Raw genomic sequence first — 57671 nt, 5'->3', positions numbered from 1 at the left:
TAAGCTTCATTACAGAAGTCACATACAACCTCAGTTTCCTCTTCTGTATCCTTGAGAGCTGCCAGTTCATCTTTTCCAAGACTAATAAGAGTACGCTCAACCCGATCACGCGAGCACGTGCATTTAAAATGAATATCCATCTCTTCAAGAATATTCACATCAGGTACGATCCAACGAAGCATTTCATCCAGCTCCATGCCTTGATCCAGCAGTGCAGTTACTGGAGGCATCTGTCCTACCGCACGTTCGATAACATCAATCTCATCATCGCTTAGTCCAGGCAATAGCTGAATAATAAACCCGCCTGCCACAATAACTGATGAATCAGTATCTACCAGCACACCTAGTCCTACTGCGGAAGGTGTCTGCTCAGAAACCGCAAAATAGTACGTAAAGTCTTCTCCCAGCTCACCAGAAATAATTGGAGAACTTCCGCGGTAAGGCTCTTTGAGACCCAAATCTTTAATAACGTGAATGAAGCCTGTCGTACCCACAGCGCCAGCTACGTCGAGTTTTCCAAGACTATTGCTAGGCAATTGAACATGTGGATTTTTTACGTAGCCGCGAACTTCACCCTTGGCATTAGCGTCAGCAATGATCTGCCCAACTGGACCGTCACCTTGAACCTGAATCGTCAGCTTCTCTTCGCCCTTCAGCATCGCACCCATCATAGCAGCGGCAGTTGTTGTGCGCCCAAGCGCAGCCGTTGTTGTTGGATACGTATCATGCCGGCGACGAAGCTCCTCTACAAGTGCTGTAGTACGCACGGCAAATGCACGAACTTTACCGTCCATTGCCGTACCACGAATCAAAATGTCTTTTCCCTTATTGTTAACCATATCGGTGATCGCCTCCTTAATTGTTATGCATTTCCTGCGCAATTATTGATTACGCTCATAGATGATTCGAAGGCCTTCCAGTGTGAGCCAAGGATTTACTTCCTGAATGGAATCTGACTCGCTTGCAATCAATTCTGCAAGACCGCCAGTAGCAATTACCTTAGGCTCCGCGTTCATCTCGTTCCTAATACGGCCCACAATTCCATCCACCTGACCTGCATATCCAAAAATAATTCCCGCCTGCATGGCATGCACCGTATTTCGGCCGATGACTTTCTTCGGCTTCTCCAGCTCAATACGAGGCAGCTTAGAAGCACGTTGATACAGAGCTTCCGTAGAAATACCTATGCCTGGAACAATCGCTCCTCCTAGATAATTTCCCTGTGCATCGACGCAATCAAATGTTGTCGCTGTTCCGAAATCAACAACTACAAGTGGACCGCCATACTGCTCAATGGCAGCGACCGCATTTACAATCCGGTCTGCCCCAACCTCACGCGGATTTTCGTACCGCAAATTCAATCCGGTCTTAATACCAGGGCCCACGATCAGCGGCTTCCGTTTTAAATATTTCTCACATAGCTCCTCCAGTACGTGCATTAATGGAGGAACGACTGAAGAAATGATAACTCCTTCAATATCGTGCACTTCAATTTTAGACATTTGAAACAGATTGTGTATCAACACTCCATATTCATCTACTGTAGCTTGCCGGTTGGTGCCTATTCTGAAATGATGAAGCAGCTCGCGATTTCTGTAGATACCAAGTACGATATTAGAGTTGCCGACATCTACCACAAGAAACATGGCACTTACCCCACTTTCTTCTCATTGAGGTCCAGACTGATATCCAGGCTCTCAAAGGAATACGTCAAACGCCCTACCGAGATAACATCCACTCCACTCTCGGCAATACTGCGTATTGTTTGTAATGAAACATTCCCTGAAGCTTCTACAATAACATGCGGAGCCTTCTCTTTAATATGGCTTACTGCTTGCTTCATCAGTCCAGGTTCCATATTATCGAGCATAATGATATCAGCCCCAGCCGTCAAAGCTTCATCAACTTGCATCAAGTTCTCAGTCTCCACTTCAATTTTCATCGTATGTGGAATGTTGGCCCGTGCACGGCTTACTGCTTCAGCAATACTGCCCGAGCCTTTAATATGATTATCCTTAATCATCACTGCATCATACAGTCCGAATCGATGGTTGCTTCCACCACCGACACGAACAGCGTACTTTTCGAGCATACGATGACCAGGTGTCGTTTTACGTGTATCCACCAGACGAACCGGAAGTCCGTTTAGCACATCAATAAAAGTACGTGTTTTCGTAGCAATACCAGACATACGCTGAAGCAAATTCAAGGCAAGTCGCTCTCCTGTAAGAACGCTGTGGGTGCTTCCTTCCACTACGGCGAGTACAGCTCCCTTGGCAACAGAATCGCCATCTTTTACAAGTGGAGTAAAGGTCAAGGTACGGTCTACCACCTCGAACACCAGCTGAGCTATTTCAATACCGGCCACAATCCCCGCTTCTTTAGCATGAATGATCCCCTTGGACTCATGACCCTGTGGAACAGTCACCGCAGACGTAATATCACCTGCACCGATATCCTCTTCCAGCCAACGGGTGATCGATTCTACCAAACCAGCATTATATCCATTAAACATCATCACTGACTTCCTCCAACATTCCTTTTTCACGGTGAAGTAAAATATGTCTGCGCCACCGTTCGTCATTCCGCTCAGGGAAATCCTCACGGTAATGCCCTCCGCGACTCTCCTCACGAACAAGAGCCGATTCAGTCAATAGCAAGGAACAAGTGAGCATATTTGCGAATTCCAGCTGCTCTCTAGTATGAAGGGCCGCCCCGAAAATAGGCAACTGCCGCTGAAGTTCCTCCAATCCTTTCAGCAAACCCTCTCTCGTACGGCGGAGACCCACTTGCCGAACCATAACCTTTTGCAATTTCAGCCTGCGCTCAACGATAGGCTGCATGACAGCATCATTGCGATTATCTTGACAAGCTATGTTCATTCCCGTCTTTTGCAGAGGCTCTAGCTGCTGGACTCGTTTAATAATGCGTCGTCCAAATACGATAGCTTCCGACAAAGAGTTGCTCGCCAGACGATTGGCTCCATGTACTCCGGTAGAGGACACCTCTCCGCAAGCGAACAGACGCCCCACACTAGTCTCACCGTAGTGTCCCGTCTGTACACCTCCCATCATATAATGCGCAGCCGGAGCAACAGGAATCCAGTCTGTTGTCATATCAAGACCAAATCCAATGCAAGTCTCATAGATGGTCGGGAACCGATGCTTAATCGTCTCCGGTGTCTCATGCGTAATATCAAGATAGACAATAGTAGACTTCGTAGCTTCCATTTCACTGACAATAGCCCGGGCCACAATGTCCCGCGGCGCCAATTCGAGCAGCTCATGGTATTTCTCCATAAAGCGCTCACCTTTGATATTGCGCAGAATTGCTCCTTCACCACGTACAGCTTCTGAAATCAGAAAACGTGGCGCTCCCGGATAACACAAGGACGTAGGATGGAATTGAATGAATTCCAAGTCACGGATCAACGCGCCAGCACGATATGCCATAGCGACTCCATCGCCAGTAGCCACTTCAGGATTGGTCGTATAACGATATAGCTGACCAGCCCCTCCAGAACAAAGAATCGTTGCATTCCCTCGAAGAAATACACGCTGGCCATCAGGACGCATCACAAGAGCTCCCAAGCATTCATTATCCTCTGTAATTAAATCTATGACAAAATGATCATGCCAAATATCAATGTTAGGATGACCCCCTACTTGCTCCGACAATGCACGGACAATTTCAAAGCCTGTTGCATCTCCATTTGCATGTAGAATACGACGATGGCTATGAGCTCCTTCTTTCGTTAACGCTAGTTCCCCGTTCTCTATGTCAAAAGCAGTTCCGAGTGTTATCAGTTCCTTAACACCTCTTGGTCCTTCATTGACGAGAATATCTACCGATTCCGAGGAACATAGACCTGCTCCTGCTAGGAGCGTGTCCTGACGGTGATATTCCGGGGAATCTTCATCAGAAATAACTGCAGCAATACCACCTTGAGCATATCTCGTATTGCTCTCCATCAGTGATTTCTTCGTAATCATAGTAACCCTTTGCTGTTCACTCGCTTTAATGGCAGTAAATAATCCAGCGATGCCCGAACCGATAACAATGACATCTGTATCTATTACGGGCAGTTCACTTAAATCAAAATCAACCAAATATTGTGGAATCACTATATTCACCTGTCTTGAACAGAGAGTAGCGCATGCTACTTAACCTGTAACATGCGCTCTAGGGATGCTCTGGCCTTGTCAGCTACAGCAGGAGGTACATAAATCTGCGGCTGCATCGTTTCCAGACATTTAACCAATTTCTTTAGGTTATTTACTTTCATATTAGGACACACTAGGAACTTAGTTGCAAAATGGAACGTTTTGTCCGGGCTGTCTTTTCTAAGCTGATAACCGGTACCATCTTCAGTTCCGACGATAAATTCTTTAGCTGAAGAGTTCTTGCAGTATTCCAGAATCGCAGTAGTACTACCTACAAAATCGCCCATGGCGACGACCTCCGGACGACATTCAGGATGCACAACAAACTCGGCTCCCGGATGACTTGCCTTCATCTCTACAACGTCCTTAACCGTAAGCATATCATGGGTATTACAGTAGCCCTCCCAAATAATCAGCTTCTTATCTGTATGCTGCTGGACATAGTGACCGAGATTTTTATCGGGTACCCATATAATCTCATCGGCATCTACCGAATTAATAACTTTGACAGCATTGGAGGAAGTACAGCAAATGTCTGTCTCCGCTTTAATATCAGCTGAAGAGTTGATATAAGTTACGACCTTGGCATTAGGATGCTGCGCCTTTAATTTGCGAAGTCCATCCACGTTAACCATATCCGCCATCGGGCAGCCTGCACGTTCGTCTGGAATAAGGACTGTTTTGTTTGGGGCCAGTATTTTAGCGCTTTCCCCCATAAAATGCACCCCGCAAAATACGATGGTCTCCGCATCGGTAGAAGCCGCCTTTTGGGCAAGCAAAAATGAGTCGCCCCGAAAGTCTGCAACCTCCTGAATTTCATCACGCTGATAATAGTGCGCTAAAATAATCGCATTCCGTTCTTTTTTGAGCTGGAACAGTTTTTCCTTGAGCTCCCGGTTCATTTCTGCCTTCCGCTCCAGTGCCTGAGCCTCCACCTTACTTCCTCCCCTTATGCGAATTCGGTTCATCGCCGAATCTTATCTCTCTATCCGCATTGTTATAGTTAATTTCATATGCCTTAAATAAGCATGAAATATCGACAACGTATCAAATTTCACACGGTGTTTAACAATTAATTTACACAAGGTACGTTGTACTGTCAATCAACCAAAGAACGATTTGCATGAAAAAAATCCGGGGGACAGGATTTGTCTCCCGGATTCTTCATTCGGATTCTTCATTTAACGCTAGTCAGTAATTATACAGTAGGTGTACTCCCACCGTTTCCTTTATCATCCTTATCGTCTTGATCCGATGTATCCGGAGCATCCTTGACAGTACCCGGAGGCGTATCAACCACAGGATCACTAGTAATATCATTATTCGATCCATTAGGGGTATCGTTCGGAATATCTCCAGGCGGTACAGTTGACGCCGGATCTTCACTTTTACCCTGGATGCGGACTTTAACATCACCAATGTTATCAACGATAGGTGCGCCGGAACCCTCTTCATTGCTACCGCTGTTATCCAAATTGGAGTCAGGCAGCTTCCCGGTCTCGATCAATGACTTGATCCCCTCAAGCTCCAAGGTTTCCACCTCAAGCAAAGTTTCTGCAATAAGACGAACCTTGTCAGCATGCTCAATCAAGAGGTTCTTACTACGTTCATACGATTCAGTAATGAAACGTTGCATTTCCTGATCGATTTCGTAAGCAATTTTATCACTATAGTTCTGCTCGTGTCCGATATCGCGGCCTAGGAATACTTGACCTTGCGATGTGCCAAATTGCATTGGGCCGAGCTTCTCACTCATACCATACTCAACGATCATGCTGCGCACGATGCTGGTAGCTTGCTGGAAGTCGCTATAAGCACCCGTACCGATTTCACCAATAAAGATCTCTTCTGACGCACGACCACCGAGGAGACCTGTAACCTTGTCGAGAAGCTCTTGCTTCGTCACAAGCATACGATCTTCTTTAGGCATCATAATAACGTAGCCCCCAGCGCGACCGCGCGGGATAATCGTTACTTTATGCACCATATCGGCATTCTCCAAGAAATAACCAACGATGGTATGACCAGCTTCGTGGAAGGCAACAATGCGTTTCTCACGGTCACTGATCACGCGGCTGCGTTTCTCAGTACCAACGATCACACGATCAATCGCTTCATCTACTTCACGCATAGAGATATCTTTACGATTACGGCGCGCGGCTAGAAGTGCTGCCTCATTCAACAGGTTCTCAAGATCCGCACCGGAAAATCCGGTAGTACGTTTCGCAATAATATCAAGACGAACGTCTTTAGTAAGCGGTTTGTTACGAGCATGTACTTTAAGTACCGCTTCGCGTCCTCTCACATCCGGACGATCTACCGTAATTTGACGGTCAAAACGTCCTGGACGCAGCAACGCCGGGTCAAGAATATCTGCACGGTTTGTAGCTGCTACGATAATAATACCTTCGTTACCGCTAAAACCATCCATTTCTACGAGCAATTGGTTGAGCGTTTGCTCACGTTCGTCATGGCCACCGCCAAGTCCGGCGCCACGCTGACGACCTACAGCATCAATCTCATCGATAAAGATGATACATGGTGCATTTTTCTTCGCATTTTCGAACAAATCCCGTACACGGGAAGCACCGACACCGACAAACATTTCTACGAAGTCGGAACCGGAAATACTGAAGAACGGAACGCCTGCTTCCCCGGCTACCGCACGAGCAAGCAATGTTTTACCAGTCCCCGGAGGACCTACCAAAAGTACGCCTTTCGGGATTCGCGCACCCACAGCGGCGAATTTGCGAGGATCTTTCAGGAACTCAACAACTTCGACAAGCTCTTGCTTCTCTTCATCGGCCCCTGCGACATCTTCAAATGTAACCTTCTTCTTCTCTTCATTGTAGAGACGGGCTTTACTCTTGCCGAAGTTCATTACCTTGCCGCCGCCGCCCTGCGCCTGATTAAACAGGAAGAAGAAGAGAATGAACATAATAGCTAGTGGAACAATCGAAGTCAGGAAAGTAAGCCAGATACTCTCGCCCTGCATCTTTTTCCAAGTCAGATCAAAGTCGTTCTTCTCGCTGAAATCCACGATTTCTCTGAGTACGTTTTGATCGTATGGAATATAGGTTGAGAAGTTCTTCGTTTTGCTCTCGCCGACAGTTTCCTTATACTTACCGGTTACCAGATAAGCATAACCGTCAAATTTACCGGTCAATTCCTCGACGTTGTTACTCTTTAATTGCTGACGCAATTCATCGTACCTAGGGGTGACGGTTGCCTCATTTCCGCCGTTGAGGAATTGGACGATGCCCACCACGACTAAGAAAAGTATCAAATAAAAACCAGAATTCCGGATGAACCGATTCATCCCCTACCTCCTCTCAAAAACCTTAAGTTATTTTACCATAGCCGCTCTCGTCTTTCAAAAAACAGGCCCGGGTTGTCTTTAACCTTATACTGTCACACCATTAAGTGGTGTATATTTCAGGCTTCAGCACCCCAATGTAAGGGAGGTTGCGATATTTCTCTGCGTAATCGAGACCATAGCCGACAACAAAAGCATCCGGCAAAACAAACCCGGACAAATCAGCCTGCAAGTCCACTGTTCTGCGTGCCGGTTTATCAAATAAAGTAACAATTTTTACGGAGTTCACTTTACGTCGTTCTAGTACATCGACTAAATAACTGAGCGTAAGTCCGCTGTCGATAATATCCTCCACGATCAGAACATCTCGTCCCTCTACGGAAGAATCCAAGTCCTTAATAATTTTAACCTCTCCCGATGAACGGGTAGAAGCGCCATAACTCGATACTGCCATAAAATCCAATTCGATCGGCACTGTAATTTCCTTCACCAGATCGGACATAAAAATGAAGGCACCTTTAAGAATACAAATAACCAATGGATTGCGACCTTCATATTCCTTACTGAGCTGTTGTCCAAGCTCTTCAACTTTCTGCTGTATTTGTTCCCGTGTTATTAGAACTTCCTGGATGTCGTTTTGCAAAATACGTAAACCTCCTACGTTATACTATGAATGTCTTCACTTTGTTACAACAAAGCGATTCATTCTCTGCCCTTTTGTAGAGCCATTACCACAACGGAAGATGTATGCGGGCTCACTGTAGCAATCGCAGATCGACGAACACCCGGGATCCACAATATTTGTCCGTTGGCGTCCGTCACTATAGGAATTTCTGAGCGCATCGAAGGCGGTATTTTCTCATCGATGAAAATATCCTTTACTTTTTTGCTCCCATTTAGTCCCATAACCTTCATGATATCTCCTGGAAGTCGTGAACGCACAGTAAGCGGATAATGTAGACCATCCGTATCGAACACTGCTTCATCGTTCCCCCGACCTTCCGATTTCAAAAGACCCGGGTCAGCTTCTTCCCGGGTAAACCTTAGGGTTCGTCCCGTGTCCTTAATGAACACCTCCGCAGGAAAATGTTCCACAACATATGTATAATGAGGAATCTGACTTTCCGCTAGAGCAAACCGGATCGTATCATATTCGCGTAAACAACGTAGTCCGCCGCCAAGATCAATGCTCCATGTCGTAGGAGAGTTCTGAATTGCACCCTTACGAATCGCTTCAATCTTAACGAAATCGCCTTCATCCGTGCTTAAAGGCAGATAATTTAATATTAGTTTAATCATCCTCCGTTGTAAAGCGGCATGTAAATTGATGAAAGAGTTGATTCGAAAGGCCTCTAAGCCGTCCTGTTTAAATACCAGCTTGGCATAGGCAGCCTCGGCTTCCCGCTGTATGTAATCATCTTCTACCCCAATCACTTCAGCAAGTCTATTCAAGGAATCCGTCAGCTGTTCATTATATTGCCCCAAAAAGGGCAGGACATCCAGACGCACTGCATTTCGAGCATACTTTGGAAGTAAATTTGAACTATCTATTACATAAGGAATACCCAAAGTATCACAGGCTAGAATCAGCTCATCCTTGTATATACGCAGCAATGGTCTTATTAGTTCCACCTTTTTATCTCTTCTCTTCACTCTCATACCTGCAAGACCCGACGGGCCACTCCCACGCAAAATTCTCATCATGACGGTCTCAGCCTGATCGTTAGCGTGGTGTGCCAGCGCTATTGAGGCCGCTGAATAACGGGTTGCCACATCATGTAAAAACTCATATCGTTTATCTCTCGCTGCAAGCTGCAGTCCTTTCCCTGAATCCTTCATATATGAAGGAATGTCGAAAAAGCCGAGCTCAAACGGAATACCAAGCTTTCCTGCAAGATTCCGTACAAACTCCGCTTCCTCGTCCGACTGCTCTCCACGTAAACCATGATTAACGTGAGCACAAACCAGCCTCAGCCCAAGTTCCTTATCCTTGGAGATTTCATTCAGGATATGGAGCAGTGCAACTGAGTCCGGTCCACCCGAGACAGCGACCACTATGCAATCCCCTGGGGACCAAAGGTGATACTCGCTGTCCATAAGGCGTGCTTCTTCAACCAGACGGTACATTCTACGCTCCATCATGTCCCTCTCCCCTTTCATCTAGTCTATTTATTGGGCATCTCGGATCAGAACCGCAGCGTTAAATAAAGTGCACAAGCCAGCAACGTAATGGATAAAGCAAAAGCACCCAGCATCCATCTAGGCGTTGAAGTCTGGGGCCTGCCTCTCTTCGTGAATCCTTTGACGAGTTCCTTCCATAAATCGCAAGCTTCTGCAGAATCACGAAATTTCCCTTCGATTGCTTTCTCAAGCCATTTCCGATAGGGCCCAAGAACAGGCTCATTCTGCACAATATGAATTAAATCATTTTTGCTCCTCATCTGGGGCAATGAGGTTGCTGCCTTCTTGAGAGGCTCCTCCGCAAGCATATGAATACACACTACAGCGAAGGAAAACAAATCATAAGCAGGATCAGCCGTACGGCTTCCCGCTGACCAATATCCCCGGTCATACCATTCCGTGAACTGCTTCACACTTCGGCCAATAGCACTAACTCCGCCATAATCAATCAGCTCTACTTCACCATAAGGAGATATGAGGACATTATTAGGCTTCAAATCTCCGAATACCCATCCCGATTCATGAAGTCTTCTCAACTGCTGCAAAATATAGAGACCTGCTACATTAAGCCATCTATCTCCTCTATTTGATAGAAAAGTACGAAGCGGCTCACCCTTCACGTACCGCATGACGTAGAAAGGAATCTCACTACCCAGATGAGAATAGTCATCTACCTCAACCAGATAAGATGGGCCCTGTCTTTCATTGGCTTTACGATGTTTGCGCCTCTGATTTTGCAACGCCTTCAGCACATTGACCTCTGACTGTAAGTCAATCGTGTCGAAGCCCATCTTGAGCGCGTAAAGCTCACCGTTCTCCGCCCGTTTCACAAGATATACGATTCCGTTCGCTCCCTGACCGAGTAAACGCTGAATTACATAACGTCCACCCCTCCAGCGTCCGGTTATTAGAGTGCCTTGCGGCAAGACCATATTAGACGACTTAGACGACGTAGTCACCGAGCATCCCTTCTCCCTGGCCTGATTCGACCGGCCAGTTCTCGTTACTTTGTCCCTTCAGTGTACCATACCTAAAGAATTCAATCACCTTCAAGATCGCTGGACCCGTTGGTGTCGCCCCCCTCATCGAAAGATGCTGAAAAATGGAGCGAACAGATTCCAAATTTGTCGTCCAGTCCAAATCTAGCACAGCATCCTCCCCGCCATGCTTGCCTGGAAAATGAAATACCGCAAGGCTGCTTCGTCCGTTTCTCGCCCCAAGACTTAACATCATATCACGGATCGCATTCTCCACTGCTGGCAGCTTAGGCTTCATACTTGCACTTGCATCAATGAGCAACGCTACCTCCAGCGGACTATTCTCGCTCAGCTCATCAATCACCTCAACAACCTGAGAACGTTTCTCCGGTGGCAAATCCTCCATCTCTGACCCGCCCAATATCTGTCTTAGCTCCTTATTCACCGCATGTTGAATGGTCTGTACTACTGTTTTCCGGGTCATCATTTGCATTGTCTGCGCTAACTTCTCCGTTCCTGAAAGACGACTCATACCACCGCCGGCTTTTGCAATCTCGGAAATTTCAGCACTACCCAACTCACCAATAGTTCCATAATCCACAATACCGACCACATTGACCGTGATTCCTTCCTGTCTTGCCAGAGCCGCAGCCAAAACCGGGCTTTCTCCCACATTGGAGCATCCATCCGTAATCAGCATAATTTGCTTCATCAAATATCCCGCCCTCTCTTCGTTCTAATCTCTCGTTTCTAGTATTTCCACCAAATTAAGAGTTCAAACTAGGAGAACGACGAAAATCACTGCATATGACAAAGGGCCGAGCCAACGTATCTATCATTGACTCGACCTCTTCGAATAAATATCTAGAAAATTGATCGTCAGTACTATAGCTTCGGAAAATATCCAATCGATACAGCGTAATCTAGCATTCGCGCAAAAAATTGTGCATTCGGAACATGACAGTAGACGCCCGTACCTGCCAAAAATTGCGTTGCACGTGGACAAGCGAATCGGTAAGCTGAATTTTTAGCCCCGTCACCTTCCAATTGTGCCATAGCAAGCTCCATTCCTGTACGATCCTTCGGCTGACTGCTGTCGAGCACCCATGCTTCATATTCGGACAATTCCAGCAGCTCGATTTTGTACCCATAATCCTGCAGCATCTGTACCATGTCCTCATACAGTATTTGCGTCGGGTTGCATATATGAAAAACTGTACCTGCCGATTCATCCTGAAGAGCCAGATTAACAACAGACTTTCCGGCATAGTCAATTGGAGTAAAATCAACGTACCAGCTTACTTTTGGAGCCTTTCCAAGAAGCATCATCGCTTTCAACATTCTATAAAAAGCATTGTTATCAATGTTTTTCTGGAATGAGCCTGTCTTAGAATGACATGACAAATTACCGATACGATAGACAGTAGCACGTACGCCCTCATCTTCGCAGGTTTTGACTACCAGCTTCTCAGCATCCAGCTTGCTGTTAGTATACACGTTGTCCGTACAAATACTATCTCCATAGCCCGAGCCTATGAAATGATCCCATTTCCCCCCGAAAGCCAAATCTTCAGGGATACCTAAAGTAGATATATAATGAAAGCGGACATTTTTGCCACGGGCCAGCGCAAGCAAACGATCCGTACTTTCAACATTTACGCGTGTAAAATAATCGGCATCACCGAAATGCTTCACCTCTGCCCCACAGTGAATAATTGAGTCTATATGCTCCTCAAGCAGACTTCTGTCTGCTGCACTAAGGCCTAAATGCTCCTGCTCCAGATCCCCGGAGATAACAACGACACGTCCATCCATTCTCTCAGCGATCTCTTGTCCATAATAATCGCACATCACATCTACCAGACGCTGATACGGAGCAATTCCGGAAGCAGGACGCACCAAGCAATAAATAACGCTATCTGATGTAGCAAGCAATTCATATAGCAGCGTAGATCCCAGGTATCCTGTTGCCCCCGTCAATAAAATATGACCTTGTTTCATAGCACCACACTTCGCCATTCCTTCGCTGCCAAAGCTATGCGGATACTCCTCCAGGTCCCTGATCTCCTTGAAATGATCCTGACCTGATTCATCAGCCTGTTCATCATTCAGCACTATGATCCGTTCCGCTAAGCGCGCTATCGTAGGATTTACGAAGAAATCATTGATTTTTAACTTGGGAAAGCTTGGTTTAAGCAAGACAAGAATCTCAATAATTTTAAGAGAGTGACCGCCAATTTCAAAAAAATCATCATAAATGCCTATAGAGGTTCTGTGAAGCACTTGCTGCCAAGCACTCGCTATTGTTTGCTGCAGCTCGTTCTCTGGCGCGGCGTAATTCTCAGACACTTCTTCCAATGTCTCTGGGATGTCGTAGATGTCCAGACGTTTGCGATCCATCTTTCCGGTTGGGGATATTGGCATAGACTCAAGGAACACAAAATGTGACGGCACCATGTATGTTGGAACCTTTGCTTTCAGAAAAGAAGCAAGCTCCGATTTGTGAATCGGGGTTCCTTCTTTCGATGTATAAAAGGCAACCAGCATTTTTTCCCCTACATCATTACTCTTGGCGATAATCGCTACGTCTTTAATATCGTCGTGCTTGGCAAGATTCTCCTCGATTTCCCCGATTTCAATCCGGTAACCGCGAATCTTTACCTGCAGGTCCTTACGGCCGATATACTCCAATCCTCCGCTTGACAGACGAACCAGATCTCCGGAACGGTAAAATCTTTTATCAGAGCCCAGATGAACAGGGTCCTTAATAAAAGCTTCCTCCGTCTTTTCCGGTTGGTTCAAATATCCCCTAGCAAGGCCCACGGAATGGATGAGAAGCTCTCCAGATACATTTATAGGACAAGGCTGGTTATTCTCATTCACAATGAGCACTTCATAGTTATGGATCGGCTTACCGATGCTAATGGTTGATAAATGCTCCGATACCGGACCATCCAACGTATGTGTTGTCGTCACCACTGTTACTTCAGTAGGTCCGTACGCATTTACAATCATCGGACAATGTGGAAGCTTCTTTTGCAATCCACGAACTGCCTCACCTGACAACGCCTCTCCGCCGATAACAAAGCTCTTAATAGATACGTATTTTGACGCATCCTTCTCAGTGAGATACGCTGACAACTGGTTGAAGAATACCGTTGGTAAAATACCAATTCGCGTTGCCCCCGTCTCTTCAATACCTGAAGTAAATGCTTCTACCGAATAGCGCTGTTCCCCCGACAATAGATGAAGCTGAGCACCAGAGCATAGTGCGCTAAAAATGTCATACACAGACGCATCGAAACTAAACGTTGAATACTGCAGGATTACATCATTTTCCGAAAAATTCAGATGCTCCACTGTAGTCATTGCCAAGTTAACGACCCCAATATGAGGAATCAGAACACCCTTAGGTCTACCCGTAGTTCCCGAAGTATAGATGATATAGGCGATATCATCAGAAGTTATCTCCACATCAACATATCCTGTCAACTCTTGTGACTTTTCTGATCCTTCCATGTCTCCTATATCTTCACTGAAGATCGATTCCAAGCTTAATAAACTTACTTGCTCTGTACCTGAAGCCATAAACGATATTAGCTTGGATTTATAAATATCCTTAGTTATGACAATTGGACATTTCGTATCATCGATAATGTAAGAGTTCCGATCGTCTGGATGCTCCGGGTCTAGTGGAACATATGCTCCTCCAGCTTTGATTACACCGAGCATACTGATCACAGCCTCTATACTGCGTTCCATATAAATCGATACAAAGTTCCCCTTATGAAGGCCCTGCTCTCTCAGCTTCTTAGCTAACCTGCCCGATAGATAATCCAGCTGACGGTAGGTCAGCTGCCTGCCATCCGTTGATAGGGCCACGCGATCCGGAAATTGTTCTGCCGAACGTTGGAACATACCTACAACACCATTTGAAGGCATGTCCCACTCCTTTGTCGTATCATTTAGCTGAACATATGCTTCCTCATCCTCTGCCGTCAGAATCGGAATGCTGCCAATCGCAATACTGTCATTCTCTATAGCTGCTTTCACAATAGATTCATAGTGTGCAGCAAGCTTACGAACAGTATCTTCCTTAAAAAGATAGCGGTCATATTTTATGAGGATACGACATTCAGAATTCTCATTTTCTACAGACCAGTTCAGACGACTTGAAGCATACGTATCATCATCACCGTATAGGGTCTGCACAATTTGCGTATGGCCGACAAGCTCTTCTATCTCTTTTAATGGAAGACTGGCTGAATTTAGCTGGTTCAGCTTGCCTCTGATCGACGTATAAAGCTCCTGATAAGTCATCCCAGGCTCGCACGCTACTCGCAGTGGCAGAATATGACCGTTATGATCTTTAACTCCTACTAGTTGATCCTTTTCGCCACTCATTCTGAACAATAAAACCAAGTAACCTGTAATCATCCATGCTTGTTGATCTCCTGCTGCTGATAGCTTATCTAGTTGAGATTTTGTAAGATCCAGCGGGTATATGGTCGTCTGCTCAGCACGGCTGGCAGCAAGTTTTGAATAATCGGTATATAAATCTAATCCCGGTAACGGTAACCAAAGCTCCTTTTGCCAAAATTCCCGGACATCCTGTTTCACCAGAACGGAACTCACCTATAAACCACTCCTTGGTCGCTGAAATCTCTCTATAACTTCAATCTTTGAACTACCTGTTCCAGTTCACCAGAAACCTGGTTCAACTGCTCAGCCGACTCCACAATTTTACCTGCAGATGTACGCTGCTCCAGAGCATTCGATTTAATATCCTCTGCTACAGTTGCATTTCTCTCAGCCAAAACAGAGATTTGCTTGAATGCAGCAGTAATTTGTTCTGTCTCTGCCACCATTTCCTCTGTAGCTGCAGAAACCTCTTGAATTTGACTCGTAATCTCTTCTGTTGCATTCAAAATATTGTAAAAGAGTACTCCTGTATCCTTCACAATTTCTATTCCCGATTCTACATTTTCATCGCCCTCTTTAATTGCCGTTACAGCCGTCAACGTTTCATTCTGAATAGTATGAACGAGCTCTGCAATCATCTCTGCTGACTTCCCGGATTCCTCAGCCAATTTCTTGACCTCATTCGCTACTACAGCAAATCCACGCCCGTCTTCACCGGCTCGTGCAGCTTCAATGCTGGCATTTAGTGATAACAGATGGGTTTGCGCTGCAATTTGCGTAATGACTTGTACGATTTCCTCAATTTCTCCTGAACGCTTCTGAAGCTGTTCAATCGAGACCACCGAATTCCGAACCGATCTCTGAATAGCATCCATTTGCTTTATTACTTCATCAATATTGTTTCCACCAAGCTCCGATTGATCTTTCATTTGCAGAGACGCTTCGGATAGCGCAGAGGTATTGCCGGCAATTGTATTTACGCCTAAACCAATCTCCTCCAAGGATGCAACACTCTCAGTAAGAGATTTGCTTTGCTGCATGACCTTGTTCGAAATTTCCTCAATGTGATTCGTAATATTCATAGAGCTCTGATGATTATCCTCTACAGCAGTAAACAACACCCTCGACTGCTCTGCAGATTGATTGGAGCTTGTCTTGATTACAGTTACCAGATGATTTATATTGCTTACAGTAGTATTAAACTTCTCATTTACACGACCAAGCTCATCATTTCCGGCTTTCAACTGAACACTAAAATCGCCGTGACTTAACCGATCCAGTGCCCCCATCAGATCCTTAATTGGAGCAAAACTCCGTCGAATGAAATAGTACTGCAACGACAATATAACTAACAAAATCACTAACAATGCCACTACCGTATTTTTCAATAGATCCTGCTGGCCCGTCATAATGATGCTGGCATCGAAATCCATGCCCATGTAAGCAAATATTTTCCCGTTCTCATCTTGGAATGGATATAAAACAGTCAACCACATACCATAATCATCTTTATACGGCTTGGTATATGTAATTTCTTTACTTTGCAGCATTTCCTGTACACCTTTTACGTGAAAGGAAGGTTGTCCCAGCATATCTCCTAAATGGAGACCTTCACCCTCAAACATATCCAAAATAGCTGTAGGAAAAGAAATCATTTGCGTACTGTTATCGATGACTTCTGACCCAAAAATATATCCCTGGGCTACATTTGGATGAGTTGCTGACAGCTCGTCAAACAATTCTGTCAATTTCTTCTGAATTGCTGAATTCCGATCCGTATTTTTCATTGCCTCAGCAGCTTCTGCCGAAGTAATCTTGTTCATCCAAGCTTCCATTACCTTGTGAGAGTCACCTTCCAGCTGATTTCTAAGTACTCCACCCTGAATATAATAACTAGAAGTGATAAGTATGATGCCCGTCATAATGATGGATAAACTTGTTAGTACCATGTTTTTTGTGACGATACTCCATCGATTAATGAATTTAAACATTTCTCCAGTCTCCTCTTCAGTCTACTAGTGTAAATAGCGTGCTTTTCCTACTGCATCTCTTGTACGGTCGTCATAGTCCCCCTTCCACAGCAGTACATTCCAATGCACAAACAGACAAAAAAAAGATAACCCAGTTTCAAAAAAAACCGCATAGGTTACCCTCTTCATGTGCAACTGGCTGACATTTCCTCTACGGAAGTAGTCCCTATAGCTTTGCGTCACTATTTTTCAATAGCTTTGCCGGAATGTATTAAATTTGACTGTTTTAAATTTCTGGAACTCATCAAGAAATAGGTAATGTTACAACGTTACTATCAATTTCCGCAATTAACCATGAAAAAATTACCATTTATTTGTCGTTTATGTGAACACTACCTCCTTATGTCATAGTCTTTATTGCCTAACTTACTGTTCTTGGTCGCTCCAGTCGGGAAATTCCCGGGATATGCAACGTAGACCACTGAGGCATTAAATGATCTATTTTAGCTACAACTACCGTCATATCATCATGGATCATATTTTTCTGATAACGAATAACAGATTCTAGTAGACAATCAGCGATTTCTTGAGGCTCTTCAGAATCGATTTCCTGAATCAGCCGTTTGATCCACAGCTCTTTATTCACAGCGTAGCCGGGAGCATCATAAATGCCGTCCGTCATCATAACTAACGTATCCCCTGGATATAGCTGAACTGTTACAAGATCTACTTCTATATCCTGAATGATGCCTATAGGGAGATTGCTTGCCGAAATCGGTATGACGTCATTTCCACGTTTGATAAAGCTCGGAGAGGAGCCGATTTTCATAAATGTAGTTCTGGCCGAATATTCGTCGATCAGGGCCATATCAACCGTCGCATATACTTCATCTGGTGACCTGAGCATCAGAATCGAATTAACCGATTTAATCGCCAGCGTCTCATCCATACCGGATTGCAGCAGTTGCTCTAAAATATTTAGTGCTGAGCTGCTCTCCAATCTTGCCCTTTCCCCATTTCCCATGCCATCGCTCAGCGCTACTGCGTAAGTTCCGTTGCCTAACTCCTTCGCACTGAAGCTATCGCCTGAGAGTAAATCCCCCCCTTTAGCTGTCCCGGCAACCCCTGTCGTAATCTCAAAAGTTTTAGCCGAACCAAATGTGACTGTTGCAAGTCCTTCTCTTCCTCTCCCTCCTGTCATTACTTCATTTATCACAGCTATATGCTCACCCACGATATCAGATAAGAGCGGGGCAATGATTTTACGGCATTCATCAAACCCCCGGGTGTAGGCATGGACGATCTCAATCTCAACATTGCCATGGTCCAGGCTAACAATGTCAATGTTATGAATGGAGAGCCCCATTTTCTCCAAAGCTTCGCGGATTTGCTCCTCCTGCTTATACATGGCTTGTCCCTCGCGTTGAATTTCTTTTGCCAGATCCTCCATCACCTGGGATACCCCAGACAATTGCTCAGCCACTAGCTGACGACTATCGTATATTTGCCGTTTCCAGTGCATATCATTTTGGTAGTGATCATATTCGCATTTCATCACATTCAGTACTTGATCCGTCTTCATGCAAAGCTTGCTCCATTTTGGCGGAAGATCTTCGTTATGAATCTCAGGGTTGTTTTCAATGGCAGTCATCATTTCGGTCATATATTTATAGGTTTGATAAAAGTTACCGTCCCAGCAGGTCTTGCGGCGGAAGCATGTTCGGCAAGCACCTTCAGTAACCGCATTCATAAAATGATCGACATCCTCGCCACGCTTCATCAATTCACCAGAGCTGGCCATCTGCCCGAAGCTGCGGGACAATTGCTTGAACACTTGCGAAAACTGGGATACTCTCCCCGCTGTTACTTCACGCATTCGTTTAGCGTATTCATGCTGGGTTTTGTTATGATCCTGCGTACCTGGTATATATTTCGAAATAGCACTAGTTATCGACTTTGGCGTTAAGAGAAAGAACAGAACAGCAATACAGCTCTCCCATGTAGAAGCCAGCACATCGGTAGGTCCAGTCAAATATATCGATAAAATAGACGACCCTAGCAGCATTCCAAACCCGACAGCCCATTTACGTCCTTCCCGCAGCATCCCTGCCAGCATCCCGGAAAAAGCAAGCAAGCTCATTTGATATAAAGCGCCTGTGTTGGCAAGACTAAGAATTAATCCTGTAACTACACCAACCGACGCACCAAGAGATGCACCTCCTACAAGAGCGAATAACAATATCAAATACCTTGTTAATATATGTTCAACGGATAAACCTGAAATTTCCCAACCGACCAGTCCTGTCATAACAGATGCTAGTAAAATAACCAAACATAGTATTTCTTCATTGCGTAGTTGATAGTTTCTTTTGCGATAGGTAAAAACAGGTACTGCCTGTATAAATACTAGCGTCAGCATAAAGCTTAAAACTGCATCCATCATCATGATTAGCATTGCGTACCAAGTTAAGGATGGCCCAATTACCGCTCCGAATAGCCCAACAAAAAACGTACTGGTGAACACCATAAGCGGAGCATATGAAATATCCGCCCGTTCAAAAGATTCCATGCCCTTATGAATCAAATAATAAATAAGCAGCTCTGCAGCAATGAATACTTCATGATGACCAGGGGCGAACATCGCTCCCAGAATCATAGTTGCCCCCGATAGGATCACGATATCACGACGCATAAACATCATTACCGCAAAAAAAGCAGCGCCAAAGGGAGACAACTCATCTAAAATCAGTGCTCTGCCTAGTAGGAAGCTCATGATGATAAACAGCCCATTCCACTTATTTACGTCAACCACCTGTCGAGCTTTACCAATCACCCCATGATTCATCAGGACACTCCAGTTAATTGCCCATTTCTTCCCCTTCCCGTTCTTCATCCCTGGAAACAGGGTGACGTTCCACTTCTCCATCACCAAGCACCACCTTTTCCGTTTTTGTGAGGTATGTCCCATTATAGGAGGGGTCAAGTGGAAAGTTTGTCATATACCGGAACCAAGCGCAAAAAATTTTCCGACAAATTGAGAGCGCTATACGAAACACCGCGAACGTAGGCCAAGCCTATGTCTACTCTTCCTTATACCTCTTTATGTTCGTAATAAGTTAACATTTTTTGTAAGCTAAATCACCGCAAATACAAGGTAAATTAACGTAGATACAGTAATAAACTGTCGGCTTACGAGGGGAGACGACAAAAATAGAAGGTGAAAGGGATGCAATTAAGAGGAATAACGAACAAGAAATGAGCAAGTTGGAGACAACAAAAAACCGTAGGCAATAATTATCGCCTACGGTGTGTTTGATTGATTATTTTGGGGGATTACATTCGTTTGGCACCGCGTCCACCGCGTTTGCCCTCCGTATTCTTCTTCAACGACGAGATACGTTCCTCACTGTCCTTGAGGAAACGCGACACCTTGTCTTCAAACGTAGCCTTGTTCGCCTGCGGTTTGAAGGAGCGCCCTCCTCGATCTCGGTTAAATCCACCGCCGCCAGGCCGGTCACCATCTCTACCGCCACTTGGACGATCAGGTCTTGGAGCACGAGGCGGTCTTGCTGCCTCTACCGGTTTGTCTACAGTTTGTTTGATGGATAGTCCGATCTTTCCGTCCTTATCGACATTGATTACCTTCACGGTAACTGCGTCGCCTATCTTCAGGTGATCGTTGACATCCTTAACATAATTGTCGGCGATCTCCGAGATGTGAACGAGACCCGTGACACCTCCTGACAGATCCACAAATGCTCCGAAATGCGTGATGCCTGTCACTTTACCCTCTAACTTGGTGCCCACTTCTATTGACATAAAATAAAATAATCCTCCCTTAAAAATATACAGTCAGGCCTCGAAATCTTGACTGCGGTGATTTGATTATACCGAATGACACAAATAAGGTCAACAGACGTATATCCTAATGTCAATCATTTTGGGAACCGGAATCAGATATCCGAACAGGAATCTCACCCGGCTTGTAAAGTCCGTATTTTTTCATAGCTATTTGACCGATATATTCAGGGTCCTTGAGTCGATCCAGTTCATATTTCAATTGGTTCAAGCTTTGTTCACTGGCTGACTTGGAGGCTTGGTACTGGTACATTTGCTCTGACTTGGCTCCGATTTCTCCCGCTTGAGCAAAATACGTATATCCCGCCCAACCTATGAATACAATCATGAAGCTCATCCACAGTCGAATTCTTCTACGTGCCCCTGCCGGTTTTACAGGAACTTGGCCAGTTTTGTTTGATCTCATTGTTCCTCCTTGCATAGGGCACCTCCAATCTATAATCCTTGCTTAATCTTTGAAGAGCCAGCGTGTCCAGCTTTTCCAAAGTTTAATCGTCTTATCCCGTATCCTAGCAAGCCTGTCCGGAATACGCAACTTCTTCACGATAGGTCTACTAACCCATACCACTAGCCTCCAAATAGGGGACAACGTAATTCTCCCCAGGAAAAGCAGCACAATCCATATCAGGCCAAGAAGCCATTTTACAAGTCTCAGTATCCATAGTAGCGGAGTAATTATAAATAGCTGAGTAATACGAACCATTACCCCGTAAAACCATTTTACTACTTTAATTAACATTACCATAAAACGTTCTGTAAGAACACTAAGGAACAAAAAATAAATCCATACGCCTATAAAAAGTCCTAAAAAAACATAAAATCTTAATTCCCCTTGGTTAACATGGTACAGTGCCCTGAACACAAATAGGGAGGCAGCCAGCCAGTACAATAGGTCAAAAATATGAATACTCCACCGTGGAAAACGAAATTGTCCCGATACGACCCGGTAGCTATCGAAAGCAATTCCGAGAATCCCCCCGCATGCAAACATCCATAGCAGGGTCAACCACTGCGTGTGCAGATTCATCGGAATAATTTACCCAAGAAGCCTTTACCTGATGGCTGTGAACCCGGATCTAAATAAGATAGAGAATTAACTTGACCTTCAATGCTGACAAGCCCCTGCTCCAAATTTAAATTTTTGATATGTAAATTTTGTCCGCGTATCGTTAGATGCCCCAATTCTGTCTGGAGCAAAAATTCCTCACTATCAAAGCTCTCCACATTTAGAACGCCTGTAATATCCAGCAGCTTGCGGTGCATCAAATGCAGTTCCTGACGTTTGCCTTTACTTTGTTCAATCATGGCATGTACCCCTCCTCTTACAAATAGACTATGGGGATATCGCCAGATTTAGAACAGGTTAGTTGCGATGTGAAGATATCATGATGCAGAGGTGATGGGATTGCTGGAGTTGCTCTAATTGTTGCAAATATGCAGGCTTTGGTGACCTAAATTCCCCAAATATGCTAAATTGCTGTAGATGTGCAGGCTTTTTCTAAGAATCCTCTTCAAAATAGCTATTCCAGGAAATATTCCTGCACTTTTGCAGGCTTTGATTCGCTTACATCGTTGTCCACTTGTAAAACTGCACATTTGCAGGTTTTCCCTGCTACTGTACTAATTGATACTCATGATGCTCTATACTTTACACTTCCATAATCCGCACTCTCACCCTTTTATTGCAGCAAAGTTCTGCATTTTGAATATATGAGAAAATCCCTACCAATGTAATTACTATAAGTATGGACCGCGTTTTTTCCAGAAATTAGTTTATAATGACAAAAAATTCAGCTTTTACTTAAAACTTTTTAATTCTTCAATCTAAAGAAGCGGCGCCCTTAGGCACCGCTTTTTTTGCAAACAGGTCAATTCTTCTACTCGAACAAGTTGTCCTTTGCAATAGATTCTTCTTTTACCAAGGTATACATGGTAGCAGCTTCTTCCTTGCGAGTCGTTTCAGCAAGACGTTCTACACGCACCGTCACCAGCTTTTGGCCGAATTGAACGGTGATTTCGTCACCCACCTTGACTGTACTGCTCGGCTTGGACTCGCGCCCGTTGATTAGAACACGCCCTTGTTCAGAGACATCCTTCGCCACCGTGCGCCGCTTAATTAACCGGGACACCTTCAGGTATTTATCAAGACGCATTATTTTACAGCTTCTTTAAGTTTGTTGCCCGCTTTGAACGCCGGAACGTTAGATGCCGGAATTTCAATCGTTTTACCGGTTTGTGGGTTACGGCCTGTACGACCGGAACGTTTGCGAGTTTCGAACGTGCCGAAGCCGATCAATTGTACTTTGTCGCCACCAGCAAGCGCATCTGTAATTTCGCCGAGGAAACCGTTCAATACAGCTTCAACGTCTTTTTTTGTCAAACCGCTTTTGCTGGAAATGTTGTTGACCAGATCTGTTTTGTTCATTAGTAATGCCTCCCAAAATAAAAGAAATAGAAGATTCTGCGGCAGTTCAAGGCATATTGCTTGTTTAAGCCGCGTTGATATCTTTGTATGAGTATTCTTTCTTAAAACTTAAAATCCTGCCCAGAGAAGAACTTTTTTTTGTTTTTTCGCAAAAAAGCCTGAATTTTAGGACTATTAACCAATTATTACCTTTCTTTCAGCTTTGCAGCGTCCCATAATTCATCCATTTCACGGAGTGTGCTCTCCTTAGGAGTCTTGCCCGCTTCATATAGCTTCTCCTCTACATAACTGAAGCGTCTTACAAATTTAGCAATAGTCAGAGACAAAGCCTCCTCCGGATCAACTCCGATATACCTTGCTGCATTTACTACAGAGAATAGTACATCGCCAAGCTCGAGAGTCTGTTCTTCCAAGGTGGCTCCTTCACCAACCGCTTCCTTCAGTTCAGCGATTTCTTCCGACAATTTATCCCATACCCCATCGATAGAATCCCAGTCGAAACCGACCTTGGCCGCTTTTTTCTGCAGCTTGTAAGCCTTCATAAGCGCAGGCAAATCACGCGGAACTCCACTAAGTGCAGACAGCTTCTCAGGCTGAATGCCTTTACGTCGCTTCTCTTCCGCCTTCATGGCATCCCAATTCTTGAGCGCGGCTTCTGCATCCTCCGCGCTAAGATCACCGAACACATGCGGATGACGATAGAGCAGCTTCTCATTCAGCTCCTGGATAACATCATAAGCCGTAAAAGTACCAAGCTCCTCTTCCATCTGTGAATGCAGCATGATTTGCAATAGGAGATCACCCAGCTCTTCCCGCATATGATCAGGATCATCGTCATCAATCGTCTCAAGCACCTCGTAGGTTTCCTCGATCAGATTTTTGCGGATAGATTGATGGGTCTGCTCCCGGTCCCAAGGACATCCATCAGGACTGCGAAGAATTGTCATAATCTCGTGGAGGCGCTGAAAGCTGCGTATGCGGAGCGAATCATCGCTGCTTGCCGGAACATACACTAAAGACAGGTTGCCATAACCCTGTACACGATCCAGTTCATAGAGTGGAACAGATACAATTTGTTCTAATCCATCAACCCCAAGGGCATGACCGACGATGACCTGATAATCATCAGGATAAATCTCCATCAGACTGAGCTTTACATCCGATGCGGTAAATTCATCGTATACCTGACCGATCAACGTATGTAGTCTAGGATCTAGCCGCTCACCTGTAATTTCTGAAGCATCCAGAAGCTTGAAGCCCTCAATGGGATCAAATCCCAATCGAACGAACGCTTCATCCAGAAAGCTTTCTCCACCGATCACATTCAGTTCAATGCCCTCAAGCGGACATCTTTCCCGCAGCAGCTTCACCGTAGCCTCAGCAACCATCGGATGACCGGGAACAGCATACAATATCTCATCCCCTTCAGCGACTGATCCTGCAACAGCGATAAGCCTCTCTACAATCTCCAAATACACTGAGGGAAAATCATCCCTGGACTCATAAACTTCATCAAATGACGAAAACGATACACCCGTCTCCTCAAGCCAAGTGACGACCGGATGGTCCTTAGTGCGTACATACCGTTGCTTCGCCCCCTGAAGCCGTTTCAGACTTCCCAAGGTCAATCGATCAGGATCTCCAGAGCCAAGTCCGACAACCGTTATCTTAGCGCTCATCTATGGGGTCACACTCCTTGCTTCGTTTCTAGAATCACCATTGCTATTCAATACTATAACACTTGTCGTGTCCATTTACGAAGTCCACCCGTTCCGCTCGCAAGCTGCCTAGCGCAGCAAATGCATCCGCCGAAGCGCCTTCAGCAGCTTCGGCCCAATGCGCGGCAGCGCGGCAAGCTCAGCCGCGCTAAGCAGGCGCGTCCGCAGCACAGCGGCCGCGAACACGGCTGCGCCAAGCAGCACGCCGAGCAGGCTCTCCAAGGCCGCTAGCAAGCGGCCGTGAGGCAGGACGGCGTCGGCGCCGAGGCGCAGCAGCAGGACGGCGGCCGACATGGCCAAGACGGCCGCCAAAGGGCGCAGCACGGCGTCCACTAGACGTGGACGCAGCTGCACCTGCCGCAAGAGCAGCGCTAGATTCAGCGCAGCTGCAGCGGTGTAAGCGGCGATGCCTGCGATCGCAGCGCCGGTAATGCCCAGCTGCGGCACGAGCAGCACGTTCAGTGCTGTCTTGATCGCCGCAGCAGCCAAAAGATTCAGCGCCGGTGCTCTAACGACGCCCAGGCCTTGCAGCAGCGCTGCAGTCACGGCTACAAGCGCGCTGGGCGCTGCCGTCCAAGCGATCCAGATCATCGTGTTCGTCCCGGTCCCATCTTCGTAGAGCATAATGTTAATTGGCTCTGCCAGAATGGCTAACCCAGTAGATGAGGCTAGCCCAATCAACCAAAACCATTTCAGCGCCAATCCAGACTGCTTGCGTATTCCTTCCCGGTCACCCCTCAAGTTCATCTCAGCCAATACGGGTATAAACAGCACAGACAGCGAAGAAGCAAGCATTGTAACTAACTGAACCAAAGGAATCCCGCGGTTATATACGCCAACCTCAATCATCGTCCCTAACTCGTCGCTCGACTCTGTAAGCAGCCGCGGCAAAGTAAACGTATCTACAAGACTGATAAGCGGGACTGCAAGAGCAGCGAGACAGACCGGAATCGCATAATACAACATTTCCCGAAGGAGAGAAAGCCCTTTGGTGTGATTCCCGGTCTGATTGGCAACAGCCCTGTATTCCCTTTTCGATGTTTTTTTATTGTACTTTCGCCAGTATAGCAACACTACAATAAGTCCTGCCGCACCGCCAGCTGCTGATCCAGCCAACGCCCCACCAGCCACTAATGATTCTGGTGCATCTATTCCGCTCAAATAAAGCAACAGAACGATCATGACCGTCACACGGACAGCCTGTTCGATCACCTGAGAAACAGCAGTCGGCATCATATCCTGCAAGCCTTGGAAATACCCCCGCAACGAAGCACTTAAGGGAATAAATAACAGTGCCGGAGCTGCGCTTCGCAATGCCAGAACGAGATGACTGCTGCCAATTAGCCGGGATATAAACGGGGCTCCAAAGTACATCGTCATACTTCCAGCTATGCCAAGCAAAGCCATAACACCCGTTGCTACGCGAAGAACCTCTCGCTTTTCAGCTTCTCCACCGAGAACATGTCGTTCAGCTACAAATTTGGAGACCACCGTTGGGAATCCAGCCGTAGCCAGCGTTATCAGAATCGTATAGAACGGGTAGACCGTATTGTATATGCCAAATACGCCATCTCCCCCGATATTTTGCAGCGGGATTTTTTGCAGTGTTCCGAGCAGCTTCGTAATGATTGCCGCTACACTAAGTACAGCCGCTCCCTTCAGCAGCCCTGATGATACGCCATCATTGGATGATTTCATAATGTACCTACTTTATGATTTGATAATGGTACCTGAGGGTACTTAACATCAGGTTCCATTATATGACGAAACATGCAGCTGCCGCTACGTCATCCAACAGGTTCATATGAAGCTTTTCCCTAATCCACCCACCCATAAACTTCTATTCAATTCACAACACAAACACACTCCCGCACAGATGAACGGCTTTACACCGTCCAGAAATGGTGGGAGTGTGCTGATGCAGCAATGATAAATCTCTGCGACTACTGTTCCATTTGTTTTCCTAAAAATCCAGCTGCTGTTTCTGCCATTTTCGATTCCAAATCTGACATTTTGACACCCTCATCCTTGTTCAAAAGAATCACTGTACCAATCGGATCCCCTCCGGAAATGATTGGTGCGATGACAAAGGAAGATATATTCTCTGGATGATCTTTATTGATTTCGTAGGTGCCTGTATTCGTCTCCACAATAATTTTACGTCCGTCCATACTGCTCTCCAGCAGCGAACTAATACGTTTGTCCAGGTACTCCTTCTTGGACGCCCCAGCTACCGCAATCATCGTATCCCGGTCAGAAATTAAAGTAATATGACCTGTGCTCTCATACAAGGATTCCGCGTATTCTTTGGCAAAATCACCCAACTCGCCAATTGGAGAATATTTTTTCAATATCACTTCGCCGTCGCGATCAACGAAAATTTCAAGTGGGTCACCTTCACGAATCCGCAAAGTCCGGCGAATTTCCTTCGGAATGACCACCCGGCCCAAATCATCAATACGACGTACAATTCCAGTAGCTTTCATGTCTCATGTTGCCCCGCTTTCTAAAGAAGTTATTGTGACTACTGCTAAACAAATGATCCAGTGATATGTTATTACAAAGCCTGCTGGTACAGGCTACTGGCATCCTAAGCCCGGTTGCGATTGCTGGCGGATGTACTTGTAAGGAATGGAGGGATTCGGTTCTTGTGATTCTGCCCATAGTATTTATCCCTTCAGAGTACCTTATGCATCTTATTTATCCGCGAACTCCAATTTTACCTAAAGATAAAAATGGGGATAAGAAAGCAGCGTGAACGCCTTCACGCTGCTTGAACATAAATCCTGATAAAATCCGTGTCCAGCGTTATGGTTTATTTACCGCTGGTATCACTTGTGCTGCTATCTCCGGATGGATTCGTAGTATCCGTAGTTCCGCTATTTGTTGTGCCATTGCCAGTTCCAGCATTTGTTCCATCTGTGCTTGTTTCTTCTTTTTTCTCAACTTTAGGCAATTCAATTTTTTTAATGATCTTCTTCTCCAAATCACCAGTCATAAACTCGTCCAGTTTTTGGGAAGCAACCGACATTTTGATGAGATCCTTTTCTTCGTTTGTCAGATCGGCGAAGGCTTTCTCTGTACGTGCTTCAACACGCATAATATGGTAACCGAAATCTGTCTTAACCGGGTCGCTGATCTTGTTCAGAGGCAAGGTCTTGGCTTGCTCCTTGAATTCAGTAACCCACTGGCTTATAGGTGTATTCTCATACAAGCCACCGGCTTCTCTATTGGCTTCACCGTCATCACTATTCTCTTTGGCAAGAGTCGCGAAGTCCTCACCCTTGTCCAATTTTGCCTTAATTTCATTCGCCAGCTTGAGCGCATCCTCTTGTGAGCGTGCTTTACCTTCTCTGTCTGTGAGGCCAATCAAAATATGACGAACCGAAGCTGTGATGTAATTTTCTTTGGTTGCTTCAAATTCTTTAGTAACATCTTCATCCGTTACAGTCGCTTTTTGACTCTCCATTACCGTATAAATACGAATCATGTAGTTCTTAAAATCAGCCTCATCAATTTTTTGTGTTTCCAGCATTTTCTTAACGGCTTCATCACCCATGGATTTCTTCATAGCGTCGAATTGCTCTTCGGCTTTTTTCTTGCCCTCAGTCTTCATGCTGTCATCTGCTTTAGCTTCAAGATATTCGTATGCGATTTCTTGTTTGATCAGATAGTCACGAAAATCGTCCATTTGCATGAACTGCTCCATTTGTGGCTGGAGCGCCAATACGATACGTTGCTCACGCTCAAACTCGTTTTCAGTAATCTCTCCACCATCGTAGGTCGCGATAACTTTACTGGTATCCTTGCTTGCAGATTTGCTGCTATCATTCTTACCGCACCCTGCCATCACAGAGAAAGACAGCACGGCCACAAGGGCGATTAGCAGAGTCTTCCAAGCACGCTTTTTACTTTGAAACATTTTGTAGTTCCCCTTTCGCTTTGAACGAATTCTTCATGGCTTCCAGAAATTTCTCCAGCAAGCTCATCAATTCCTTGTCGTCCATTCCCTTGGTTTTTATCCGAATCAGCACACCCGAACCTGATCCCTGGTTAAATTGTACATGTCTTCCGAACAGATTTCCAACTTCCGCAAGCTTAGCGGGAACAAGATCCTTCTCTCGGCCCTCATAAAACTTCACTGTAACTTCTTCATTACGCATGGAAATGGATTCTATTCCGTACTTCTTGCCATACAGCTTCACTCTTGCGACAGAGAGCAGGTTCTGAACAGCTTCCGGCAGTTCACCAAACCGGTCAAGCAGCTCGTCCTCTAATTCCACGACATCCTCGAAAGAAGCAGCAGAAGCTGTTTTTTTGTAAATCTCAATCTTCTGAATACTATCATAAATATAATCCGACGGTAAATAGGCATCGATGCCAAGGTCGATCGTCGTGCTCCATGTAGATTTGGCCGGATCTGTCTCTCCAAGCATAGTGACTTTGCGTTTTTGGATTTCTTCGGTCAGCATTTGCGAATACAAATCAAATCCGACTGACGCAATAAAGCCATGCTGCTCAGCTCCAAGCAAATTACCGGCTCCACGAATAGATAAATCCCGCATTGCAATCTTGAAGCCGGAGCCAAGCTCTGTAAATTCCTTTATCGATTGCAGCCGTTTTTCCGCTACTTCGGTAAGCGATTTGTCACGCTGATACGTAAAATATGCATACGCAATCCTATTGGAGCGACCCACTCGCCCACGTAATTGATAGAGCTGGGATAGTCCCATTTTGTCTGCATCATGAACAATTAGAGTGTTAACGTTAGGAATGTCGACGCCCGTCTCTATAATGCTCGTACTGACAAGCACGTCATACTCCCCATCCAGAAAATCAAGAATGGTCTTCTCCAGTTCCTGCTCTGACATTTGTCCGTGTCCTACACCAACGCGTGCATCCGGCACTAGCATGGATATTTGTGCAGCCATTTCCTGGATACCCTGCACTCGATTGTACAGATAATAGGTTTGTCCCCCCCGAGCCATTTCCCGTTCGACCGCTTCTCTAACAAGGGCCTGACTGTGTTCCACTACATAAGTTTGTACTGGAAAACGATTCTCTGGCGGAGTTTCAATCACTGAAAGGTCCCGTACACCGAGCATGGACATATGAAGCGTACGCGGTATTGGTGTGGCCGTCAAAGTCAAGACGTCTACATTCGTTTTGAGCTTTTTCAGCTTCTCTTTGTGAGTCACGCCAAAACGCTGCTCTTCATCAACGATTAACAGCCCCAAATCTTTAAATACTAGATCCTGTGACAGCAAACGATGAGTACCAATAACGATATCTACTGTTCCTTGGCGTATGCCTTTAATGGTCTCGTTCTGCTCTTTGCGGCTGCGGAACCTGCTTAAGCTCTGAATGTTAATCGGATACCCTGAGAAACGCTCACGGAATGTCTCGTAATGCTGCTGTGCAAGTATCGTTGTCGGTACAAGCACTGCAACCTGCTTACCTTCGATTGCCGATTTGAAAGCTGCGCGGATGGCTACCTCGGTTTTTCCATATCCAACGTCGCCGCACAAAAGACGATCCATCGGACGAGTCTGTTCCATATCCTTCTTGATTTCTTCAATCGCACGAACCTGGTCACGCGTTTCCTCATACGGAAACATATCTTCAAATTCCTGCTGCTCTGGTGTATCTTTCTCAAACGCGTAGCCTGGTGAAGTCTGACGCTCTGCGTACAGCTTAATCAGATCATCTGCAATATCCTCAACGGATGAGCGAACTTTATTTTTCACCCGTGTCCATTCATTGCCACCGAGTTTGTATACTTTAGGCTCTTTGTCCTCAGAACCAACGTATTTCTGTATAAGGTCAATCTGCTCAATCGGTACAGATAGCTTGTCGCCACCAGCATATAAAATATGCATGTAATCTTTGTGAATACCGCCTACCTCAAGGGTACCAATACCTAAATATTTACCGATCCCGTGATTCTGATGGACAACGTAGTCTCCTACCTTCAGCTCAGTATAGCTTTTAATCCGTTCTGCATTATCCATGCTTTTACCGAACTTGCGCGCTTTTCTACCCTTTTGTGAGAACATCTCGCCCTCTGTTATAACAACCAAATGTACAGAAGGAAGCTCAAACCCGGACTGCAGATTTCCTTGCACGAGCATCGGTTCATCAATACTGTAGTCCAGCAGCACCCGCCGCATGCGCTCCATGCGCTCTTCTCCGCTCGCAAGCATAACAACCTTGGCGCCGCTCTTCTTCCACCGATCCATTTCCGATTTCAGAAGGTTCATCTGTCCATGGAAATCCTGCATTGCTCTTGTCACAAAATTGATAATATTCTGTGGCTGAGTATGAGGCACTTGCCGCAAGAACAGCGATAAAAACAACGTCTGGAATGGTCTGTGATACAGCACACGTCCCCCTTCAGCAGCGAGAGGAAGCTCCGGCAGGCTCTTGCCGTTTTGCAATAAATGCAAATTCCATTCGGACTCATCGCGCTCAAGCTGTCTGGATGTCTCAAGTAGACGTGCTGGCTCTTCCAGTATAAGCAGCGTATCTTTTGGCATGTAATCATACAGCGTCTTGCTCTCTGGGTAAATCAGTGAAATATATTTATATATCTCCGGGAAATATACATGCTCACGCAGCAATTCAATTTCTCTGGAGACCTCTTCTTTCAACTTGATTTTAGCTTGGCGATCACTCATCTTCTCCAGTTGTGCTTCAAGACGCTCTACCGCATCCTGGGCAGCTTTGGTCAATCGCTCTCCAGATGCTATCAATTCTTTACAAGGCGTTACGAGAACGTTCTTGATTTGATCTACCGAGCGTTGATCAGCCGGGTCAAAGGTACGAATCGAATCAACCTCATCATCAAACAACTCTACTCGATAGGCCAATGCAGAGGTAAGCGGATAGAAATCAATGATTCCGCCGCGAATACTCATTTCTCCGCGCGATTCAACTCGTTCTACTCTCTCATACCCGAGCTCAATCATCTCATTCAGGAAATGATCAAGCTTTAGCGTACCTCCCAGCTCAATGCTTAGCCCAGCTCCAGCCATCACTTCCGGTGCAGGAATATATCTGCGCACACCAGAATAAGGCACTACAACAATACCCCTGAATCCTTGGGAGCATTGCAACAGCACCTCTATACGCTGTGCTAGCGTCTCTGGGCTAGATACAGCCGCTTCAGCCGCTACAAGCTCATTTGCCGGATACAATAACACGTCATCTGCTGATAGCGCTTCCTGCAAATCTTCATAAATTTTTTGAGCTGAAAACATATTATGCGTCACGACTAGCAACGGTTGATCGGTCTCTTTGTGCAATGCTGCAAGCATAACCTGTCTTGATGATCCCGATAAACCTGAAATCAACTGTTCCTTCATTCCAGCCTTAACTCCAGCAATCATGGAGTTAAAATCGGAATCTTGAGAAAACGCTTGAATAAGTGCTTGTAACAAGTAAGGCACCTCTCTTATTGCTTATTAATGCGAGTATAGCGATCTCTATATATTCTGCGCATATCACCATAAATCACAAATCATATACCTATTTTATACTAAAAAGTTATATTACGGAAAAAAATTAAAGCCAAGCGTTTAAGTCCATTGCAACATCAACCAAAAAAGAAGCCTCAGCAAACGTGCTAAGGCTCGATTAACCGTAGTTCGGTTGGATATCCTAACTTCCGCCGCATATTATTGCAGGGGATTCGAGAGAAGTGTCAGCTCCGGGTTATTCTCCAATGCCTCACTGCAATAATCGCAGGTTACCCGGACTGTCGTATCTCCATTCGAATCATACGCTATTATATCTCTCCGTTCATCGGGGGTCAAGAAATGGAAACCGAGCTGGGATTCTGATACATAAGGCGCTTCTATTCTACCAATAAACGTCCGGCAATGCCGGCAAACATAATTTATCGCCATCATATGCCTCCTGAAGTGTCTTTATACCTTCAGTATGCCCTGAATTCCTTTTTTTAGCCCTGCCTAATCGCAGGATTTAATGTTTCTTTATCTTCCTTCTCTTACCCGTTGAACTTCGCCATCGTCTGCTCAAAAGTATGCTCAAGGCTATATTCTAATGCATCGCATGCGGCTTCAATTGATTGCTGTAACATTGGCGATTCCTTCTTCGCAAAGCCTGACAGAACATAATCAACTACTGCAAAACCTGGTTCCGGACGGGATATCCCCATTCGAATCCGATTAAAAGTTTGCGTGCCCGTATGTTGGATGATCGACTTGATCCCGTTATGTCCGCCTGCACTGCCTTGATAACGTAGACGATTACGTCCAATCTCTGTATCCAGATCATCATATACGACAATCATATCTTCAAGAGATACCTTATAATAGTCCATAAAAGCGCGAACCGCTTCCCCTGATAAATTCATATATGTCATCGGCTTAATGAGTGCTACTTTTCCACCAGGAAGAACGCCTTCACCGATCAAAGCTTTGCACTTGCTTTGCTTGATCGCAATGCTATGTCTGCGAGCAAGCTCATCCAGTGCCATAAAGCCGATATTATGTCTTGTTTTCTCATACTTAGCCCCCGGATTACCAAGGCCAACAATCCATATCATTCTTCATATCCTCCATCCGTACCCATAACTGCTATCTCAAGAACTTCAGGGGTTGCCACTCCCATTTGGAAGGATGCAACCCCTGTGTACAGTAGGATTCGGTTTTTATTCAATCTCGAACAGTTTGCTGATGGACAGCTCTTCATGGACGCGAATAATCGCTTCACCCATTAATGGAGCAACAGATAATACCCTCAGCTTGCTGGTCGGGTTAGGATGTGTAATCGGAATAGTGTCCGTAACAATAACTTCCTTGAGCGGAGAGTTTTCAAGCCGTTCCATTGCCGGTCCAGATAATACGGGATGTGTACAGCAAGCATAAACTTCTTCAACGCCGCCCTCTTTAAGCGCGTTAGCTCCAAGAACAATCGTACCGGCAGTATCGATGATATCGTCGATCAGAATTGCCGTTTTGCCTTCAATGTTCCCGATAATGTTCATAACCTCACTGACGTTAGGCTCAGGACGACGCTTGTCGATAATTGCAAGCGGTGCGTTCAGGAAGTCAGCAAGCTTACGTGCTCTAACCACACCGCCATGGTCCGGAGATACAACAACCGGATTGACAATATGCTTGGAGCGGAAATATTGAGCCAGAATCGGTACACCCAGCATATGATCCACTGGAATATCGAAGAAGCCCTGAATTTGCATCGCATGGAGGTCCATCGTAATGACACGATGTGCCCCAGCCTTTTCGATCAAATTCGCTACCAATTTAGCCGTGATTGGGTCGCGTGAACGTGCCTTACGATCTTGACGAGCATAACCGTAATACGGAATAACGACATTGATGCTTTTTGCAGAAGCCCGCTTCAAGGCATCTACCATAACAAGGAGCTCCATTAGGTTGTCGTTAACTGGTGCGCAAGTAGATTGAACAATATACACATGGCAGCCGCGCACACTCTCGGACAGCTTGACTTGAATTTCGCCGTCACTGAAGCTCATCGTCTCCGAGTCTCCCATTGGAATGCCGATATAGTCAGCAATTTGATGGCCCAGTTTGGGATTGGAGTTGCAAGTGAAAATCTTCAGTTTAGAATCACAATACGTCATAAAGTTTATTACCCTCCGTGCTAGTAGATAGTTTTTGAGGTTATTATACAGGTTGTCCAAACTATCCCATCATTGAAATGGTCACTATTTCCTTAAAAAAATCCCGCCTATATACACCTGCAATACAAGTAAGTATAGGTTCCTACTGAACAAAATTGCATATATCCTATGATTCTTGTTCTTCTCTCTTCTTCTTGGCTATAGCCCGTGATCTGATCTTATCAGCGTATCCCGGTTTATTCTCTTGACGATTACGAGCAATTGCCAAATCGTTCTCCGGAACATTTTGAGTGATCGTCGAACCAGCGACTACATAAGCGCCTTTGCCAATCTTCACTGGTGCAATCAAATTGACGTTGCTGCCAACGAAGGCATCATCCTCAATTTCTGTAATGGATTTATTATACCCATCATAGTTAACTGTTATCGCACCGCAGCCAATGTTTACATTCTTGCCTACCTTCGCATCACCGATATAGCTAAGATGTGATACTTTGGAGCCATCGCCAAGAGAAGCATTCTTGATCTCGACGAAATCTCCTACCTTGACATGCTGACCTAGTTTTGCACCAGGACGCAAATAAGCGAAAGGCCCAACGGTAGCTTCGCTCCCTACTTCAGCTTTTGAGAGCACCGAATGTTTTACCTTTGCGCCGTCATGAATTTGACTATCTTCAATTTCTGTCGAAGGACCGATTATGCAAGCTTCTCCAATCACGGTTGCGCCAGAAATGAAGCAATTCGGGTAGATTACTGTATCTGCTCCTATTGTAACATCTGCATCAATATATGTGGAGTCTGGATCGATCACTGTTACCCCGCCCAGCATATGCTTACGAACGATACGCTCGCGCATAAAAGCTTCAGCCTCGGATAACGCTAATCGGTCATTTACCCCGATAGATTCTGCATAATCGTCTGTCATATAGCCTTCGACAACTTCGCCCTCTTGAACCAAAATACCAACGACATCTGTCAAATAATACTCTTGTTGTGCGTTGCTATTGGTCACTTTCTCCAGCGCCGCAAATAGCTTCGCATTATCAAAGCAATACGTACCCGTATTGATTTCCTGTACCGCATCCTCTTCTGGAGAGCAATCCTTCTGCTCAACAATGCGTACAACGGAACCATTCTCTGCCCGGATAATACGCCCGTAGCCTTTAGGGTTATCCATTGATGCTGTTAATACCGTAGCTGCTGCTCCCTTACGGGTATGAAGGTCAATGAGTGCATCCAGAGTTTCTTCTGTTACCAGAGGAGTATCTCCGCAAATGACAATCGTTGTTCCTTCCTCTTGGCCTAGTAACTGACCTGCTTGTTTGACGGCGTGACCGGTTCCCAGCTGCTGCTCCTGCAACACATATTCAGCAGACGTTCCTAGATAAGACTTGACTGCCTCGGCACCATGGCCAACGACCACAATACTACGCTCACACTCGACTTTCTTCACCGTGTCCAGAACATGTCCGACCATCGGTTTGCCACAAACGGGGTGAAGTACTTTATATAGTTTAGACTTCATGCGTTTCCCCTGACCTGCGGCTAGAACAATCGCAAATCTTTTCAAGGCCCCGGCCTCCCTCTCTTAAACTCCATACTGAATATATCTCATTTAGAACAAAAAGAAAAGAGAGCTATGTATCATAGCTCTCTTTTCTCGAACCCCAATTAATTACCCAAAACCGTGACTTAAGCCCCTTCTTCGATAACTTCCTCTTGTTCAGCAGCGCGCTCATATTCAGCCAATACTGCAGCTTGAATCTTCTCCCGCGTACCTGAAGAAATCGGATGAGCGATGTCCCGGAATTCCCCGTCAGGAGTACGCTTGCTTGGCATTGCCACAAACATACCATTGTTGCCGTCGATGACACGAATATCATGAACAACAAACTCGTTATCGATGGTAATGGATGCTATCGCCTTCATTCTGCCCTCAGAGCTGACTCGGCGGAGTCTTACGTCCGTAATTTGCATATGTGTTCACCACCTTTTTCCATCAGAGACTTGGTGTAATATTCCACATAGCTTACGGAAATCCTTTTTTTTTCGCGAACAAAATGACCTAAATTCAGGAATTTTTTTGAACGAATGGGCTTTTCGACATGTTTCGCTTAAACCTCCAACGGTTCTACAAATAATCGACAAAAAACTTTTGTTCTCGAAAATCTATTTTTGCGTAAAATAATTGCCTGGCTCAACTGAGATTTCTTTCCCTTTGGCATCAACTGCACGAAGTGTTGCGAGCGATATATAGTCCTGCAACAGGCGTTCTCCAGAATCAACCTCTCCAGATTCCACGAGAACTCCAACTCCTGCTACCTCAGCATTAAATTCAGAGAGTAAATCAACCATACCTTGAATGGTTCCGCCTGCTTTCATAAAGTCATCCACGATCAATACACGTGATTTCTCCTTAAGTGCCCGGCGTGACAAGGTCATCGTGTGCAGGCTCTTGTGCGAACCCGATACATAGTTGATGCTTACGGCCGAACCTTCTGTTACCTTATGGTCCCTGCGTACGAGAACAACCGGCAGGTTCAGTTCAGCACCAGTCGCATAAGCCAGCGGAATTCCTTTTGTCTCCACCGTCATAATACAGTCGATTTCCGTTTCCGCAAAAGCGGTTGCAAACATCTTGCCGGCTTCATTCATTAATGCAGGCTGACCCAGCAAGTCCGACATATAAAGATAACCGCCTGGAAGAATACGATCTGGCTGAGACAGCTTCTCACAAAGCTCATCTATAAATTGTGTGGCCTGCGCCTGACCCACTTTGGGAATATACTTTACACCCCCGGCAGCACCAGCCAGCGTCTGCAACTCACCTGTCCCCTCATCTTCAAACACTTCCTTGATAATGGCCAGGTCTTCGCTGATCGAAGATTTGGCAGCCCCATAACGCGAAGCAAAAGTGGTAAGAGGAATCAAATGGTGCGGGCGTGATAATAAATATTGGGTCATTTCTACTAAACGAGCACTTCTCTTCAGTTTCTTCACCAAGTATCACCCGCTAAATCCGAATATTTTAATGAAAATATACCACTTTTGTACGCCTTTGTCCAAACTTATGGTGTGACCTGCCAAATCATGTTAGCAAGCGAACCGCATATACTTCCTTACAGAATCCCCGTAACCCGTTATATATCCGTGATACTTTGGATTCTCTGGATACAAGCCCAAATACAGTAGGGCCACTTCCAGACATCAGAACACCATCAGCGCCGAGCCTCAGCATGGTATCCTTAAGATGGGCGACCTCCGGATGCATATGCAGTGTAACTTCCTCCAACACGTTGCCTAGCTCCCCGCAAACCATAGCAAAGTCGCCTTTCTCAATCGCCTCCTGCATTCGAATTGCCGAAGGATGATGAGCGATCCGGTCGCTGCGTAATTTTCCATACACCTCAGCCGTAGACACATTTATTGGCAGCTTGGCGAGAACTACCCAACATTGCGGCGGATTAGCTAGAGGAATTAACTTTTCTCCCCGTCCAATAGCAAGCGCGGTACCTCCGGTTACACAAAAAGGAACATCCGATCCAAGCTCGGCCCCAAGCTCCTTTAACTCGCCATCGGAAATGCCCAGTTCCCATAGTCGATTTAATCCTCTAAGCGTAGCAGCAGCGTCACTACTGCCACCAGCAAGTCCTGCTGCAACAGGAATTTTCTTATCCAGGTGAATATGTACCCCACTGCGCACATGATACCTGTCCTTAATTAACCTGGCTGCCTGAAACGCTAAATTTTTCTCATCAAGCGGAATGTATCCGGCCTGGCTAGATATAATAATCGTATCCCGCGGAAGAGCGCTCATTTCCAAGCGATCGGCAAGATCAACCATCGTCATAATCATCTCAACTTCATGGTATCCATCAGGACGTTTATGTAAGACGTCAAGCATCAAATTGATTTTAGCCGGTGCTTTTTCGTATATTTTCAAAGCCTTCCCACCCTTAAAGTTCCGTAGATTCAATCCGTGAATATTCTAACTTGATTATAAAAAAAACTAGGACCTTCGTCTATGTACGGAAGACATTAAGAAAGTGGAATACAATTCCGATCAGTTTCCGCTCCCTATATTTTACTGCATCCCGGCACAAAAACAAATAAGCTTCCCTGTTAGGGGAAGCTTATTATACAGTATATCATTCACATTCAGGGCTGTTTGGACGCAGCTCGTTCAGCGAGCTGTATGGCCCGTTTCACCATATTGCCGGCATCCTTTGCTTTGATTCCACCCCAGCCTTCTTGCTCGACTGTATCATAGAACCCTAGATCCTTGGCGAGTTCAACCTTCAAATCCTCTGACATCACACTGCGGCGTCTGCGTGACATAGCCAATCCTCCCTATGAAGTAATGGATACAACAACACCCGTAGTATGTGATGTCTGAACGATTTTGATACCCTGCCAAAGATGTCCACTGTACACGTACGTTATAATTAAATATAAAAACAGGCCCCGCGAGTAAACGCGGTGGCCATTTTGCAGCAATTCATGATGTTCACGGTTTAATATACGAAGCCCTCATCTCATCGTTGTCGCCACAAATCATGACTTCAACAGATTCGGTAAGTATATCGGCATAACTGTATGACACACGCTTAAAGGTCTGTTGTTCTTCATCCAACTTCACGATAAAGACCGAAGGATAAGTTTCCTCCAATACACCAGTACGTTCGACGGTCTTTCGGCGACCTCCGTTAGCGCGCAGTGTAATCTTCTGTCCAACATGAGCGTCGAGACTGTTCTTAATTTCTGACAGCGTATTTTTAGCCATTGCCTGTGACCACCTTCTTTCTTTGTCCATTATACATGAACGGCAGTCACTTGTCAAATCAAAACAAATAATTATATCAGCAGTAAAAAACTGTTGTCAACGATTTTTTTTGAAAAACACTTTGTAAGCTTATTTTCTAAATTTCATAGTAATTTTTTGTGAATTTTACATAGATGGAACGACCTTCAGCGTGGATAAATCCTGGAGCTTGGGCAGTCCGACCCGATAACTTCCTCGAGTCTCTATCCCTCCAACACCTTGCGTACCACTTATCGTATTGTTCAGAACATCGCTAACATGAATTGTATCACGAATAGACGTCAAAGATGCTTTGGCCGCAATATAGACGGGATCAAGCGCATGAATTAACACACGGGAAGGAGAGCTGGCAAAATTAGCCCCAGCCTGAAGAAGCGCCTCAAAGTGTGATTGACACGCTCCGGCAACAATCGTTAATGAATCAAAATTCCGTTCATATTGCCTGGCAGTCCGTACCGCTTCTACGAAATATTTAGAGTTTTTATAGCTGTTCAAATTGTATAGATCACTTGTAGGACGATTTTTGAGCACACCGTCATGACCAGTAATAACCACGATGTCTGGCTGTATACTCGGGAGCATTTGATACAAAGCTCCAGGCATCGTAGACTCTGTTACATAATAACCATGAACCGGTATGCGCAGCTTCTCATACAAATTCAAGCTTTTCTCCAAATACCTCTTATCTCCATCCAAATGAAGCACCTTACCCGGTACTTCAAAATATGAAGGCTCTCCACTCTGCATATACCAGCCCGAACTCAGAGCGGCACGGTTCCGTTCTACCTGCTCTTGACGATCCCGATTTAGCCGCTGCAGCGATTCAGTAGCCTTAATTTGCGCTCGCTGTGCTTTCTCCCCAGGAGTATCTGGATGCACCTTTACCAAATCGACTAAAGGCGCATCAGCAAGCAGACGGAATTCTGTACCCTTTATAACTGCCTTGTTCTGCTCTATCATTTCCACCCGGAAAGTAATGTCCCCTCCGTATGATTTACGGACGACCAAATCTCCTAAGTTCGTCAAATCCATCACCTCTACCCCATCGTATGGGCTATTGTGGTGATTGGTTACAATTCTATTTATTCAGACCCGCCAGAAATAGCGTGTTGCTAAGCTTGGCAAATTCCTCAATGTGCAATGTCTCTGCGCGGCGAGCTGGCTCAATTTCTGCTTCCGCCAACAATGATTCCAGACGCTGCCGATCTTCTCCTGCAAAAAAACGACTCTTCAAATTGTTAGAAATCGTTTTTCTCCGCTGAGCGAAGGAAGCTTGTACCACCTCAAAGAAAAAATCTTGATCCTCCAGCTGAACTGGTGGGGTCTTGCGCACTTTTAAGCGGATAACAGCAGAATCTACGTTAGGCTGTGGAATAAATACGCTATGAGGCACCGTGCAGACGAGCTCTGGCTCACTGTAATATTGAACAGCTATACTAAGACTTCCGTAATCTTTCCCGCCAGGAGACGCCGACATACGCTCAGCTACCTCTTTTTGGATCATAACAACGATATTCTCCAATGGCAGCTTCTCCTCCAAGAGCTTCATTAGAATCGGTGTAGTGACGTAATAGGGGAGATTCGCAACGACGCTCACACTGCTTACACCGCTAAATTGAGATTGAAAAAAATCCCGAAGATCCAGCTTCAGTACATCACCATGAACGACTTCCACATGGGGGTAAGGCTCCAATACCTCTTCCAGGATAGGTAGAAGTCGCTGGTCAATCTCTATGGCTGCCACATGGCCGGCTGTTTGGGCCAGCTTTTCTGTCAACGCACCAATTCCCGGACCGATCTCAAGGGCGCCCTTGGTGGAATCCAGCTCGGCAGCGGCAACGATTTTGCCAAGAATATTTTGATCAATCAGAAAGTTCTGACCCAAGCTTTTCTTAAATGAAAATCCGTGGCGCGAAATAATCTCTTTCGTACGTCTCGGCGTGGACACATCTTCTCTCTTATTCATCCCTTGTTTGCCCCTTTGTCCTCCAATTGAGCCAGCGCTGACGCGAACTCCTCCCGGCTAATTTTGAATATAGCCAGACGCTTGTGAAACTGTTTGCCGTTGCAATATCCAATACCGAGCAACTCACCCATAAATCTGCGGCGTGAAGATGCTTCAGGATGGACAATAAGCCCCGCCTCGATTAAGTCTTCCCAATCAATAAGACCTTCTTCCCCAATCATTTCACTTCTAACGCGGGATAACGCCTCACGGATTGCCTCTGGCGAAGCGTTCTCTACCCCGATGTCATCACCCCTGGTTGCGTCCGCCTCTCTCAGGAAGGCATGCTTACAGCCTGGTACTCGCTGAGCTACAATTTTCCGAATACGTTCACCCGCATGGTCTGGATCAGTAAAAATAATGATTCCCCGTCGATCCTGAGCAAGCGCGATTTTACGCAGTGTCATCTCATTGATAGCAGAGCCTCCAGTTTCTATCGTGTCAGCTTCTACCGCTCTCTTGATTGCTACGGTATCATCGCGACCCTCCACCACGATAACCTCTTTAATCATGGTAATATCTTCCTTCCTTATCACAACAAAAAGAAGAGGAAATTCTCCTCTTCTTCTACATGTCTTTTCATCATCCTAATAGTATATCATTCCCCGTTCAAAGTAAAACGAGGAGTGCTGAATCTAATATATATTAATTTAACTCCGGTTTCGTTGGACCTATTACGTAAACAGTGCGGCCTTTTTTACGGCCAAAGTTTTTTGCCGTTTTTAAGCTGTCATAATACACGTCCATTTTGTTGCCTTTAATTGCACCGCCAGTATCCTCCGCTTTGCGGAAGCCGACACCTTCGATATAGACCCACCATCCCAAAGGAACAACACTCTTGTCAACGGCAATCGTTCTTCCTTCAGTCACTCGAGTACCGGAGGCTGTACGAGTACCGATTCCATCCTCCTCAGAGGAATAAGCGGTGAGGGTCACATTTTTAAGTACATTTTTATATTTAAACGAGACGCCATCTTTCGTCGTAAGACCGCTAATATTCACCGAATTTGAGGTCCGAGCAATACTTGCGGACAACACTGCCGTTTTTTTCGTGCCGACAGCTATCACCTTAGGCTTAGCAGTTTTCGTTACCTCTTTGCCGAGCCAACGCTTGGACACAAACACTCCGTCTTCATACACCTTTTCAATGCTATGAACAACAATGCCTTCACTGCCCTTTGCTACAACCTTGGTTTCCCCTTTTGGCAAACTGTCATCAGCAGTCTTCACAACTGTGAATGGTACCGCTTCTGCCTTCTCAACATTTTGTTTGGTTACTCGAACGATCTGAATATCCAGATTTGCTTTAACGGAATTATCTACAGCAGGAGTTACTTTATCGTTCTCGCCGAGCGTTACGTTAAGCTCCTTGATTACATTCTTCACATTCTTTTGCGTTGTAAAATGAGTCTTAGTTGTCCCATCCACACTCACTGTAACAGGTACTGCACGTACAATCACAATACGATCCCCGTCTTGAAGTGAACTGTCCAGTGGTCTGGACACCTCATCGTCAGGTCTCAGTACGATAGATTGTTCATCCAAAACTTGATTGACCAGCGAATGGCGGGTCTCAACATTTTGAGTTTTCCCATCAACAACCAAGTAAATATTTTTCTCGTTCTGACCATATAGCCAGATCAGGATGATGAGTATTGCCGCGATGGCCAAAATTCCGATGACTGAAATTTGGCGTAAATTTTCATGCTTCCATCGCATTGCGTAAGACATGCTGGATGAGCGTGATTCATGGGTATCCTTTTTGCGGAAAATTCCCATTTCTTCCGTCCTCCTTCATAGTCCCGCCGTCTAGGTCGATGCATGATTACATTTGACGTGACTACATATCATTTTTACGAAATGGCTCTATAGCTAGAGTGACTAAAATATATTCTCCATAAAGCTTCACTTCGCATCCTGCCCCAGTCTGCTCGGCACTGTCACCTCCTGTATACAACAGTATGATGACCCTATTACAATTATTCAAAATAAAAAGAAGCCTAGAGAAAGAGTTAGAGGTACTCTTTTCGTGGCTTCCGAAATTCATGGTGTAATAGGATGCACGAGTTGTCCTCTCATGAGACGCCTACGAGGTTAGCTGTCGGGTTAGGACGCAGAGAGTCGCCCTTTCTCAGTTCATTCGCTCATGGCGCAATGACCTTAAATTCACCCCAAAGACCCTAAAAAAGAAATCAAATACAGCAAGGATCGGTATCACTCTTAATAGTTTCTAGTGTAGCCTGATTCTGCTTACCGTATTGGTTCCCCCGTTCTCCATTTGGAGATTCAGCGAGACTAGTTCATGGAACCACGTAATCTTGGCAATTGTTACGATCACGAACAAGACCAAAATGATTACTGAAAAGATTCTATCCTGTTTCGATACATGTTGTAAAGAACGAATCAACATCGTTTATTTTAAAAAATGGTTAAAAAAATGTAATAAACTAAGCTGGAGTGGTTAAAATCCATTAATATTTCGATGATACTCTTTTTTTCAATGCTTTTTCTCCTGTTTTCAACGAATTCCAAATCGTTCCAGTGCATTTTGCGTTGTAATTCTGGAAATTTCTTCAAAATTCACCCCTTTTAGCTCCGCTGCCATTTCCGCAACTAACTTAACATGCGCCGACTCATTTCTTTTACCTCTAAATGGATGTGGAGTTAAATATGGGGAATCTGTCTCTATCAATAAACGGTCCATTGGTGTCTTAATCAACACCTCTTTCGGCTGCTTTGCATTTTTGAACGTAATAGGCCCTCCAAACGATAAATGAAATCCCATATCCATACATATTTTTCCAATCTCCCAGCTGCCTGAAAAGGAATGCATGACACCGCCCACTTCATGTGCCTTCTCTTCACGCAAAATACGCACAACATCTTCATGGGCATCCCGATTATGGATTGAAATAGGCATCCCCAGACTCCGTGCTAAACCGATTTGCTGACGGAATACCTTATGCTGAACATCTTTAGGTGAAGTATCCCAATAATAGTCGAGTCCGATTTCACCAATCGCTACAACCTTCTCGTGTTTGCACAATTCTGCAATCCAGTCCAGATCTCCGTCCTTCATTGTAATAGCGTCCTGAGGATGCCACCCAACGGCTGCATAGATGAAATCATAAGATTCGGCAAGCTTCATCGTTGTGGGAATGGTCTCCCGATTAAATCCAATATTGATCATTCGTGTAACCCCTTGATCATATGCACGCTGAATCGTTTCTTCCCGATCATCGTCAAATTGAGGAGCATCCAAATGAGTATGTGTGTCAAATAACATGCTGCTAAACCTCCCTGTTTTACAATTACTCTGTTATTTCTGCTCAAAAATGTCGGCAATATCCTGAGGGAGCAGGTCCATAACATGTGACAGCTTATTGTCCGGATAATATAGATGAAATTTTCCACGATGCAGACCACTGATGGATCTGACAATATCCGATACTTCCGATATTTCCCGAATTCGATCATGCCGATCGAGCAGCAAAATTTGCTTGTCTTTAATTTCTCCGTTCGGACGAAACACATCATAAGGCAGATCAGTCGGAAAATCAATTTCCAGATCGTATACAGGGTTAAGGCCAACCTTAATAAAAGCGTCTCGTATTTCCTGAATCATTTCCTTATCAAGAGAATCAACCTCTACATATTTATACAATTTACGATCTATGAACCTCGTACACAAATCACTAAGCAAATCATCCTTGTCATTTCTCCATTGCATAAATGCGGCCTGAACCAATGATTCATCAAGCAATAAATATTCCTGTACAGTCAACTCGCGCTTAAAGAGTCCAGGCAGCGGATCTGGCAGAAATGCTAAAGTGTGACCACTTGCATACAATTCCTTCGCTCGACGGAAAATTTGCCTTAGAATAATTTCAGAGCTGCGAGTCACTGGATGGAAGTATACTTGCCAATACATTTGATAACGAGACATTAAATAGTCCTCAACAGCATGCATACCGGATTCCTTGACTACAATTCTGCCCTGAAAAGGACGAAGCATCCGCAATATACGATCCATGTCGATCGTTCCATAGTTAACCCCCGTAAAATAGGCATCTCTAAGCAAATAATCCATACGATCTGCATCGAGCGGACTGGACACAAGATTTACTACAATCGGATTGGGATAATCTTTGCGAATAACGGATGCCACCTTCTCAGGAAAATCTTCTCCAAGACGACGGAGCACCGCTCCAACCTCTGTATCACCGAGTAAAATTTTGCAGGTCCAATCCTCGTGATGCATTTGGAACGCCTGTTCAATAGAATGCGAAAACGGTCCATGTCCCAGATCATGCAAAAGAGCTGCACAAAGAGTGACAAGTCTTTCATCCCTCGGCCAATCAGTATAACCTGCTCGTTCAAATTGTAAAATAATACGTCTCGTAATTTCATACACTCCAAGTGAGTGAGAGAATCTGCTATGCTCCGCGCCGTGAAAGGTCAAATATGACGTTCCTAGCTGGCGAATCCGGCGAAGCCTCTGAAATTCCGGGGTATTAATAAGCGACCAAATGATCTCATCCTGAACGTGAACATAATTGTGAACCGGGTCCTTAAAAACTTTTTCTTCCTTAAGCTGAGCGTTCATACATTAATCTTTCCTTTCTCAAAAAAATTTTTTTCAAAAATAAAGAAGGATTATGACCGATGCCGACACTCTTTGTCGAATTATGTCGAAACTTGTATGTGTCTACGTTTCCAAAATGTCGAAGGTTTATAAATACCTTGTTTTACTTGGAATTATCAGGCCTGCTTTGCTTTCTACTATATTAAATTAGAAATTTAATTGAACTCTACCATAAATTAGGTTGACTATTCTGGCAATGGTTGGTATTATAATTATCATAAAAGATAGAAGTTTGTCGAATAATGACACTTTTAAACTATAGCGAAAGGGGCTATCATCAGATATGATGAAATCAACAGGTATTGTAAGAAAAGTAGACGAATTGGGACGGGTCGTTATTCCGATTGAATTGCGCCGTACTCTTGGCATAGGTGAAAAGGATGCCCTTGAAATTTATGTAGATGGCGAACGTATTATGTTGAAAAAATATGAGCCAGCTTGTATCTTCTGCGGGAACGCTGAGAACGTAACATACTTCAAAGGTAAAATTGTTTGCCATGAATGTTTAACTGAGCTTCCTAACCCTGTGACAAATTAAGAATTATAGTATATAATAGATTTACTGAAACTGTTAATTCTAACCTTTTTCATATCTCCTTGGCGCCTTCCAGGCTTGAACCCGGCCTGCGAAGGCCCCTTTTTTGTGCATATAGCCCAATTTATGGGTTATTTGTGTTTGCGTTGGATTTTGTTTTGCTATCCATTATAATAATGCCTGATATATATCACGTTTAGATACGCCTCGATCTCCTGCTGCCTTCTTCATAGCTTCCTTACGATCACTCCCCTCCTGCTGCTCATAATAATTTACATGTTCCTCGATCGTCATTGATTGCCACCAGGCATCTCTTCTTTCTTTAACCTCTTCCGGTCTGGCCCCAGCAACAACTATACAATATTCTCCAAGCGGTGGATGATCCTCTAGCCACAGAAGGCATTCACTTAATGTACCACGTGTCATTTCCTCATACCGTTTCGTTAATTCCCGAGCCAACACAACCTCCCGATCTCCAAGAACCTCTAAAATAGAATCCAGCGTCTTGATCAACCGATGCGGTGACTCGTACATTAGTAATGTGCTCTCTTCATCTTGAAGAGACTGAAGCAATGTCCCCCTCTCCTTGTTGTCTCGCGGCATAAAACCGATAAATTGAAATCTGGATGTCGAAAGTCCGGATACGATTAATGCAGACAGCGCTGCATTGGCTCCCGGAACTGGAATGACAGAAATTCCTGCTTCAATTGCAAGCTTTACAAGATCACTCCCGGGGTCAGAAATAGCGGGAAGACCCGCATCACTAACGAGGGCCAAATTTTTTCCTTCTATTATAAGGCGTATTAATTCTGGACCGCTCGCTGCTTTATTATGTTCATGATAGCTAAGTAGTTTGCCTGGAGTAATTTCAAAATGTGTAAGCAGTTTTCTCGTATTTCGTGTATCCTCTGCTGCAATGATATCTGCTTCTTGAAGTGTTCGAACGGCACGATATGTCATATCCTCTAAATTACCGATTGGCGTCGCTACCAGATACAATTTGCCATAAGCTGAACCACCCGACTTATCTTCTTCAAAGCTCTTCTGTACTTGTACACTCATGTTCTTCCCTCTTTTGGTCCGTAATAAATATCCATAAGCTCCTGACAGTATACTCCATCATCACCGTATACAATCAGCGGCGGTAATATCCGAACGTCCGGTTTACCATCACGCAGTGCTTCAATTAATACCATATTGGCCTCTGCTCCCGCTCTCGGATGCACAAAACGAATAACCTTAGGTTCCAATCGATACTGACGCAGCAAGGTTACAATCTCGCCTAGACGCTGCGGCTTATGCACCATCGATATCTTTCCGCCGGTCCGCAATAGTCGCATGGATGCTGCTATGACCTCCTCCAGACTACAATGAATTTCATGTCTGGCTATAGCCTGGTGCATATTCATTTTTAAATCTCCGCTTGTCAGAGGCATATACGGCGGATTAACCGTAATGGCATCATAAGCCCCATGTCCCGTTTCCTTCACAAGCTCTCGCAGATCGCCTTCCCGAATCATGACCTGATCTCCAAGTCGATTCATGTCAACGCTTCGCCTCGCCATATCGGCAACTCTTGGCTGTATTTCGATGCCTTCAATAACGGCTTTGGTTCTCGTGGACAGCAGAATAGGAATCACACCATTTCCAGTACACAGATCGAGTACTTTACCGCTCTTCGGAATGGACGCAAACCGGGCTAAAAGTACGGCATCCATAGAAAAGCTAAACACTTCATCACTCTGAATGATTTGCAAATCATGTGTAAGCAGATCATCTACTCGTTCTTTATCTTTTACCCATACTTTGTTCATTTATAAATGTTCCACCCTTTAAAAAAAACCGTAGGAGTGGTCCCTACGGTTCGTTATTTATTCAGAAAAGACAAACAGAAAAGACAGTCGCCTTCCGTGCGCAAATGTCCGTAATACACATTACAAATGTGGAAGCCCTCATGATACAGCCGTGCCAAATTATCGTATCCTTCTCCCACAATATCGATGGGCTCTTTCCCCTCAATAGGGACAGCAACTCCAGGATCTGATGATGGGGCCAAATGAGTCTCCTCATTTTCCCGCTTCAAAACTTTGCGCATCTTCTCATTCTCAAGACGAAGCTGCTGATTCTCTTCAACCAGTTGCTTAATCTCCAGCATGAGCGTGCCCAGATCGCCGTATACTTTTCCCATTTTCGTTTCTAACGCTTGCATATGCTTGAATATGTCCTTGTTCTCCAAGTCCCCACCCCAGAGTCATTCTCTAAAGTTTCTATTTAACGACAACATCATCTAATGGAAGCTCTTTGACTTTACCGATATCAAACAACTGCACATGAACAGTTCTTGCGCCTGTGTTAAGTCCTACGACTTTACCTTCTCCCATAGAAGTAATAACGACTTTACCCACTGAAGGCAACTCTTCCTTAACGCTTTCGTAATTATCATGCTCAAATTTCAAGCAGCACATTAATCTTCCGCAAAGACCTGAAATTTTCGTCGGATTAAGCGATAAGCTCTGATCCTTTGCCATCTTGATCGATACAGGCTCAAAATCCCCTAACCATGATGAGCAGCAGAGTACTCGTCCACATGGACCAATCCCGCCGAGCATCTTAGCTTCATCTCTTACACCGATTTGTCTAAGCTCAATTCGAGTGCGGAAAATGCTTGCTAAATCTTTGACCAATTCACGAAAATCGACCCGTCCCTCAGCCGTGAAGTAAAAGATGATCTTATTGCGGTCAAATGTATACTCTACATCAACCAGCTTCATCTTAAGATCATGGTCTTTAATTTTATTTAAACATGTAGCAAAGGCATTCTTTGCCGCAAATTTATTCTCATCCACCACGCGGGCATCCGTATCATCAGCAATTCGAATCACTTTTTTTAATGGAAGGACGACATCATTCTCGCCAACCATTTTCTTGCCAACAACTACTTTACCGTATTCAATCCCGCGCGCCGTCTCGACAATGACGCTTTGCTCCTTCTCAACAGGAAGCTCCAATGGATCGAAATAGTATATTTTGCCCGCCTTTTTGAAGCGAACGCCTATTACAGTGTACAAAAACTTACCCCCTTGTGTAGCTATGAGATTCGGTCTCTTCTCTACTCATCCGTACCGAATTTCCTAACTCTTACTCGTAATTATACCGTTGCTCTTTCACGGGAGAAAGTTCATCTGCCTATTACAAACGGTACCTTATGCACCAATACCGATTAAAAATTGTTCAAGACAGAGTTGTCCATTCATATGCTGTCGCAGTTTCTTTCTACTCTCCGCTGCAAGCGCCATCGCATCAATCCATTGCTGTACGCTTCGGAAGGCTGCATGTCTTACAATAAAATCTAATTCATCTATGAAAACAATTTGATCATGTCTATGATAGAGCGCATGAAGCATGTCCTTAAACCATAAATGAAACAGGTTAAACAACATGTCCATATGATCGCCCAGCCCAGCCTTAAATACATTTTGCTGCGCTGTTATTAAAGGAGAGCCGCCACGGCCAACGGTTTCCTTCCCTAATTGTAACATTACGTTTCTAATTTCTGCAAACCAATTCTGATGGAGTAAATTTCGGCATGAATCCAGTCCTGCCGCGACATGCACCGCACTTCTGGACAACGCCCCTGAAAATCCCTCACTCGACAAAATTTGAAGCATTCGTTCAGGATCTAATGATGTAAATGGAATCCATTGAGCCCTGGATTGTATCGTTGGGAGCATAGCCCGTCCGTTATCCGAAAGCAAAATAGCAACCGCCGGTGAAGGGGGCTCCTCCAGAAATTTCAGCAAGCTGTTAGCGGCTTGCACCGTCATTTTATCTGCTTCATCTATAATATAAACTTTTGGGTTACCATTCTTGGATCGATAAGAAAATATCCGCTGTAAATCACGGATCTGATCTATTTTAATTGACGCCCCGTCTGGAGCAATCAGGTGCAAGTCAGGATGATTACCATGCTCGATTTTACGACATTCCAGACATTCTCCGCATGCATCATTTCCCTCAGAGGTACAAAATATAGCCTTGGCAAAAGCTAATGCTACTTCCTTTTGTCCACTTCCTGGCGGTCCACTGAAAATATAAGCATGTGATATTTGATTGCGGCTAAGACTTCTCTGCAGCAGCTCTTTTGCAGTCTCCTGCCCAACAATATCCTTAAAAGACATTCTTGCCTCCTACCTTCTTCCCCGCCGTAGCAAAATCAAAAACATAAGTTAATGAGCATCCCTCGAATTTCTCCGATTTTCTGCAATAGCTCAATTTTTCCCTGTTCTGTCTCTAATAATTCATCCGCCATAGCAAGTAAAGCAGCATCCACCTCATCCAGCAGCTTATACTTTCTGCCACGACCCCGACGATCCCATCCCCGGGATTCTTTCATGGTGACACCACGGCGTACGGTATCTTCCAGAAATCTTTTAACCATTTGACGATAAGCCTTTAGTTCACGTACTGTCATTGAATGAGCCAGACGATCACCTTGAAGCTGGATTTCTTTAAATTTTCGATTAAGTTCTTCCTTGGATGCCTGCTCACCATTCTGCTGCATCACATCCGAGAAACTTTTGGTTTGAACGGGCTTAGCCACACTTTCATTTGTGCCTATACTGCTTTTCAGAGGTCTATATCCTGGTTCAATCTTCAAAGCTATCACCGCCTAACTTCATCTTAAAAATGTTCAAAACGGTCTACAGGTAATACGAATACCGTAGCACCACCAACTTGCACTTCAACCGGAAGCGGTAAATACGAATCTGTTGTACCACTCATCGGGGTCACCGGGGTAACCAGCTGCTCACGAACCTTACAGCTATTACGGATAATATTGAGCACACCATCAACTTGATGGTCATCTACCCCAATCATAAATGTCGTATTCCCTGCTCTTAAAAAACCACCCGTACTCGCCAATTTTGTTGCACGATAGTTTTCCTTTACAAGCGCACTGGACAGACGATTGCTATCTTTATCCTGGATAATGGCAATAATCAGTTTCATTTACAGCCCCTCCTTGTATCGTTTCAAATTTATTAACCAATACTTAACTATTTGACAATGACAGATCAAAATCCTTTAATATAGCGGCAAGCTCAGATTTTATCCCTGCGGCTACTTCTTCTTTGGTTCCTGAAGCATCTATAATTCTAATTCGCTCCGGATACATCTTTGCCACCATTTGATATCCTTCTCTTACATGACGGTGAAAATTAATGCCCTCAAGATCAAGTCTATTAATCTCACGCCCTTGACCCGCTGCAATTCGTTCTAATCCGATTTCAGGCTCTATATCCATATAAAAAGTTACATCCGGCAATTTCCCATTTGTAGCAAAGCTATTGATTGCCAGCACTTCCTCAATTCCTAATCCGCGGGCATACCCCTGATAAGCCAGACTGCTATCAATAAATCTATCGCATAATACAGTGATGCCTTGCTCCAAAGCAGGCTCCACTTTTTCCACCAAATGCTGACGTCTAGCTGCTGCATAAAGAAGAGCTTCTGTCCGTCCGTCCATTGCTGTATTAGACGGGTTCAGGATAAGTGATCTGATTTGTTCAGCGATATCTATTCCGCCGGGTTCCCGGGTCGTCATATAAGAAACTCCCCACTCATCGAGCGCTGTGGCTAACTGCTGTATAACCGTTGTTTTACCGGAGCCCTCGCCTCCCTCCAGCGTAATGAATAACCCTCGCCCTTTTTGATTCACTATAATCCCTGCCTTTGTCCATCTTGTACTGTACCTATTCTGTGAACTTGAATCGTGGTTAACGTAGGATCAGCCGTTCCCTGACACTTAGCTCCCGCGTATTTCAGTCTTACCAATTGATTTGCTGTACGAGCACTTATCGGTTCTCCCGGATACAAAATCGGAATGCCTGGAGGATAAGGAATAACCATCTCGGCAGCTTGCCGTCCTTCGCACTCCTCTACCCGGACAGACTCAATTTCTTCTGCGGCTACAATTCGAAGATCAAAATGTACCTTATCTGATACAGCCTCAGCATATCTTGAATTCCCCTGATCTAAGTCTATCTCTGCTTCTACCTCTATGTCTAATCCTTTTTGTGTATCATCGTAGATATCTTCCTTATTTTTGATGTTCCACGTGGAAACTTGCATCAAATGATCAATTTTAGTCAGCGCATTCAGCAGTCGAACGATATCCCCCTGAGAGGTAGCTGAACTTAACGCCAAAACTACGTAATGATCATCGCTCATCTCAGGTATGCAGCCTTCAGCTTCTAATGTCTCCTGCAGCTTATATCCACTCCACTGACCTTCTTCATCGTACAATACGAATTTAAAAGGGTCTTGTATACTGTATGCATCATTGTCACCGCTTGCGCCCGGCTTTAAAAAATGAATTCGTTGGAGGTCACCAATACCCTCAATTAATTGTTCAACTAAAGTTAACCCCTCTGTAAAAAAGTCCGATCCCTGAGACTGAATCATCCCACGGCTCAAATCAAGGGACGCCATAATGGGATATGATGGACTTGAGCTTTGTACTATAGCTAAGCGCTGTCTTATTACATTCACATTAAGCAAATTCCCCTGAACGTGAAGCATAGCTCCCATCGTCATAGCTGTCAGCATTTTATGTGTGGACTGCACTACACCGTCTGCTCCAGCTTCAAGCGCGCTCTTGGGCAGATCGGGATGTAAACCATAATGTGCGCCATGCGCTTCATCAACGAGCAAGGGCACTCCATTGGCATGACATAGCTCGGCCAATGGAAATAGAGATGCTCCCATCCCGTAGTAGTTTGGACTCGTAACGAGCAGCCCCTTGGCGTCTGGATAACGGTGCAGCGCTTCCCGTACTGTCTCCTCCGACGGGATGGTCATCAGGCCGCTGCTCGCATCCTGCTGCGGCTCTAAGAACACTGCGTTGGCGTTCGCCAGCATAAATCCGTGAATAACGGATTTATGCACATTCCGCTGCACCAGCAACACATCTCCTGGAGTCGTGCACACACTCAGGATTAACGCCAAATTGCCGGCAGTACTTCCGCCGACAAGAAAAAACGTCTCTTCCGCACCAAACAAATCCGCGGCAAGCTCCTGTGCTTCACGGATCACACCCTCAGGATGATGCAAATCATCTGTCCCAGTGATCTCTGTAGTATCTATCTCCATGACACCAGTTAATGTATCATCATTTTGCTTCATACACGGATAGGCTTGTCCATCCTTATGCCCTGGCACATGAAAGGAAGCGTCCTTCCGGGCCTTATATTGCCTCAAGGCTTCAAATAATGGCGCCTTAAATTTTCTTTCCGTCATTGCTGTGTCCTTATCCTTTCGGATTGTAATCATTGTTCCTTCAATTATATTGTTCTTCTGCTACATTTAAAAGTATATTCGCCTTCACTAAGAGAGAATGACAACATAAAAGGGCCCTTTCACAAAAAAAGAACAGGGCCCTTTATCACTTACTTTTATGCATTTTTTTGTACCCAAATCTGTTTCATTTGATGAATAAAATAGTTGTACTTCTCTTCTTTTACATCCGTATGCACCATCTCAGCTTCACAGGCATCACATATAAATTCTGATACGATATGAATACCTTCACTCTTAGGCTCTCCACAGATGATGCATGTGCATTTTGCAAGTTCATCCATACTAGATCCCACCTTGAATGTTTTACTACCAGTATGACACACATTCTACTAATTTAAACCTTTTCATAGTTAGTTTTCTATTTTTAATTATATGCATAACACGGGCTCTCTGTGTTTGTTCCATCAGCATCTCTAATAATTCTTTCTTTTTGCCGATATATTAATCAAGAAAGTTCCTCTTCATGGAACATCTAAGTAAGGAGGCTCATGAGTACTAATGCCTGAAGATTCCGGATCAAATGCTACTTTTTATCACTACAAACTTTTAAAAAGAATTGTCCTGCCTCAATCCTTCATCCGTAGCTATACTATTCTGCCCCTGATTTGGCTGGCAGCTGAAATGATCTTTTTATCCTGGACCAGTATATTTTTTTTCCTGCTCGCCATTCCGGTTGTGCTGTGGATTCAATATGTCATTTCTAGATCCGTATTATTTATCATCAACCATTCATATCGCAAACGCTGGAGCTTTACTAGACGATTACCGTGGATTGGCTATTTGCCTGACCAATTTGTAGGTTACTCTGCCTTCCGCCGTGTCCATCTTCATTCAGCCTGGATCGGCTGCTGTATTATTGCTATTCTGATTCCGTGGTCTCCGGCTTCTTTTATCATTTCATTATTTTGCTCACATCTTTGGTTTATTGCTCCTCGTTTATATATTTTGGGCAAATTAAAAAATCAGCCGAAAAATGGAATGATCAAATTCAACGAACAGGACATCTCCTACTATATGCCTTAAACATATTGAACCGATATTAAAAATACCTGTCCTCAGCTATTAAGCTGAAGACAGGTACACAAAGCTGTATCTTTAACACATAGCTGCCTAAATGGTATACATATCATTATACGGTTATGGACTGCTTTCCAAACCTTGAATAATCGCCTTACTCTGTTGTTTTGGTACTAACACCGTAAAGGAATTGTCATGAATTGTGAGCTGAACTGTTAATTTATCCTTCTTGTAGACTCGAGTTGTCCCAGTGCTTTCCTCCGTTTTTTCTTCCCATCCCCACTGCGTGATGGCTTTCTCGTATTCTTCAGGTACACCTTCACTCTCGTGGAGCCCATTAAGAGAATAATGCATATAGTCCATTTTAGAGTTATTCAGAGCTGTTTCCGTTCGTTTGGCTTCTTTTGGAACTGGGAAGCTTTTCTCTACCGACGATCCGGTAAAGGATGTCCAGGAGGAAGATTCGGCAGTAGTACAGCCTGTAACGACTACGGACAGCATTAGCACTCCCAGCATGAAGCATAAGGAATATCTAATCCCTCTTTGCCGCATAATTTATCCCTCCTTAACCAGCCTTTGATCTGGATGTGAGTTATATATTATAGTATTGTGTATAGGGCTAAAATTCCTAAATGATAATATACCACTATAATTATAACTATACTCCTTTTAATGTCGGTAACAAAAAGGTTACATTCATTTCTATAGTATTCCAATTACCCCATTGATTTAGTAAAAAAGATCATCCCCTTACACGGGCATGATCCTCTTCTGGGTGCTGCATCATTTTTATTTCAAAGATTCAAACGGACTGTCCTTCGGAAGTAAACTGTCAAATGAGAATGACAGCTCTGGAAATCCTGCTGCATAAGGTGTGTATTCATATAACTGAAAGAACATTTTTAGCGTTCCTTGTTGCAGGTAGAAGTCAGGATGTTCTCCCAGCTTCTCAAATCCGCCAAAATACCCCGGCGTTGCGTTCAGCTTCGCCTTAATTTTGTCATTCAATTGTTTCTCATAATTAGCATTTTTGCCGAATAAATCTCCTAAACCGAGTAATTTTCCATCCTTCAATGAAAATGTATATCCTTTACGATACGTCATACCATGAGCTCCGCCCGTATACTCGTAATTTTCCGTAATCAAGCTCAGTACGTTATTTTGATTGTATGTTACAATATATGCGCTCATAAATTCATAAGGTTGTGACTGTAATCCAATTTCCTGTACCGTAATACGCTCCTGAATTTGCTTCTCTATACTTTCTTTAAAAGTCAGTGCATCTTTCTTGAGAATCTCATTTATAGCACTCTCCGCTTCAGTATTGCTCACATTACTGACCTGAGGGTATTTAAGATTAATTTTTGCCTCACTCGAATCCTCATTTGAAGTTACTGAAGTCAAGGTTATCCCATTTTCTTTACTTGGCATCACATTCAACCTCTTGGTTGCTGCGCTCCATTCTCCCTGATAACCTAAATAATTTTTCACCCATTGAAACGGAACAAATAAACGTCCATCTACCATTTTAGCTTCAGCATCATTCAAATAAAATCCATTCAAATCTGCAGCAATCCCCTCAGAGTATACGGACAGATTCAATTGACGATAATCCTTGCCTACACTATATGTTTTACTTGAAGAATCATAGCTTACAGGCATTTTAAGAACATCCCGCAAAAATGTGACCGGTACATACGTATGACCTTCAACAAATAACCCCTGTTGCTGCTTATTTACACCATTTAGCTTCAGTGTTACTATATTGCTGCTAGAATTGGACACTACCTTCTTCTCAATAGCTGCATAGCCCGTCCCTGCTGGAAAAATAGTTCCTCCCGCTAACAATCCTGCTGCCAATACAGCTGCACTCCATCCAATTTGCCGTTTCATCACTTTTCCTCCTATGATACTCTAGCTGTAATTTGTTATATTCATCAATTTTAAACTCACATTTAATATTGTAACCATTATTACTCGTTAATGGATTACAAATCCAATTACATTTTGTTCTTTATTCATTGCTTTATCTAACATTTTATTAACCAATTATTAACGATTTATTTTAAAAGTAAAGATAAAAAAACACTACCGAATATCGGTAGTGCTTCTTCCTTGTGCTTGGTGGTGTCCTATTCTCCAGAACCCTTCGGTTCAAGTACCATCGTCTATTTCCCGATGTTTGAGCCACACACAGCGGCTATAGTGGAGTAATGTCGTACTATATAACAGTAGTTGATTGCCTGACGCTCCTGGTATTGAGTAGATGATTAAAAAAATGAGGAAAAGCCTGCAAAAGTCAGGCTGTTGAGATACCCCTACTTTTAAACTTAGTATCGAAAGAAAAATGAAAATGAAGATGTAAAATACTATACGAAATCTTGTGCATATTCGAGATAGTCCTTCTGGAAAGGTGGAGGGCTATCTTCTTAATGTTCTGTGCAGTTGCGGTTAGCAACGCTTGAATCTGTACATTTTCTCTGCCCCGAAACCGGCAATAGCGAAGCCCGTGGAGCACTTTGGCATCCGCGAAGCTTCGCTCTATAGTTTGGCATCGTATGGCGTAAGCGGCTTTTCCTGCATCACTTTGCCGGTATTTTGCTACTTTTTCCTTGTCGCTCTCCCAAATG

At 44.6% G+C, this 57671-nt stretch carries 54 protein-coding genes and 2 riboswitches (1 of these 56 running past the window's edge); of the genes, 2 read left to right on the top strand and 52 right to left on the bottom strand.

All coding sequences use genetic code 11. The features are described 5' to 3' along the window. The 39 genes from hslO to BLS49_RS19280 form a co-directional block, all read right to left on the bottom strand. A protein-coding gene (gene hslO, locus BLS49_RS19470) for an Hsp33 family molecular chaperone HslO (RefSeq protein WP_091234796.1) crosses the window boundary here: on the bottom strand, positions 1-839 show its 5' portion. Its footprint begins 55 nt before the window's first position; 839 of the gene's 894 nt are visible here — the first part of the coding sequence; the start codon lies at positions 837-839; its stop codon lies off the left edge, out of view. Between the two features lie 42 nt (positions 840-881). Next, entirely contained in the window at positions 882-1646 is a 765-nt protein-coding gene (locus BLS49_RS19465) for a type III pantothenate kinase (RefSeq protein WP_091234793.1), read from the bottom strand. A 5-nt stretch (positions 1647-1651) separates the two neighbouring features. Continuing rightward, positions 1652-2518, bottom strand: coding sequence for a carboxylating nicotinate-nucleotide diphosphorylase (gene nadC / locus BLS49_RS19460; RefSeq protein ID WP_091234790.1), 867 nt, complete (start codon positions 2516-2518; stop codon positions 1652-1654). Further along, complete coding sequence (nadB, locus tag BLS49_RS19455; protein WP_091234784.1) at positions 2508-4124, bottom strand: L-aspartate oxidase; 1617 nt, start codon at positions 4122-4124, stop codon at positions 2508-2510. Before nadB ends, nadC begins: the two co-directional genes overlap by 11 nt. Positions 4125-4159: 35 nt before the next feature. After that, entirely contained in the window at positions 4160-5098 is a 939-nt protein-coding gene (nadA, locus tag BLS49_RS19450) for a quinolinate synthase NadA (protein ID WP_091234781.1), read from the bottom strand. 263 nt (positions 5099-5361) lie between these two features. Further along, complete coding sequence (gene ftsH / locus BLS49_RS19445) at positions 5362-7482, bottom strand: ATP-dependent zinc metalloprotease FtsH (RefSeq protein WP_091234778.1); 2121 nt, start codon at positions 7480-7482, stop codon at positions 5362-5364. Positions 7483-7582: 100 nt separating this feature from the next. Next, a complete protein-coding gene (hpt, locus tag BLS49_RS19440; RefSeq protein ID WP_091234774.1) occupies positions 7583-8122 on the bottom strand; it encodes a hypoxanthine phosphoribosyltransferase in 540 nt (179 codons plus the stop codon). Between the two features lie 59 nt (positions 8123-8181). Further along, entirely contained in the window at positions 8182-9621 is a 1440-nt protein-coding gene (tilS, locus tag BLS49_RS19435) for a tRNA lysidine(34) synthetase TilS (protein ID WP_091234771.1), read from the bottom strand. Positions 9622-9665: 44 nt separating this feature from the next. Beyond that, positions 9666-10619: a serine/threonine protein kinase gene (locus BLS49_RS19430; protein ID WP_376769618.1), complete on the bottom strand. Its 954-nt coding sequence runs from the start codon at positions 10617-10619 to the stop codon at positions 9666-9668. After that, the gene (locus tag BLS49_RS19425; RefSeq protein ID WP_091234765.1) at positions 10603-11349 is read right to left on the bottom strand and encodes a vWA domain-containing protein; all 747 of its coding nucleotides are present in this window, start codon (positions 11347-11349) and stop codon (positions 10603-10605) included. Before BLS49_RS19425 ends, BLS49_RS19430 begins: the two co-directional genes overlap by 17 nt. A 173-nt stretch (positions 11350-11522) precedes the next feature. Next, positions 11523-15272, bottom strand: coding sequence for a non-ribosomal peptide synthetase family protein (locus tag BLS49_RS19420; protein WP_091234763.1), 3750 nt, complete (start codon positions 15270-15272; stop codon positions 11523-11525). Between the two features lie 32 nt (positions 15273-15304). After that, complete coding sequence (locus tag BLS49_RS19415) at positions 15305-17050, bottom strand: methyl-accepting chemotaxis protein (RefSeq protein ID WP_091234760.1); 1746 nt, start codon at positions 17048-17050, stop codon at positions 15305-15307. A 166-nt stretch (positions 17051-17216) separates the two neighbouring features. Further along, positions 17217-17302: riboswitch (cyclic di-GMP riboswitch) on the bottom strand. A 148-nt stretch (positions 17303-17450) separates the two neighbouring features. Next, a complete protein-coding gene (gene spoIIE, locus BLS49_RS19410; RefSeq protein WP_091234757.1) occupies positions 17451-19955 on the bottom strand; it encodes a stage II sporulation protein E in 2505 nt (834 codons plus the stop codon). A 407-nt stretch (positions 19956-20362) separates the two neighbouring features. Then, positions 20363-20848, bottom strand: a complete 486-nt coding sequence (locus BLS49_RS19405; RefSeq protein ID WP_091234754.1) for a S1 domain-containing RNA-binding protein — start codon at positions 20846-20848, stop codon at positions 20363-20365. A 112-nt stretch (positions 20849-20960) separates the two neighbouring features. After that, positions 20961-21293 (bottom strand): FtsB family cell division protein, encoded by a 333-nt coding sequence (locus BLS49_RS19400; protein ID WP_245742571.1) that lies wholly within the window; start codon positions 21291-21293, stop codon positions 20961-20963. A gap of 42 nt (positions 21294-21335) precedes the next feature. Further along, on the bottom strand, positions 21336-21914 hold the full coding sequence (gene yabQ, locus BLS49_RS19395; protein WP_091234748.1) for a spore cortex biosynthesis protein YabQ: 579 nt from the start codon (positions 21912-21914) through the stop codon (positions 21336-21338). After that, on the bottom strand, positions 21911-22192 hold the full coding sequence (yabP, locus tag BLS49_RS19390) for a sporulation protein YabP (protein WP_091234743.1): 282 nt from the start codon (positions 22190-22192) through the stop codon (positions 21911-21913). Before yabP ends, yabQ begins: the two co-directional genes overlap by 4 nt. A gap of 572 nt (positions 22193-22764) precedes the next feature. Continuing rightward, positions 22765-23040: an RNA-binding S4 domain-containing protein gene (locus BLS49_RS19385; protein WP_091234739.1), complete on the bottom strand. Its 276-nt coding sequence runs from the start codon at positions 23038-23040 to the stop codon at positions 22765-22767. Continuing rightward, positions 23040-23312: an HU family DNA-binding protein gene (locus BLS49_RS19380; RefSeq protein ID WP_091234736.1), complete on the bottom strand. Its 273-nt coding sequence runs from the start codon at positions 23310-23312 to the stop codon at positions 23040-23042. The genes BLS49_RS19385 and BLS49_RS19380 overlap by 1 nt, the downstream gene beginning before the upstream one ends. Positions 23313-23497: 185 nt before the next feature. Then, positions 23498-24991, bottom strand: coding sequence for a bifunctional methyltransferase/pyrophosphohydrolase YabN (gene yabN, locus BLS49_RS19375; RefSeq protein ID WP_091234734.1), 1494 nt, complete (start codon positions 24989-24991; stop codon positions 23498-23500). 108 nt (positions 24992-25099) lie between these two features. Continuing rightward, positions 25100-26728: a putative polysaccharide biosynthesis protein gene (locus BLS49_RS19370; protein ID WP_091234732.1), complete on the bottom strand. Its 1629-nt coding sequence runs from the start codon at positions 26726-26728 to the stop codon at positions 25100-25102. 245 nt (positions 26729-26973) lie between these two features. Continuing rightward, the gene (gene spoVT / locus BLS49_RS19365) at positions 26974-27516 is read right to left on the bottom strand and encodes a stage V sporulation protein T (protein ID WP_091234729.1); all 543 of its coding nucleotides are present in this window, start codon (positions 27514-27516) and stop codon (positions 26974-26976) included. A gap of 329 nt (positions 27517-27845) precedes the next feature. After that, the gene (locus BLS49_RS19360) at positions 27846-28952 is read right to left on the bottom strand and encodes a peptidylprolyl isomerase (RefSeq protein WP_091234727.1); all 1107 of its coding nucleotides are present in this window, start codon (positions 28950-28952) and stop codon (positions 27846-27848) included. Then, entirely contained in the window at positions 28939-32469 is a 3531-nt protein-coding gene (gene mfd, locus BLS49_RS19355; protein ID WP_091234725.1) for a transcription-repair coupling factor, read from the bottom strand. The genes BLS49_RS19360 and mfd overlap by 14 nt, the downstream gene beginning before the upstream one ends. A gap of 237 nt (positions 32470-32706) precedes the next feature. Beyond that, positions 32707-32937: an anti-sigma-F factor Fin gene (fin, locus tag BLS49_RS19350; RefSeq protein ID WP_091234722.1), complete on the bottom strand. Its 231-nt coding sequence runs from the start codon at positions 32935-32937 to the stop codon at positions 32707-32709. Positions 32938-33038: 101 nt separating this feature from the next. Next, complete coding sequence (gene pth, locus BLS49_RS19345) at positions 33039-33599, bottom strand: aminoacyl-tRNA hydrolase (protein ID WP_091234719.1); 561 nt, start codon at positions 33597-33599, stop codon at positions 33039-33041. A gap of 105 nt (positions 33600-33704) precedes the next feature. Then, positions 33705-34658 (bottom strand): ribose-phosphate diphosphokinase, encoded by a 954-nt coding sequence (locus BLS49_RS19340; RefSeq protein WP_091234717.1) that lies wholly within the window; start codon positions 34656-34658, stop codon positions 33705-33707. Positions 34659-34824: 166 nt separating this feature from the next. Continuing rightward, positions 34825-36228, bottom strand: a complete 1404-nt coding sequence (gene glmU / locus BLS49_RS19335) for a bifunctional UDP-N-acetylglucosamine diphosphorylase/glucosamine-1-phosphate N-acetyltransferase GlmU (RefSeq protein WP_091234714.1) — start codon at positions 36226-36228, stop codon at positions 34825-34827. Between the two features lie 122 nt (positions 36229-36350). After that, entirely contained in the window at positions 36351-36635 is a 285-nt protein-coding gene (gene spoVG / locus BLS49_RS19330) for a septation regulator SpoVG (protein WP_055105386.1), read from the bottom strand. A gap of 192 nt (positions 36636-36827) precedes the next feature. After that, positions 36828-37658, bottom strand: a complete 831-nt coding sequence (purR, locus tag BLS49_RS19325) for a pur operon repressor (RefSeq protein WP_091234708.1) — start codon at positions 37656-37658, stop codon at positions 36828-36830. Between the two features lie 88 nt (positions 37659-37746). Then, positions 37747-38601, bottom strand: coding sequence for a 4-(cytidine 5'-diphospho)-2-C-methyl-D-erythritol kinase (ispE, locus tag BLS49_RS19320; RefSeq protein WP_091234703.1), 855 nt, complete (start codon positions 38599-38601; stop codon positions 37747-37749). Between the two features lie 215 nt (positions 38602-38816). Next, positions 38817-38996 carry an alpha/beta-type small acid-soluble spore protein gene (locus BLS49_RS19315; RefSeq protein ID WP_091234700.1) on the bottom strand — a complete coding sequence of 60 codons (180 nt, stop codon included), beginning with the start codon at positions 38994-38996 and terminating at the stop codon, positions 38817-38819. Between the two features lie 169 nt (positions 38997-39165). Further along, on the bottom strand, positions 39166-39441 hold the full coding sequence (veg, locus tag BLS49_RS19310) for a biofilm formation stimulator Veg (protein ID WP_091234696.1): 276 nt from the start codon (positions 39439-39441) through the stop codon (positions 39166-39168). Positions 39442-39606: 165 nt separating this feature from the next. Continuing rightward, positions 39607-40512 carry a sporulation peptidase YabG gene (yabG, locus tag BLS49_RS19305; protein ID WP_091234693.1) on the bottom strand — a complete coding sequence of 302 codons (906 nt, stop codon included), beginning with the start codon at positions 40510-40512 and terminating at the stop codon, positions 39607-39609. Positions 40513-40558: 46 nt separating this feature from the next. Continuing rightward, positions 40559-41446, bottom strand: coding sequence for a 16S rRNA (adenine(1518)-N(6)/adenine(1519)-N(6))-dimethyltransferase RsmA (gene rsmA / locus BLS49_RS19300; RefSeq protein WP_091234690.1), 888 nt, complete (start codon positions 41444-41446; stop codon positions 40559-40561). Further along, on the bottom strand, positions 41443-41997 hold the full coding sequence (gene rnmV, locus BLS49_RS19295; RefSeq protein ID WP_091234687.1) for a ribonuclease M5: 555 nt from the start codon (positions 41995-41997) through the stop codon (positions 41443-41445). The genes rsmA and rnmV overlap by 4 nt, the downstream gene beginning before the upstream one ends. A gap of 133 nt (positions 41998-42130) precedes the next feature. Further along, positions 42131-43264 (bottom strand): resuscitation-promoting factor, encoded by a 1134-nt coding sequence (locus tag BLS49_RS19290; RefSeq protein WP_091234681.1) that lies wholly within the window; start codon positions 43262-43264, stop codon positions 42131-42133. 288 nt (positions 43265-43552) lie between these two features. Further along, positions 43553-43787, bottom strand: a riboswitch (cyclic di-AMP (ydaO/yuaA leader). A gap of 216 nt (positions 43788-44003) precedes the next feature. Further along, positions 44004-44771: a TatD family hydrolase gene (locus BLS49_RS19285; RefSeq protein WP_091234677.1), complete on the bottom strand. Its 768-nt coding sequence runs from the start codon at positions 44769-44771 to the stop codon at positions 44004-44006. A gap of 33 nt (positions 44772-44804) precedes the next feature. Then, positions 44805-46091, bottom strand: a complete 1287-nt coding sequence (locus BLS49_RS19280; protein ID WP_091234675.1) for an HD domain-containing protein — start codon at positions 46089-46091, stop codon at positions 44805-44807. 322 nt (positions 46092-46413) lie between these two features. Here BLS49_RS19280 and BLS49_RS19275 point away from each other — a divergent pair, with 322 nt between their 5' ends. Next, complete coding sequence (locus BLS49_RS19275) at positions 46414-46668, top strand: AbrB/MazE/SpoVT family DNA-binding domain-containing protein (protein WP_091234671.1); 255 nt, start codon at positions 46414-46416, stop codon at positions 46666-46668. A 165-nt stretch (positions 46669-46833) separates the two neighbouring features. Here the strand turns inward: BLS49_RS19275 and rsmI are convergent, their stop codons facing one another. From rsmI to BLS49_RS19225, 10 genes are all read right to left on the bottom strand, one after another. Beyond that, positions 46834-47727 carry a 16S rRNA (cytidine(1402)-2'-O)-methyltransferase gene (gene rsmI, locus BLS49_RS19270; RefSeq protein WP_091234663.1) on the bottom strand — a complete coding sequence of 298 codons (894 nt, stop codon included), beginning with the start codon at positions 47725-47727 and terminating at the stop codon, positions 46834-46836. Next, positions 47724-48479, bottom strand: a complete 756-nt coding sequence (locus tag BLS49_RS19265; RefSeq protein ID WP_091234660.1) for a tRNA1(Val) (adenine(37)-N6)-methyltransferase — start codon at positions 48477-48479, stop codon at positions 47724-47726. Before BLS49_RS19265 ends, rsmI begins: the two co-directional genes overlap by 4 nt. Positions 48480-48532: 53 nt before the next feature. Continuing rightward, complete coding sequence (locus BLS49_RS19260) at positions 48533-48901, bottom strand: initiation-control protein YabA (RefSeq protein WP_091234655.1); 369 nt, start codon at positions 48899-48901, stop codon at positions 48533-48535. A gap of 31 nt (positions 48902-48932) precedes the next feature. Then, a complete protein-coding gene (locus tag BLS49_RS19255; RefSeq protein ID WP_091234651.1) occupies positions 48933-49733 on the bottom strand; it encodes a PSP1 domain-containing protein in 801 nt (266 codons plus the stop codon). 135 nt (positions 49734-49868) lie between these two features. Beyond that, positions 49869-50843, bottom strand: coding sequence for a DNA polymerase III subunit delta' (gene holB / locus BLS49_RS19250; RefSeq protein ID WP_091234648.1), 975 nt, complete (start codon positions 50841-50843; stop codon positions 49869-49871). Positions 50844-50878: 35 nt separating this feature from the next. Next, entirely contained in the window at positions 50879-51322 is a 444-nt protein-coding gene (locus BLS49_RS19245) for a YaaR family protein (protein WP_091234645.1), read from the bottom strand. Between the two features lie 23 nt (positions 51323-51345). Next, entirely contained in the window at positions 51346-51675 is a 330-nt protein-coding gene (locus BLS49_RS19240) for a cyclic-di-AMP receptor (RefSeq protein WP_091234641.1), read from the bottom strand. A 43-nt stretch (positions 51676-51718) separates the two neighbouring features. Further along, complete coding sequence (gene tmk / locus BLS49_RS19235) at positions 51719-52384, bottom strand: dTMP kinase (protein ID WP_091234638.1); 666 nt, start codon at positions 52382-52384, stop codon at positions 51719-51721. Then, positions 52384-53964 carry an aminotransferase class I/II-fold pyridoxal phosphate-dependent enzyme gene (locus BLS49_RS19230; protein ID WP_091234827.1) on the bottom strand — a complete coding sequence of 527 codons (1581 nt, stop codon included), beginning with the start codon at positions 53962-53964 and terminating at the stop codon, positions 52384-52386. Before BLS49_RS19230 ends, tmk begins: the two co-directional genes overlap by 1 nt. Positions 53965-54119: 155 nt before the next feature. Then, a complete protein-coding gene (locus BLS49_RS19225; protein ID WP_091234634.1) occupies positions 54120-54305 on the bottom strand; it encodes a sigma factor G inhibitor Gin in 186 nt (61 codons plus the stop codon). Between the two features lie 217 nt (positions 54306-54522). On the opposite strand from BLS49_RS19225, the gene BLS49_RS19220 reads away from it, so the two are divergent. After that, entirely contained in the window at positions 54523-55047 is a 525-nt protein-coding gene (locus BLS49_RS19220; protein WP_091234631.1) for a hypothetical protein, read from the top strand. 114 nt (positions 55048-55161) lie between these two features. Here BLS49_RS19220 and BLS49_RS19215 read toward each other — a convergent pair whose 3' ends face one another. From BLS49_RS19215 to BLS49_RS19205, 3 genes are all read right to left on the bottom strand, one after another. Beyond that, a complete protein-coding gene (locus BLS49_RS19215; protein ID WP_245742570.1) occupies positions 55162-55593 on the bottom strand; it encodes a hypothetical protein in 432 nt (143 codons plus the stop codon). Positions 55594-55830: 237 nt separating this feature from the next. Then, positions 55831-56934 (bottom strand): PdaC/SigV domain-containing protein, encoded by a 1104-nt coding sequence (locus tag BLS49_RS19210; protein ID WP_091234628.1) that lies wholly within the window; start codon positions 56932-56934, stop codon positions 55831-55833. A gap of 406 nt (positions 56935-57340) precedes the next feature. Continuing rightward, positions 57341-57671, bottom strand: a 331-nt coding sequence (locus tag BLS49_RS19205) for a transposase (protein WP_175471476.1), incomplete at its 5' end; no start/stop codon positions are given.

This window comes from Fontibacillus panacisegetis, assembly GCF_900102215.1.
Lineage (GTDB): Bacteria > Bacillota > Bacilli > Paenibacillales > Paenibacillaceae > Fontibacillus > Fontibacillus panacisegetis.
The sequence above is the reverse complement of the archived record's forward strand: the minus strand, read 5'-3'. Positions and strand labels throughout refer to the sequence as shown.

What these genes read in the sequence shown, in the direction of transcription:
- BLS49_RS19280 (WP_091234675.1), bottom strand. Translation starts at nt 46,091, where the DNA reads ATGAACGCTCAGCTTAAGGAAGAAAAAGTTTTTAAGGACCCGGTTCAC.
- BLS49_RS19220 (WP_091234631.1), top strand. Translation starts at nt 54,523, where the DNA reads ATGCCTGAAGATTCCGGATCAAATGCTACTTTTTATCACTACAAACTT.
- spoVG (WP_055105386.1), bottom strand. Translation starts at nt 36,635, where the DNA reads ATGCAAATTACGGACGTAAGACTCCGCCGAGTCAGCTCTGAGGGCAGA.
- BLS49_RS19400 (WP_245742571.1), bottom strand. Translation starts at nt 21,293, where the DNA reads ATGAGATCAAACAAAACTGGCCAAGTTCCTGTAAAACCGGCAGGGGCA.
- nadC (WP_091234790.1), bottom strand. Translation starts at nt 2,518, where the DNA reads ATGATGTTTAATGGATATAATGCTGGTTTGGTAGAATCGATCACCCGT.
- BLS49_RS19225 (WP_091234634.1), bottom strand. Translation starts at nt 54,305, where the DNA reads ATGGATGAACTTGCAAAATGCACATGCATCATCTGTGGAGAGCCTAAG.
- BLS49_RS19275 (WP_091234671.1), top strand. Translation starts at nt 46,414, where the DNA reads ATGATGAAATCAACAGGTATTGTAAGAAAAGTAGACGAATTGGGACGG.
- rsmI (WP_091234663.1), bottom strand. Translation starts at nt 47,727, where the DNA reads ATGAGTGTACAAGTACAGAAGAGCTTTGAAGAAGATAAGTCGGGTGGT.
- BLS49_RS19425 (WP_091234765.1), bottom strand. Translation starts at nt 11,349, where the DNA reads ATGAAGCAAATTATGCTGATTACGGATGGATGCTCCAATGTGGGAGAA.
- BLS49_RS19360 (WP_091234727.1), bottom strand. Translation starts at nt 28,952, where the DNA reads ATGTTTCAAAGTAAAAAGCGTGCTTGGAAGACTCTGCTAATCGCCCTT.
- BLS49_RS19370 (WP_091234732.1), bottom strand. Translation starts at nt 26,728, where the DNA reads ATGAAATCATCCAATGATGGCGTATCATCAGGGCTGCTGAAGGGAGCG.
- pth (WP_091234719.1), bottom strand. Translation starts at nt 33,599, where the DNA reads ATGATATGGATTGTTGGCCTTGGTAATCCGGGGGCTAAGTATGAGAAA.
- BLS49_RS19210 (WP_091234628.1), bottom strand. Translation starts at nt 56,934, where the DNA reads ATGAAACGGCAAATTGGATGGAGTGCAGCTGTATTGGCAGCAGGATTG.
- BLS49_RS19315 (WP_091234700.1), bottom strand. Translation starts at nt 38,996, where the DNA reads ATGTCACGCAGACGCCGCAGTGTGATGTCAGAGGATTTGAAGGTTGAA.
- ftsH (WP_091234778.1), bottom strand. Translation starts at nt 7,482, where the DNA reads ATGAATCGGTTCATCCGGAATTCTGGTTTTTATTTGATACTTTTCTTA.
- BLS49_RS19380 (WP_091234736.1), bottom strand. Translation starts at nt 23,312, where the DNA reads ATGAACAAAACAGATCTGGTCAACAACATTTCCAGCAAAAGCGGTTTG.
- BLS49_RS19240 (WP_091234641.1), bottom strand. Translation starts at nt 51,675, where the DNA reads ATGAAACTGATTATTGCCATTATCCAGGATAAAGATAGCAATCGTCTG.
- BLS49_RS19265 (WP_091234660.1), bottom strand. Translation starts at nt 48,479, where the DNA reads ATGAACAAAGTATGGGTAAAAGATAAAGAACGAGTAGATGATCTGCTT.
- BLS49_RS19290 (WP_091234681.1), bottom strand. Translation starts at nt 43,264, where the DNA reads ATGGGAATTTTCCGCAAAAAGGATACCCATGAATCACGCTCATCCAGC.
- spoIIE (WP_091234757.1), bottom strand. Translation starts at nt 19,955, where the DNA reads ATGGAGAAGTGGAACGTCACCCTGTTTCCAGGGATGAAGAACGGGAAG.
- BLS49_RS19405 (WP_091234754.1), bottom strand. Translation starts at nt 20,848, where the DNA reads ATGTCAATAGAAGTGGGCACCAAGTTAGAGGGTAAAGTGACAGGCATC.
- BLS49_RS19340 (WP_091234717.1), bottom strand. Translation starts at nt 34,658, where the DNA reads ATGACGTATTGTGATTCTAAACTGAAGATTTTCACTTGCAACTCCAAT.
- yabP (WP_091234743.1), bottom strand. Translation starts at nt 22,192, where the DNA reads ATGATTGAACAAAGTAAAGGCAAACGTCAGGAACTGCATTTGATGCAC.
- BLS49_RS19465 (WP_091234793.1), bottom strand. Translation starts at nt 1,646, where the DNA reads ATGTTTCTTGTGGTAGATGTCGGCAACTCTAATATCGTACTTGGTATC.
- BLS49_RS19230 (WP_091234827.1), bottom strand. Translation starts at nt 53,964, where the DNA reads ATGACGGAAAGAAAATTTAAGGCGCCATTATTTGAAGCCTTGAGGCAA.
- holB (WP_091234648.1), bottom strand. Translation starts at nt 50,843, where the DNA reads ATGTCTTTTAAGGATATTGTTGGGCAGGAGACTGCAAAAGAGCTGCTG.
- BLS49_RS19385 (WP_091234739.1), bottom strand. Translation starts at nt 23,040, where the DNA reads ATGCGTCTTGATAAATACCTGAAGGTGTCCCGGTTAATTAAGCGGCGC.
- spoVT (WP_091234729.1), bottom strand. Translation starts at nt 27,516, where the DNA reads ATGAAAGCTACTGGAATTGTACGTCGTATTGATGATTTGGGCCGGGTG.
- rnmV (WP_091234687.1), bottom strand. Translation starts at nt 41,997, where the DNA reads ATGATTAAAGAGGTTATCGTGGTGGAGGGTCGCGATGATACCGTAGCA.
- BLS49_RS19285 (WP_091234677.1), bottom strand. Translation starts at nt 44,771, where the DNA reads ATGTTATTTGACACACATACTCATTTGGATGCTCCTCAATTTGACGAT.
- tilS (WP_091234771.1), bottom strand. Translation starts at nt 9,621, where the DNA reads ATGATGGAGCGTAGAATGTACCGTCTGGTTGAAGAAGCACGCCTTATG.
- BLS49_RS19415 (WP_091234760.1), bottom strand. Translation starts at nt 17,050, where the DNA reads ATGTTTAAATTCATTAATCGATGGAGTATCGTCACAAAAAACATGGTA.
- rsmA (WP_091234690.1), bottom strand. Translation starts at nt 41,446, where the DNA reads ATGAATAAGAGAGAAGATGTGTCCACGCCGAGACGTACGAAAGAGATT.
- veg (WP_091234696.1), bottom strand. Translation starts at nt 39,441, where the DNA reads ATGGCTAAAAATACGCTGTCAGAAATTAAGAACAGTCTCGACGCTCAT.
- fin (WP_091234722.1), bottom strand. Translation starts at nt 32,937, where the DNA reads ATGGCGATAAATTATGTTTGCCGGCATTGCCGGACGTTTATTGGTAGA.
- BLS49_RS19215 (WP_245742570.1), bottom strand. Translation starts at nt 55,593, where the DNA reads ATGCGGCAAAGAGGGATTAGATATTCCTTATGCTTCATGCTGGGAGTG.
- yabN (WP_091234734.1), bottom strand. Translation starts at nt 24,991, where the DNA reads ATGAGCGCTAAGATAACGGTTGTCGGACTTGGCTCTGGAGATCCTGAT.
- yabG (WP_091234693.1), bottom strand. Translation starts at nt 40,512, where the DNA reads ATGGATTTGACGAACTTAGGAGATTTGGTCGTCCGTAAATCATACGGA.
- yabQ (WP_091234748.1), bottom strand. Translation starts at nt 21,914, where the DNA reads ATGAATCTGCACACGCAGTGGTTGACCCTGCTATGGATGTTTGCATGC.